Raw genomic sequence first — 56761 nt, 5'->3', positions numbered from 1 at the left:
GCCCGCAACAGGGGCCGGTCGAGACCGGCGGCGGCATTGGCGAACGGGGGCGCGACCAAATCGCTGTGACGGAGGCTGAGCCCCAGCGGGATGACTGTCCGACCCAGGGTGCTGGTTGCGACCTGCCAACCGGAGAATGGTGCCGCCTGCGACCATAATTGCCCGCCCAAGCAGCCCGTGAACCGCCGAAAACGGGCGTCAATGCACGGCTATGAAGCCCGAGATCTCTGTACTGGCGATTCCCCGCTCTCGGGCATGCCCATCAGCTTCGTCAGTCGGGTCAGGCCGTCGACAGTTGCGTCGTGATACGCATAGTTGTACGTGGGCGTGTTGAGCGCGAGTGTCAAGAACATTTCGATCCTGCCACCAAGCTGGAGGACCACGTGGCCCAGGCCGACCACCTCGGAGGCGATGTCGCCGAAGCAGTGGACGCCGAGCAGTTTGCGGTTATCGGCGTGGAAGATGAGCTTGAGCAGTCCACCGTGTCCGGCGATTGCTCCGCGTGGGGTGGTGGAGAGGTCGCAGCGGCCCACCGCGTACGGGATGCCGCTGGAGCGGATCTGTTCTTCGGTCGCACCGGCGCTGGCCACTTCGGGTAGGCCGTAGACAGCGGTACTTACCGTCTGGTCGATCTCGACACCGAAGACCAGTCCGCAGGCGTGAGCCGCCGCTGCTCGTCCTTGTTGCATAGCGCTGGAGGCGAGGCCGGGTCGCACCACGTCGCCGGCTGCGTAGATTCCTGGAGCGGTCGTCCGGTAGTAGCGGTCGACGATGATCCGGCCGGCGGCGTCGAGTCGCACGCCGGCCTGTTCGAGACCGAGGGCCTCCGTGTTGGCAGTGCGACCAGCGGCGAACAAGACCGCGTCCCCCTCCAGGGCCGTGCCGTTCGAGAGCGTGACCAGGAGCCGGCCGTCGACGCGCCTCACCCCGTCCGCGCCCGCGCCCAGTACCAGCCGGACTCCGCGCCGCTGGAACTCCTCGGCCAGCAGCCCGGCCAACTCGCCGTCGACGGTCGGCAGGAGGCGATCGGACTTGTTGACAAGTGTGGCGGGGATGCCGAGGGCGGTAAACACGGTGGCGAACTCGACGCCGATTGGGCCGCCGCCGACGATGACGATGTCTGTCGGAGCAGCGGGCAGCGCCCAGATCTCATCGGAGTCGTAGACGTCCGGGTCGTCGAAGGGAATGCCGGAGTAATGCGTGGGGCGTGACCCCGTTGCGATCACAACCGCGCGAGACGCGACCGCGTGCGCCGTTCCATCAGGTGAGGTGATGTGCACTGTGCGGTCCGTGTCGATTCGGGCAACTCCCTGAAGGTACGTGATGCCGCGAGCGACGAAGCGGCGTGCGACAGCGTCCTGCAGGACATCGCGGACCTGCTCGATCCTGACACCCAGAGTAGGCATCACGGCTTGCAGCGGCGCTGCGGCCCGTACGCCGTAAACCTCCTCCTGGCGGTAGCCGGTCAGGTAGAGCGCGGCTTCGCGCAGGGCCTTCGTAGGGGCGCCGCCGGTGGTCGTAACCACCCCGCCTGGCGTGCTCCGCTCGACGACGAGCACAGCGCGCCCGAAGGCGCTCGCTAGCTCGGCCGCGACTTCCCCGGCAGGACCGGCGCCGATCACTACCAGGTCGTAGCTCTTGTCCATGGCAGCATGCCTAGGCTTGGTCGTCGAGATCGGGTAGCCATCAGACAATTGGAATGTCGCCGTGCGGCATGGCGAGCCTTTGAGCTGCCCGGCTCGCGTGGCTCTGCGACGCTAATCGGAGAGCTTTTGGCTGATCGGCCCCCACGGTGAGCCAGAACTCGACCGCATGGTCCACGTAGGCCTCCGGATGGTGTAATACCAATTCGTCGTAACGGGACGCTGCGATGCTGCGCCAGTGCTCGGCCTCCTGAATCTGCTCGGCGTCGCGAAGCACGCCGGCGAGCTCGGCCGCGTACTCGGGGTCGTCGCTGAATTCCGCCAGGCGGCGCAGTCGGCCGATGGCCGCCTCACGGGCGCCCAGGGCCGCGTCGACCTCGGCGAGGTGACCCAGCGCCGGAGCGTAGGCCGGCACTAAAGTTACGGCGGCGCGGAACCAGGCACGGGCGACCGTGAGATCCCGCTCGCCGAGCCACATCAGCCCACGCCGGAAATTCAGCGAAGCCAAGGGGAACGGCGAGACACCCCGGTAGCGGTGGCTCGCCTGCGTGAAGAGGCGTTCCGCCCGGTCGACCCGCCCGCGCTCCGCCTCGAGCACGGCCAGCGCACCGAGCGCCGCGAAGTCGGGTCGGCGCTGCGCCGCGTCCCGGCGCAGCGCTAGGGCTTCGGCGTAGCAGCCGACAGCCTGGAGGATCGCCGCCCGCTCCGCCTGCACGGTGGCCCGGTCGGCACCGCACCGCCCCGCGGCATCCAGGTCGGCGAGTGTGCGCGCGAACTGGTGGAAGATCGCTCGCGTCCTGGCCCGAACCAACCACGACGTGCTCTCGTCCGGGGCGTCCCGGACCAGTGCCTCGGCCAGAGCCGCGGCGCTTTCGTAGTCCGTGATGCGGCCTGACACCTGCCCGCGCAGGATGAGCAGGTCGACCAGAAGCGCCCGTTCGGCCACCGCCGGAGATGACAGTGCCGTCCGCGCGAATCGTGCAGTGGGGAGACGAGCCACCAGACCGTCGACTTGGGCCTGGAGGTTGGCCACGGCGATGACCCCGCTGGTGGTGGGTACTCGGCGGCCGTCCTCGATCATCCCGGTGATGATGCTGCCTCCTTCGGTGGCGCGGTCGCCGCGGCAAGCACCGCCCTCAGGTCCGGCGGATCGGGATTGGGGCTGACCAGGTAGGGGAAGCTGCGAGCGGCCGGCTGGGTCGGCCCGTCGACACCGTCGCTGATCCGCGGTCCGTCGAGGCCGCCGACCAGGAGCGTGTAGAGAAGGTCCACGATGTCGTCGTCGGGCGACCTGCCGCCGCGGGTCATGTGCGGACGGCCGGCGAGCACGGCACGCTCGATCTCCAGGAAGCCGTCGTCGGAGAACGGCTTGGACGCGTCGACTACGAGGAAGTCCGCCAGGAGCAACTCGGTCAACGGATGGACACCCTCCTCGTCCGCTGGCCAGTCGATCCTGCCGTCTAAGCGGTCGAAGAAGGCCAGGTTGGCGTTCAACCGGGCGCGGTACGCGCCGACATAGTCCTGGCGCAGGTCGAAGGCGTCCTCCGCGTTGTAGAGGTCGCGGATCTCAAGGTCACGGTTGACGGTGTCGTACTTCTTGTCCTGCAGGATGAAGTTCTTGATCTCCGGCCGGCCCATGCGCTCCATACGGACGTGGTGTTCGGCGGAGGCCACGGTCTCACCGACGACGCCCAGCAGCGTTCCGGTGTCGCGGTCGAGCACCGTGGCGACGTCGAGCTCGAGGACGATGCTCAGCACGTTGGCGCCGTTGACGGCGTTCACGCCCTTGGGCCTGAACATCAGCCGCTGCGACGCGTGGGTGGCCTGCTCCGCGGCCAGGTCGATGAAGAACGGGTCCAATCGAGCCCCGGCGAAGATGCGCACACCGCGGCTTTCGGTCATTTCGGTCGGCTCCCGTTCGCCGACCTGGAACGAGACTTCCGCCCCCAGGGGCGTGATGCAGGTGCCGCGCTGCACCACGCCGTCAGCGCTGTCCTCCAGGGTCGGAACGGCGAAGCGGAACTCGAACAGATACTCCTCGGCCCCGGTCACGAAGGTCGGTGTGCCGCCCGCCGTGGTGGCCGTCACGGGCCGGAGGCGCAAGCGATAGATGAGTGCGTCGGAGAACAGCGCCCCCGCAGCGGCGGCCGGGAACACGTTCAGGGCGAGCACGAGGTGACCGGGCCGCTCCGGGCTTGGGAAGGCATAAACGTCGGTAATGTCCGAGGCGGGATCGGCCAGAGCCCGCGGGCCGGAGAAGTGATCGGCCATGACAATCTCCCGAAATCAGGCGGCGGGATCGGCGAGCCATTGGAGCGCCCGCAAGCCGGGCATGAAGCAGTACTCGCCGCCCCGGTTGACGACGAAGTCAGGCAGTCCCTGCAGGCGACGGCGGATTGGCCGCTTCGGAATGGTGAACTGGCCGCCATCGTGAACACCGACCAGCGGGTCCCGCTCGGCGGGCGCGCCGATGAACTTTCCGTCGTTGACCCACTGCCGCTGAACGAACTCGAACTGCCGGCCCAAGTGCGCGCCGACGAAGGCGAACATCAGTCCGCGGTCAGCGCCATCGTCCTCCAGCACGCCGGGCGGCAATGACGGACCGTAGTTGGCGCCGCGCCGGATCATCCGATGCAGCCGAACCTCGCCGGTGATGGCCGCGTCGCGGGCGTTCATCCGTCGGGCGTGCGCCCCGACCGGGCACTTCAGCCCCCGTGGGTCGTCGCCGTACATGAAGGCGTTGTTGCGTTCGGGGTCGGCGCCCAGCTCAGGGTCGTCCTTGTCCGGCGCCAGGGCCAATGGAGCACCGCTAGGCCAGCGCCCGACGAACTTGGCCGCCAACCACTGTTCGTCATCGTCCGCGGCGTTCTGACGCAGATAGGTGCGGAAGGCCGCCACGCGCTGATGCAGTTTTCGGAAGGCTACAAACGTGCCGTTGCGGCCCAGGATCTCCGGCTGCGGGATCGGCGGCAGGTCTCCGTTTTCGTCCTCGTAACCCAGGACGAACTCCCCAGCCTTCAGCGGGGCTTCGTGCGGGTTGCTGCCAAGGATGCCAGTGCCCTCGACCGCCGGCTCACTGATGCTGTCCTTGAAGCCGAACTGTTCGCGCCCGTCCGGCGGGACGTGCACGTCCAACTGCCAGATCGGCGAGACGCCCGGTAGGTCCCGGATGGCGTCTTGGGCGAGCATGACCAGAGCCTCCATCAGGGCGGTGTCCCGCGCCAGGGCGGCCACCACGAGATGCAGGTCCTTCGAGCCCAGGGGCGCCTCCCAGTGTTCGGGGGCGTTCTCCCCCACATCGCCGAGGTAGGCCGCGCGAGCGGCCATGCCCTGCCGGAACTCGGATGGGAAGCTGGACAGCGAGTCCGGCGGCACACCGATCGCCTCGAGCCCCGAGAAGCTGAACCCGACCCCGAGCGAGACCGGCCGTTGGGGATCGAACGAGGCGACCGGATCGAGCAGGGGTATCAGTCGCCGCAGCAGCTCCCGCCCGGTGTGCCGGTCGTCGATCCGCACGGCCACGTACGTGCCCGCATAGGGATTAGGCCGGGGCATCAGGGCGGCGGCCTGGATGTCGCTGACCTCCAGCGCTGTGTCTGTCTGCGTTGTCACGGCGCCCCCTCGGCAGTCGCGTGCGGCAGTGATTGCCGCCCCGCCGGCTCACTCAGCGGCCTGGTCAAGCAGGGGCTTCAGCGCCGGGTGCTGCAGCGCCTCCTCGGCGGCGGGGTCGTCGAGCACCTGTTGGAACGCCTGCTGCACACGCATCGCCTTGACGATCTCCGGCATCGTCCACGTGCCCGTGTTGTTGACGTAGCCAGTTGCCGGGCTCTGCACTGACTGCACGATCGCCTTGAGCCCGCCGACGCTCCGCTTCAACTGGGCCTCGAGATCAGGGTTGTCCAGCCGAAAAGTCTCCACTCCGCCGGAGCTCTCCAGCCACGCTGAGACGTCCTCGTATTGGGTGGTGTGCTGCATCCAGTCCAGGAAGTGCTCGATGCCGATCTGGACGAAATCGTCGAAGTAGGGGTCCCATTCCGTTTCGAAGGTCGTGGCCCACATCAGCCGTTCTCCGCCGTCGAAGATCACGTGGCGTTGGTCCCGCAGGCCTGTGTGGATGTTCTTCTCGAGACCGGCGCTGTGCAGGATGTCCGCGAACCGCTGAGTCGCCGCCCGCAGCTCCTCTTCGTGTCCAGGCAGGACGTTCCAGTAGGTCGCCAGCTCGGAAACAACTCCATCGGTGAGGCCCTTCCCTGACTTCTCGCTGGTCGTGCTTGCCATGGCTTCCCCCAACACGAGTTCGCGAGACACTCCTCGCGTTGACGCGAGAGGTGTCCTGCCCCCGGTGGCTACGGCCGCGTAGTCCGGTGTCAACAAGGTAGGGCGCGACGGACGGCGTGGAATCCATGAAACGCCCAGTCGGGCTCCAGGATGTCGATGCGTCGGGCAGGCCACGTGCCGACCTGTCGGCCATCGGGGGGCCTCACCGGTTTCGGTGACTGCCGCAGACCGCCAGGGCGGAGCACCCGCCCGGCGCGCCGAAGCCGTTACATGCGCCGGCTCGGTCAAGCTTCGAGCAGCGGCTTCAGCACCGGGTGTTAGCGCGCCTTCGCAGCGCCGGGGTGTCTTGGCCCTCGCCGTTGGGTCGAAATCGCAGATGCAGGGTCGGTGGCGGCCGAGGTGTGGGCGCTCGAGGCCGGGAGTAGGGCCACGGCGCCTGAGCCCTGATTGATCACGCGGTGGGCGAGCTGGGTGCGCGAGGTCACGCCGAACTTTCGGAAGACCTTATGCAGGTGGTACTCCACAGTACTTGGACTGACGAACAGCTGGGCGGCGATATCGCGATTCGCCGCACCCTGACTGACCAGGGCGGCGACCTGCGCCTCTCGGGGGGTGAGGTCCTCGGGCGTCTCCGTCTCCCGCTTCGGGACGTGCTCGCCGGTGGCGCTCAACTCCAGGCGCGCCCGCTCGGCGAAGGCGTACATGCCCATTCCATCGAACATGTCGTGTGCGGTACGCAACTGGGCGCGTGCCTCACGCCGACGGCGCTGCCGACGTAACCACTCGCCGTATAGGAGGAGCGTGCGAGCGACCTCGGAGGCGGCTCGGGTCCGGCCAAGCCTGTCCAGGGCGTCTTCGTACTCGTCAAGGGCCTGGGCCGGGGTGGCCAGCAGAGCTCGCGACCGGGCGAGCAACCCGAGGGCTAGGGAAGTGCCGGTCGCGGTCGCACGGTCCTCCAAGCGATGGAGTGCGCGTTCTGCCAGGTCTCGGCGACCGGAACGGACGGCTGCTTCGACCAGGTCGGGCAGTGACCGGGTCCCGACGAGCGGCGTGTCATCGGTGTAAGCCGCATCCAGGCACACCACGGCCGAACCATAGTTGCCGAGACTGAGCTCCAGCACGCCAAGGAAGGACGCCGCCATGGCCATCTCACCGACGGCCCCCCTGCCCGGGGCCTCCCCTGCCACTGCCGAGGCTATGGCTCGCGCCTCCGCCTCGCGGCCGCTGAGCGCAAGGGTGAGCAGGGTGTGAGCGCCCGTGGGAGGGACGATCGCAGGGTTGCCGGTCGCCTCCGCCAGTTCGTGCGCTTCCGATTCCGCGACCCTGGCAGCGGCGAGCCGTCCAGCGGGCCCGTCGACGTAGACGCCCCGGAAAGCGAGCGCGGCCGCGAGCCTGGGCAACGCACCGATCCCACGCGCCCGGTCGATCCAGTCAGCGGCCAACTGTTCGACCGCGGAGTCGTCCCACAGATCAGCGGCAAGGACGGCGGCGAGTTCCACTCGTTGGAGCGCAACATCCTGGTCTATCTCATCCGCGAGGAAGGCCTGGACCGTGCGACGCAGCGTCGGCACCGCCGCCACATAGCCACTCGTCAACCGCGTGATGCAACCCTGGAGCAATAATTGGGCCGCCGAGTCTGGAGGATCACCGGTGTGCGGCAGATGCTGCGCCGTCCGCGCGATCTCTTGCAGGAGGGGGGCGCTGGGCGCCCATCCGGCGAACACGGCGGCCTCCAGTGCGGAGAGCAGCGCGTCCCGCGCCTCACGCGGGTCGAGCGACCGCAATCGTCTCGCCGCGCAGAGAAGCGAGAAGACTGCTTCGGCTACCCGCCCGCGGTGGAACCGAATCCTGCCCTCCAGCTGCGTCGCCTGCGCGGTCGACCGTGGATCGTGCAAACCCGTGGCAGCCTCGCCCAATAAGGCCTCCGCCCGGTCAAGTGCCCCAGCGGCAACGTGGGTTTTCGCAGCCAGCAGCCGTCGTTCGGCTCGCCGTTCCTCCAGCGGGGTCAGTAAGGCCGCGCGCTCAAGGAGCGCAGCCATGGCGGAGTAGCCACCACGGCTCTTGGCCCGGTCCGCTGCCATTTCGAGCTGGACTGCGACGCCTTCGTCAGGCCCGGCAGTGGCCGCGGCAAGATGCGAGGCCCGGGGACCCTCGTCGATCTGCGGATCGCAAGCCCCCGCGAGGGCGCGGTGCGCCTCCCTACGCTGTCCCGGGGCCGCGCCGTGGTAGACCGCCGAGCGGACGAGTGGGTGCGAGAACCGCACCTCCGGCCCAAACACCACCATTCCTCGGCTCTCCGCGGGAGCTGCGGCGAGTTCGGTGACACCCAGCGACCCCGCCGCCTTCCAGAGCCGGTCGCCCCTGCTCGGAATCTCCGCCGCCGCCAACAGCAGCAGCGTCTGCGTATCCCTCGGAAGCTCACGCACGCGCCGCAGGAAAAGTTCTTCGAGTTTGTGACCCACAGGCAAGGGCTCGGATAGCGGCGCGCGTCCGATCAGTTGCTCCGAGGACAGCTCGCGGGCGACTTCGACCACGGCGAGCGGATTGCCGCCGGTCTCTGCAATGATTCGTGCCGCTACTCGTACGTCGATCGGCCGGCCGACCGAGGTTTCCAGAAGTTCGTGTGCATGCTGGGCTGGCAGGCCGGCGAGTGGAAGACCGGGTAACGCTTGCAGATGAGGGTCCGGCTCCATGGTCTCGCGGATCGCGAACAGCATCCCGACCCTGTCGGCCAATAGCCGGCGCGCCACAAAGGCAAGGACGTCGGCGGACTCGTCGTCCAGCCACTGCGCGTCGTCGATGACACACAAAACCGGCTGAAACGCGCCGATCTCGGCAAGCAGTGTCAGCACCGCCAAGCCGACCAGGAACGGATCGGCCGGGGGCCCGGCCTGCAGCCCGAAGGCCACGCCGAGCGCCCGCCGCTGTGGCTCAGGCAACCGGTCCGCGACGGACAGGAATGGAAGGAGCAACTGGTGGACGGCGGCGAAACTTAGGGCCGTCTCCGACTCGACCGCCACCGTCTTGGCGACCCGCAGGTCGGACGCACGCTCGACCGCGTAGTCGAGGAGGGCGGATTTCCCAACTCCAGGTTCCCCCCGAAGAACCAACACCCCACTGGCTCCGGCGCGCACACGGTCGAGCACTTGGTCGAGGGTCCGCTTCTCTTCGCCGCGGTCCAACAACGGCACCCGGCTACCGTAGTCCCGTCAGGGTCGTTCAACCAGGGGCGAGGGATGGCCCCTTCGGATGGACTACTGGTCGCCTCGTCTCGCTAGGTGTCCACGACGCCCCAAGACATGAAGAGGCCCGGATCCGCTAGATTCCGCGGATCCGGGCCTCTGACCAGGCTTAACGGCCGATAACGGCCGAGCGACCGACTAGAAATTGATCATGTGCCCGGTCAGGCCGTGGAACGCCTCCTGCAGCGCCTCGCTCAGCGTGGGGTGGGTGTGCACGTTCCGCGCCAGCTCGGCGGCGGTGAGGTCCCACTTCTGCGCCAGGGTCAGCTCGGGCAGGAGCTCGGAGACGTCCGGACCGATGAGGTGGCCGCCGAGCAGCTCGCCGTACTTCGCGTCCGCGACGAGCTTGACGAAGCCGGACGCGTCGCCCAGCCCGTGCGCCTTGCCGTTGGCGGTGAACGGGAACTTCGCGACGAGGACCTCGTGGCCCTCGTCCCGGGCCTGCTGCTCGGTGAGCCCGAAGCTGGCCACCTGGGGCTGGCAGAATGTCGCCCGGGGCATCATCCGATAGTCGCCCAGCGCCATGGTCTCCGCGCCGGCGATCGTCTCGGCCGCCACCACGCCCTGCGCCTCGGCGACGTGGGCGAGCTGGAGCTTGGCGGTGACGTCGCCGATGGCGTAGATGTGCGGCACCGAGGTGCGCATGTAGTCGTCGATCGCGATGGCGCCGCGCTCGGTCAGCTGCACGCCGGTGCTCTCCAGCCCGTACCCCGTGACCCGGGGGGCGAAGCCGATCGAGATCATCACCCGGTCCGCCTTGAGCTCGCCCGGCGCGCCCTTGGCGTCGGTGTACGTCACGCGCACCGAGCCGCCGTCGTCCGTGACGGTCTCGACCTTGGTGGACGTGAGGATGTCGACGCCGAGCTTCTTGTACTGCTTGGTGATCTCCTTGGAGACCTCGGGGTCCTCGTTGGGCAGGGCCCGGTCGAGGAACTCGACAATGGTGACGTCCACGCCGTAGTTACGCAGGACGTAGGCGAACTCCATGCCGATGGCGCCGGCGCCCACGATGATCATCGAGCCGGGCAGGTCCCGGTCGAGGATCTGGTTCTCGTAGGTCACCACGTTCTCGCTCAGCTCGACGCCGGGCAGCATCCGCACGTCGGTGCCGGTGGCGATGATGGCGTGGTCGAAGGTGATCGTCTCGGTCTCGCCCGAGCTCAGCGCCACGCGCAGGGTGTGGTCGTCGGTGAACTCCCCGCGGCCGTCGTACTCGGTGATCTTGTTCTTCTTCATGAGGAAGTGCACGCCCTTGACGCGGCCCTCCGCGACGGTGCGGCTGCGGTCGAACGCCGCCCCGTAGTCGAAGGTCGCCTCCCCGGAGATGCCGAAGGTCTTGGCCTCCTTGGTGACGATGTGGGCCAGCTCGGCGTTGCGCAGCAGCGCCTTGGAGGGGATGCAGCCCACGTTGAGGCAGACCCCGCCCCAGTACTTCTCCTCGACGACGGCGACGTTCAGCCCCAGCTGGGCCGCGCGGATGGCGGCGACGTACCCACCGGGGCCCGCGCCGAGGACTACGACATCATGGTGTGCGCTCACCCGACGCACCCTAATGGCGCCGGGGCCCGCGGCGCACCCGACGCCCACGCGCCCGGGGACGGCGTACACGGCCCCCCGCGGAGTAGGCACGGCCGCCCCGGCATGCTTGGCTCGTGCCCGTGAACGACGACGTCACCGAGACCCACCGCACGGTGGAGGCCGTCTGGCGCATCGAGTCCGGCCGGCTCATCGCCGGGCTCACCCGCATGGTGCGCGACGTGGGCCTGGCCGAGGACCTCGCGCAGGACGCGCTGGTCGCCGCGCTGGAGCAGTGGCCCACCCAGGGCGTCCCGCGCAACGCCGGCGCGTGGCTCATGGCGACGGCGAAGCACCGCGCCGTCGACCGCATCCGGCGGGACCAGAACCTCCAGCGCAAGTACGCCCAGCTCGCCCGGGACCTCGAGACGGTCGAGGAGGACGGGACCGCGGCGGTGGACGCCGCCGTCGACGACCACGTGGGCGACGACCTGCTCCGGCTGATCTTCATCGCGTGCCACCCGGTGCTCACCACCCCCGCGCGGGTGGCGCTGACGCTGCGGATGGTCGGCGGGCTCACGACCCGCGAGATCGCCCGGGCCTTCCTCGTGGCGGAGGCGACGGTCGCCCAGCGCATCGTGCGGGCCAAGCGCACCCTCGCCGACGCCGGCGTGCCGTTCGAGCTGCCGCCCCCGGCCGAGCTCGACGCCCGGCTGGCCTCGGTGCTCGAGGTGGTCTACCTCATCTTCAACGAGGGGTACGCCGCGACGTCCGGCGAACGGTGGACGCGCCCGGAGCTGTGCGAGGACGCCGTCCGGCTCGGTCGCGTGCTCGCGCGCCTCGCGCCCGCGGAGCCCGAGGTCCACGGCCTCGTCGCCCTCCTGGAGATCCAGTCCTCCCGGATGCGGGCGCGCAGCGGGCCGGGCGGGGAGCCGGTGCTGCTCCTTGACCAGGACCGCTCCCACTGGGACCGGGTGCTCATCGACCGCGGGCTGGCGGCCCTGGCCCGCGCCGAGGCGCTGCTCGCCGCCGAGAGGGCGGCGCCGGGGCCCTACGCGCTGCAGGCGGCCATCGCGGCCTGCCACGCCCGGGCCCGCACCCCCGAAGAGACCGACTGGGCGAGCATCGCCGCCCTGTACGGGCGCCTCGCGGCGCTGACCGGCTCGCCGGTCGTCGAGCTCAACCGCGCGGTCGCCCTGGCGATGGCGTCCGGCCCGGCGGCGGGGCTCGCGCTGGTCGACCGGCTCGTGGACGACCCGGCCCTCGCCGCGTACCACCTGCTGCCGAGCGTGCGCGGGGACCTCCTCGCCCGCGTGGGCCGCCACGCCGAGGCGCGCGCAGAGCTCCAGCGGGCGGCCGACCTGACCGAGAACGATCGCGAACGCGCGCTGCTGCGCGAGCGCGCCGATGCGGCGGGCCGGGCGGCCGCGGAGGCGGACGGCGGCGCGGCCGCACCCGCCCCGGCGGCTACGACGCGTCGGCGATGAGTCCGGCGAGCACCGGGCGCCTGCTGTCGACGGCCCCGGCGACCCGGTCGACCGCCGCGCGCAGCCGCCCGGCCTCTTCCGCGTCGAGGGACGCGAGCACGCTGTCGAGCAGGCGCACCTGGAGCGCCTCGGCCTGCTGGAGGGCCACGGTGCCCGACGGCGTGAGGTGCACCAGCGAGGCGCTGCCGCCGGCGGGCTCGGCCGGGTGCGCATGGCACGCGAGCAGGCCCCGCCGCACGAGGCCGTCGAGGGTCACCTCGGCGGCGGCGTCGACCTGGCCCGTCGCCCGGGCCACCGCCCGGGCGTGATCGGCGCCGTCGGCCACGGCGCTCAGCGCCTGCAGCTCGCCGAAGCGCAGGCCGGTCAGCCGGTCGATGACGGCGTAGATCTGCTCCTGGGAGCGGGTGACGGCGGCCATCTCCTCGACGAGCTCGAGGGTGTCGGCGAGCCGGCCGGTGGGCTCCGACCGCTGCACCGCGGTGCGGAGCCGGCGGCCGTGGACGACGTCGTCGGCCAGGGGGTGAGCTAGGGGCGGGAGGTCCTTGTCGCTCTTCACGTCCTGAACAACGGACGGCACCGCTCTGAAGTTCCCGGTGGGGCGCGTCGGCGGGGTCGCCGGATCAGTCCGCGGCCGGCGCGGGAGCCCCGGCCCGGCGGCCGGAGACCTCGGCCACCGCCCGGAGCTTCTCGAGGTCCAGGGCGTCGCCGCGGGCGACCGCGAGGCGCACGGGCGTGAGGGCCAGCAGGGTCGAGGGACGGGCGGAGCTCTCGAGCACCGCCTGCTCGCCGAGCACCGCACCCGTGCCGAGCTGGGCGACCGGGGTGCCGTCGTGCTCGACCGCCAGCACGCCGTCGAGCACGAAGAAGATCTCCTCCCCCGGCTCCCCCTCCCGCGCGACGACGGCGCCGGCGGGCAGCCGGCGCACCTCGAGGGAGCGCCCGGGGTGCAGGAGCCCGGCGGCGAGCTGGCGCTCGACGGCCCGCTCCGTCTCCGCCACCACCCCGTCGGAGTCCTGGTCGCCCCAGGGGGTGCGCCCGGCGAAGGCGTGGGTCATCCAGCCTTCCTCGTCCGTCAGCCCGGTGCCCTGGAGCAGCGCGCCGTCGGGGCCGTAGACCCAGTGCCGGGGGAAGGCGCTGGCGCCCGGCATGGCGACCTCGGCGGTGCCGTCCGGGCGCAGGGTCAGCGCCAGGGTCGTCCACACGATCGGCGCCTGCCACAGCACGAACGGCGCGTGCGGCAGCGCGCGCGGCAGCGGGACCCCGGTGCGCCCGCCCACGGTCTGGGTGACGTGCGCAAGGCCCGGCTCGAGGATCGGGTCCTGCTGCAGCGTGGGCAGCGCGTACCCGCCGAAGGTGGCCCCCACGGACGCCAGGCGCACCGTGGTCGGGCCGACCACGCCGCCGGAGTCCGGGCCGTAGCCGCACGCGGTGGGGGTGCCGTCGTCGTCGAACTCGGCCCAGGCCGTCAGGACGTTGGCGAAGCGGAACCGGTCGTCGGCGCGCAGCTGCTGGACGGCGTCCAGGCCGGGCAGCGCCGCGAGCGGCGGCTCGGCGTAGTGGGCGAGCCCCCCGTCGAGTCCGTTCCGGAGCCACGCCGCGACGGAGTCGGCGGGGATCCACGACAGGGACACCACGCGCGACTCGACCCTCATGTCCGCCACCGCCCCCTCGCTGCCCCGCGGCCCTCGCCCCACCGCGGGTCTCGGTGCCCGTCATTCAACACGACATCGCCGGGCCAGGCACCCCCCCTGTCGCCGCCGCGCGGTCCCCGTGCGGGCGGAACCGTGGGCGACGTCGCCCGCCCGGTGAGGGGGTAACGACGTGGCGGCGGGAGACGCCGGGGCGCACCTGCCCACGTTTCCGGCCGTGTCGTCCCGATGCTGCTAGTTTGTGCGCGATTCACGCCGATGTGAGTCGCGTCACACGCTAGGGGGAAACGTATGTCCGACAACCCAGAGGCACACCTGCCACCGCGCCACTCCCCGCTGCCGGAGCTGGAGGAGTCCGGCCCGACCAGGCGGATCGCTGCTCCCGAGGAGTTCGCGCGGGTCCAGACCTCGCCCGAGTTCGCCCAGCTGCGCAGCAGGTTCCGGGCGTTCGCGTTCCCGATGACCGTCGCGTTCCTCGTCTGGTACTTCCTCTACGTCCTGCTGTCGACCTACGCCGAGGACGCGATGTCCACGCCGCTGCTGGGGCACCTCAACGTCGGGCTGGTCTTCGGCCTGCTCCAGTTCGTCAGCACGTTCCTCATCACGTGGCTGTACGTGCGCCACGCCAACCGCTCCCTCGACCCCGTCGCGGCGCAGCTGCGCACCGAGCTGGAGGGAGAGGCCTGATGGACGTCGGTAACCCGTACCTCAACATCGCGATCTTCCTGGCGTTCGTCGTCGTCACCCTGGTCATCGTCGTGCGGGTGTCCCGCACGACGACGTCGGTGGGCGACTTCTACCACGGCGGCCGGGCCTTCACTGGGCGCCAGAACGGCATCGCCATCGCCGGCGACTATCTCTCGGCCGCGTCGTTCCTCGGCATCGCGGGCGCCGTGGCCATCTACGGCTATGACGGACTGCTGTACTCGATCGGCTTCCTCGTCGCCTGGCTGGTGGCGCTGCTGCTCGTGGCCGAGCCGCTGCGCAACACCGGCAAGTACACGATGGCGGATGTCCTGAGCTTCCGGATGCAGCAGCGTCCGGTGCGCACCGCCGCCGCCATCTCCACGCTCGCCGTGAGTTTCTTCTACCTGTTGGCGCAGATGGCCGGCGCCGGCGGGCTCGTGGCGCTGCTGCTGGGCATCGACGGCAAGGTCGGGCAGTCGCTCGTCATCGCCGTCGTCGGCGCCCTCATGATCGTCTACGTCCTCGTCGGCGGCATGAAGGGCACCACCTGGGTGCAGATCATCAAGGCCGTCCTGCTCATCATCGGCGCCGGCGCGATGACCCTATGGGTTCTGGCGCTCAACGGGCTCAACCTCTCCAACGTGCTCGGCGAGGCGGTGGCCGTGCACCCCGAGGGCGACCGCATCCTCGAGCCCATGCTCCAGTACGGCGCCTCCGCCACCTCCAAGCTCGGCTTCGTGTCCCTCGCCATCGCGCTGGTGTTCGGCGCCGCGGGGCTGCCGCACGTGCTCATGCGGTTCTACACGGTGCCCACGGCCAAGGAGGCGCGCCGGTCGGTGACCTGGGCGATCGGCCTCATCGGGGCGTTCTACCTGTTCACCCTCATCCTCGGATTCGGCGCCGCCTACCTGGTGGGCGTCGAGGCGATCAAGGCCTCCCCCGGCGGCGCGAACTCCGCGGCGCCGCTGCTCGCGTACGAGCTGGGCGGGACGCTGCTGCTCGGCATCATCGCCGCGGTCGCCTTCGCCACCATCCTCGCGGTGGTGGCGGGCCTGACCATCACGGCGTCGGCCAGCTTCGCCCACGACGTCTACAACGGCGTGCTCAAGCACGGCCAGGCCGACCCGGCCCAGGAGGTCAGGGTGGCCCGGCGCACCGCGCTGACCATCGGGGCCATCTCGATCGTCGGCGGGGTGCTGGCCAACGGGCAGAACATCGCCTTCCTCGTCTCCCTCGCCTTCGCCATCGCCGCGAGCGCGAACCTGCCCTCGATCCTGTACTCGCTGTACTGGAAGCGGTTCAACACGCGCGGGTCGGTGTGGAGCATCTACGGCGGCCTGCTCAGCGCGCTGATCCTCATCGTCTTCTCCCCGGTGGTCTCCGGCTCGGAGACGGCGATGATCCCCGGCGCGGACTTCGCGTGGTTCCCGCTGTCGAACCCGGCGCTCGTCTCGGTGCCGCTCGGTTTCTTCCTCGGCTGGCTCGGCGCGGTCACCTCGCCGGAGCACGACGCCGCCAAGCAGGCGGAGATGGAGGTGCGGTCGATGACCGGGGCCGGCGCGGAGCGGGCGGTGACGCACTGACCCCCTGAGGGCCAGCGACCGAACCTCGACGACGACGACGAGCGGCCGGCCTCCGGGCCGGCCGCTCCGTCATGTCGCGCATGTCGCGCTCGGGGAGGTCACTCCCCTTCGGGCTCGGGCAGGTCCTCGGGCTCCGGCAGGTCCTCGCCCTCGGGCGGGTTCTCCGGCTCCGGCGTCTCCCGTTCGACCAGGGCCTCCAGCGCCGCGCGCAGCAGCACCGACATCTCGGTGATCCCGGTGAGGACGGACGCCTCCTTGAGCAGCTCGCCGTCGAGCGTGACGGTGATGCGCACGAAGCCCTCCAGGTTCAACCAGGAGCCGGACGGGTCGGAGCGCTCACGCTACGCCCGGGGGCCGGCTGACGCATCGCGCCGACCGGCGGAGGGGCGACCGGGCCGTCGGTGCTCGATCGGCTGGCTCTCTCCGCACCGCCGCGCCGTACAATGGGGCCGTCCTCGATCCCCGACGAGGGGGCTGGCGACGACGCCTCGCGACCGACGCCGTCGCCGGAGCGAGCACCCGGTCGCAGGACTCGATGTCTCACTGAGAGCCGACACCGTCACGGCCCGTCAGCCCGTGAGCCTGCTGGACGCAGCCGCCCACTCCCTCACCCGCCGCCGCGCTCGGTGCCGGTCGGAGGGTCGACATGTCTGACGAGATCTCCCCGCTCGCCGTCCGGCGCGGCAGCGGTCTGCGGAGCCGTGGAGGCCTGTGGGGCGAGTGCCTCGCAGAGTTCCTCGGCACCTTCGTGCTCATCGCGTTCGGCTGCGGGTCCGTGGCGATGGCCGTCGCCGCCCTGCCGGGGTCCGGACGCGCCGCGACCCCGACGACGATCTTCCTGGCCAGCGGCGACTGGCTGCTCATCGCCTTCGGGTGGGCCTTCGCCGTCGTCTTCGGCGTCTACGTCGCCGGGGGCGTGAGCGGCGCCCACATCAACCCGGCGGTCACGCTGGCCTTCGCCCTGCGGCGCAAGCTGGGCTGGCACAAGGTGCTGCCCTACTGGCTCGCGCAGCTGCTGGGCGCGTTCGCCGGTGCCGCGCTCGTGCTGCTGGTCTACAACGCCGCCATCGGCGCCTACCAGCGGGCCATCTCGCCAGGGGGCGGGCCCAACCTCGCGACCTTCTCCATCTTCGCGACGTTCCCTGCGCAGTACTTCAACGGCGCGGTCTGGGGGCCGCTGATCGACCAGATCGTCGGCACGGCGTTCCTGCTCATGCTCGTCGCCGCGGTGGTCGACGCGCGCAACACGGGCGTGCTGGCGAACCTTGGGCCGTTCATCATCGGCCTGGTGGTCGCCGCGATCGGCATCTCCTTCGGCGCCAACGCCGGCTACGCCATCAACCCCGCCCGCGACTTCGGCCCCCGCCTGCTCGCCTGGGCCGGCGGCTGGGATGGGTTCGCGATGCCCGGCAACGGACCCTGGTTCAGCAACTACTGGTGGATCCCCATCGTCGGGCCGCTCATCGGCGGTGTGATCGGCATCCTGATCTACGACCTCTTCATCGGTGACGTGCTGTACGCCCGCGAGCGCGCCGGCAAGGAGGAGCCGCCTCCGGGTCGCGCCGAGCCCGAGGGGACCGAGCGCCCGGTGCAGACGCCGGCGCCCGGTCCCGGCGAGACCGAGATGCCGGGGCGGCGTCCGTGAACACGTGACCAGGCCCGGGCAGCAGCACTCGCCCGGCGCGTGGTGGGCCCGGCGGCACACGCCGCCGGGCCCACGCGCTCAGAAGAGCGCGACCTTGGGCAGCTGCGGGAACATGGCGTCGAGCTCGGCAAGGTCCTCGGCCGTGGGGCGCCAGTCGGCCGCGCCGGCGTTCTGGGTGACCTGTTCGGGCCGGGTGGCGCCGGCGATGACGGAGCCGACGGTCGGCTGCGCCGCGAGCCAGGAGAAGGCCACCTGGACCTCGGTGAGCCCGCGATCGTGGGCGAAGTCGGTGAAGCGCGCGAGCTGGTCGAAGTCCGCCTGCTCGAGCAGCTGGCGCCGGCTGTGGGTGAGCCGGCTGCCCTCGGGCGCGCTACCCCGGCCGTACTTGCCCGTGAGCAAGCCGTTGGCCAGCGGGAAGTACGGCAGCACCCCGAGCCCGTAGTGCTCCGCCGCCGGGATCACCTCGAGCTCGGCGCGCCGGTCCAGCAGGTTGTAGTGGTTCTGCGCCGAGACGAACCGGGTGAGGCCGAGCTCGCGGGCCACGTGCTCGGCCTCGGCGATCTGCCAGCCGGTCCGGTTGGAGTGGCCGATGTAGCGCACCTTCCCGGCGTGCACGACGTCGTCGAGCGCGGCCAGCGTCTCGTCGATCGGGGTCAGCGGGTCCGGCGTGTGGAACTGGTACAGGTCGATCCAGTCGGTGCCGAGCCGGCGCAGCGAGGCCTCCACCGCCCGGACGATGTAGCGGCGTGAGCCGCGCGCGCCGTGGTCGGGGCCGTTGGCGCCCCTCATGTCCATGCCGAACTTCGTGGCGACGACGACGTCGTCCCGGCGCCTGCCCAGGGCGGCACCGAGGAGCTCCTCGCTGAGGCCGGGCTCCTTGCCGTAGGTGTCGGCGGTGTCGAAGAGGGTGATGCCGGCGTCGAGGGCGGCGTGCACCACCGCCGTGGTCCCCTCGAGGGCCTCGGTGGCGGTGCCCGCCCGGCCCAGGTTGTTGCAGCCGAGGCCGACGACGGAGACGGTGAGGCCGGAACGGCCCAGTCGGGTGTAGTCCATGCCGTCGAGCGTAGGACGCCGCGCCCCGAGGACCCGGGGCGGCGCGGCGGCACCGGCTCACCCGCCCAGGCGCTCCGCGGTCAGCCGCAGCGCCTCGAGCACCCGCACCCAGTTCTGCCGCGCGTGCTCCGCCGCCTCCGGGGTGGCGTTGTTGTCCTGGACGAGCGTGACCCGGGTGCCGTCCGGGATCTCCTCGAGCGTGAAGGTCAGCGTGTGGCGGTCCTCCGGGGTCTCGGCCCGCCCGCCGGAGCTGACGTGGGTGTAGCGCAGCAGGCGAGGCTCCTCGGCGTCGAGGACCGTGCCGTGGTCCTCGTACGGGCGCCCCTCCCACGTCCCGGCGAAGGTGATCGCGCCACCGGGCTCGAAGTCGCTGGTCACGGTGGCCCCGAACATGTACGTCGCGGCCAGCTCCGGGGTGGTCAGCGCGGTCCAGACGGTGTGCGGCAGGGCGGCGACGTCGGTGGTGGCGCTGGCCTCGTAGCCCGTCATGGTGCCTCCGGCGGTCTCGGGGGTCTCAGCCTGCCGCCGCCGCGTGGCCCGGGCAAGGGTGCGCCCCGAGGGCGCGGGGCGCCCGCCGTGGGCGGCCGGCGCGAGCCGGGTCAGGCGGTGAGGGCGGCGACCAGCCGGGCGTCGGCGAGCTGGAGGCCCAGCCAGGGGCTGAAGGCGAAGGGGGCGGCGCGGACCGCGGCCACGAGGTCGGCCGGCTCGACCCAGCGATGCTCGGCCACCTCCGTCGGCTCGGGCGCCGGCTCGGCGGGCACCCGAGCCAGGTACACCGGGCAGATCTCGTTCTCCACCACGCCGGAGGCGTCCACCGCCCGGTAGCGGAAGTCCGGCAGCACCTCGACCGGCTCGGTGACCTCCAGGCCGAGCTCGAACCGGCCCCGCCGCGCCACCGCGTCCTCGACGCGCTCCCCCGGCCCGGGATGCCCGCAGAAGGCGTTGGTCCACACGCCCGGCCAGGTGAGCTTGGACAACGCCCGCCGGGTGACGAGGACCCGGCCGGCGCCGTCGAGCACGTGACAGGAGAAGGCCAGGTGGAGGGGCGTGTGGTCGGTGTGGACGCGCGCCTTGTCGGCGAGGCCCACGGGCCGGCCGGCGTCGTCGAGGAGCACGACCTCCTCGCGCACGCCCGCGATGCCGGGGTCACCCAGGTCCGTCATGGGGGCCGTGTCCTTCCTCGGTAGGCGCCGGTCGCCCGAGCCTATCGGGCGCCCCGGGCACCCTGCGGGACCGGCGCGGCCGGGCGGGCGCTGTGCCCGGGCGGCGGGCACCGGGCCGGGCACCGGGCCGGGCACCGGGCCGGGCTAATCCCTGGGCGGTGTCGGTGGCCCCCGGTAGCGTTCCTGCCATGACCCACGCCATCGAAGCCGTCGGGCTGACCAAGCGGTACGGCGACGTCCTCGCGCTCGACGCCGTCGACCTCACCGTGCCGACCGGCACGGTGCTCGGCCTGCTCGGGCCCAACGGGGCGGGCAAGACCACGTGCATCCGGATCCTCACCACGCTGCTGCGCCCGGACGCCGGCCGGGCCACCGTGGCCGGCGCCGACGTGCTCGCCGAACCGGCGACGGTGCGCGAGCGCATCGGCGTCTCCGGGCAGTACGCGGCGGTGGACGAGTACCTCACCGGGTTCGAGAACCTCGACATGATCGGCCAGCTCTACCACCTGCCGCGGCGCCGAAGCCGGCAGCGGGCACGCGAGCTGCTCGCGCAGTTCCGGCTCGAGGACGCCGCCGACCGGCCGGCCCGCACCTACTCCGGGGGCATGCGCCGCCGGCTGGACCTGGCCGGGGCCCTGGTGGCGGACCCGCCGGTGCTCTTCCTCGATGAGCCGACCACCGGCCTGGACCCGCGCTCGCGGCTGGACATGTGGGAGGTCATCCAGACCCTCGTCACCGGGGGCACCAGCGTCCTGCTGACCACCCAGTACCTGGACGAGGCGGACCAGCTCGCCGACGAGATCGTCGTCATCGACCGCGGCCGCGTCATCGCCCGCGGCACCAGCGACCAGCTCAAGGCCCAGGTGGGCGGCGAACGGCTCGAGGTGGTCGTCAGCGACGCCGCCGCCCTGCCCGCCGCGCGCGACCTGCTGGCGACGCTGGCGGTGGGCGCGCCGAGCACCGACGTCAAGGTCCGGCTGCTGGCCGTGCCCACCACCGGGGGCACCGGCGCGCTGGTCGAGGCGCTGCACCGGCTCGACGACGCCGGGATCGCCGTGGACGACATCGGCATCCGACGTCCCACGCTCGACGACGTCTTCCTGACCCTCACCGGCCATACCGCCGACGACGTTCCCCAGGGCGAGGATCTCCTCCCCGCGACCGAGGGGGTGCGATGAGCCTGCGCACCGCCGTCCACGACGGCAGCGTCGTCGCCCGGCGCAACCTCATCAAGATCAAGCGCGTGCCGGACCTGCTGGTGTTCACCACCATCCAGCCCATCATGTTCGTGCTGCTCTTCGCGTACGTCTTCGGCGGGGCGATCGGCCGCGAGGCCGGCGGGGCCGCCTACCGGGAGTTCCTCATCGCGGGGATCTTCGCGCAGACGGTGGTCTTCGGCGCCACCATCACCGGGGCGGGGCTGGCCGAGGACGTCAAGAAGGGCATCATCGACCGGTTCCGGTCCCTGCCGATGAGCTCCTCGGCGGTGCTCGTCGGCCGCACCCTGTCCGACGTCGTCAACAACGTCCTCGTCCTCGTCGTGATGGGTGTGACCGGGCTGGTGGTGGGCTGGCGGATCCGCACGTCGGTGCCCGAGGCGCTGCTCGCCGTCGTGCTGCTGCTGCTCTTCGCCTACGCGATCTCGTGGATCATGGCCTGGATCGGCATGCTCGTGCCCACGCCCGAGGTCGTCAACAACGCCGCGTTCGTCGTCATCTTCCCGCTGACGTTCATCGCCAACACCTTCGTGCCGCTCGAGACGCTGCCCGGGCCCTTGCGGGCCTTCGCCGCGTGGAATCCCGTCTCCGCGGTCACCCAGGCCGCGCGCGACCTGTTCGGCAATCCCGACCCCACCGGCACGGCGCCGCCGGCGTCGTGGGCGCTGGCGAACCCCGTGCTCTACACCGTGCTGTGGGCGGGGGTGATCCTCCTCGTCTTCGTCCCCCTGGCGACCTGGCAGTACCAGCGCTCCACGAGCCGTTGATGTCTGGCAGGAGCGCCTGCGCGCTCGGCTCGGGCACGACCCACGGCTGACCGGCGCTACGCGACCCGGACGTCCACGCGATGCCAGCCCGTGGCACCGTCGGGCACCGGATCGGTCCGGCGGCCGGTCTGGACCTGGCCGTTGCGGTCGGTCGCCCGCACCTCCAGGGTGTGGGCGCCGGGCGTGGCCGTCCACGGGTAGCGCCACTGGCGCCAGGTGTCGATGCTGACGTCGGCGGCGAGCTCGGCGGGCTGCCAGGCGCCGCCGTCGACCCGCACCTCCACGGCGGCGATCCCCGTGTGCTGCGCCCACGCCACCCCGGCCACGGTCACCGGCCCGGCGGGCAGCTGCCGGCCGGCCCGCGGGACGTCGATGCGGGACGAGAGCTTCACCGGCCCCCGCGGCGCCCAGCCACGCTGGGTCCAGTACGCCGCCGCGTCCGCGAACCGGGTCACCTCGAGCTCACTGACCCACTTCGTCGCCGAGACGTAGCCGTACAGCCCGGGCACCACCATCCGCACCGGGTAGCCGTGCTCGGGCGGCAGCGGGCTGCCGTTCATGGCGACGGCGAGCAGCGCGTTGCGCCCGTCGGTCAGCACCTCCAACGGGGTGGAGGCGGTGAAGCCGTCGACCGAGCGCGAGAGCACCATGTCCGCCCCCGGCCGCGGGCCGGCCTGGGCGAGGACGTCGCGCACCGGCAGGCCCAGCCACTCGGCGTTGCCCACCAGGTCCCCGCCCACCTCGTTGGAGACGCAGCACAGGGTCACCCACGCCTGGGTCAGCGGCGCGGCCAGGAGGTCCACGAGCTTGAGGCGGACCTCCCGGTCCACCAGCCCGTGCACGCGCAGCTGCCAGCTCGCGGCGTCCACGCGGGGGACGACGAAGGCGGTGTCGATCCGGTAGAAGTCGGCGTTGGGGGTGCGATAGGGCGCCAGGCCCGGCACCCCGAAGTCGGCGCCGACGGTCGCCGGGGACGGGGTGGCCGGCGCCGGGGTGGCCGGCGGCGGCAGCGCGATCGGCGCCGCGGCGGGCGCCCGCCCGACCCGGCGGGACACGCCGGCGCCGACCACGGCCGCCCCCACGAGCAGGCCCGCGCCCCGCAGCAGCTGGCGCCGCCCCGGTCCGGTGGGCGGCGCGTCCGCCTCGGACGGCGCCCCCTCCGCCGGTCGCGCGGCGGCGCCCGGCGTCGGGTTGACCACCGCCACGAGCACGAGCGCCCCGGCGACCGCGCTGACGAGCACGGGCCACGCCGCGACCCAGCCGCCGTCGGGTCGGGTGACCGTGGCGAGGGCGGCGACCAGACCGAGCACCACGACGACGGCGCCGCCCGAGTAGCGCCGTCGGCGCTCCTCGAGACCGGCGGCCACCGCGAGCAGCAGCATGACCACGCCGATCCCCACGCCGAGCGCGAGCTTGTCGTGGGTGCCGAACCAGCCGATCGCGAGCTCCTTGAGCCACAGCGGCGTGTTGTCGATGAAAACCCCGGCGACGGCGGCCACCGGCCCCGGACCGGTCCCGCCCACGCGCGTGAGCACCTCCGCCAGGGCCACCGCCCCGGCGGTGACCGCCACCCCGAGGAGGGCGGCGACCAGGGCGGTGCGCGGCGGCGTCGGCCTCGTCTCCGTCGCTGAGCTCCTCAGGCGCATGACCCCTCCTCGCCACCACGGATTGTCCTCGTCGGCGGCGACGGGGAGAAGGGGTGGGGGCGGAGCGGGCGAAAGTCGAGCGGCTAGGGCTTGAGCGGGCCGCCGCGCTTGGCGAGCATGTCCCGCAGCACGGTCAGCTCCGAGGTCTGCGCCTGGACGATCGTGGTGGCGAGATGGCGCACCGCCGGCTCTTCGGCCTCGTTGGCGGCGTACTCGGCCATCTCCACCCCCGCCTCGTGGTGGGGAATCATCAGCTGCAGGAAGATGCGCTCGGCGTCGCGTCCCTGCGCGGCGGAGAGCTGGTTGATCTGGGCGCGAGTGGCCATGCCCGGCATGAGGCCGGGTGCCGCCGGCGGCATCGCGTGGCTCGTGTGATCGCTCATCCACGCCATGGTGGGCTCGGAGGAGCGCTGCGGCAGGTCCCACAGCTCCAGCCAGCCGTACATCTGCCCGAGCTGGTGCTGCTGCGTCAGCGCGATGTCGAGCGCGAGGCTGCGGGTCTCGGGGTCCTCGGTGCGCTCGCGCACGATCGTCGACATCTCCACCGCCTGGGCGTGGTGGGTGCCCATGTCCCGGGCGAAGCCGGCGTCCACCGATGCCGTCGACGGGTGCTGCGGCCCCGCGGCCAGCCGGGAGCCGGCGATGAGTCCGATCACCGCGGCGAGGGCGAGGAGGAGCACGACGGCGGCCACGGTCATCCCGCGGCGGGTTCCCGCGGTCGGGGTCGCGGCGTCGTCGTCGGCGGGCCCGGCCACCGCGGTGGCGCCATCGTCCCCGACGGTCGTGTCGCCGTCGTCGGCCCCCGCGGCAGGGCTGTGCTCACGCACGGGCCGGCTCTCGCGCGACATCAGGCGACCGGCGTGCCGACGCCCCCGGTGCAGGCCGCGCCGGGCTCGGGGGTCTGCTCGCCCTGGAGGTAGCGCTGAAGGAATACGGGGATGCGCTCGTCGGCGGCGTCGTCGAGCTTGAGCTGGTAGCCCCAGGCGCTCATGACGATCGGCGAGTCCAGGCCCTCGTACGGGCTGAGAAGGGCGTAGTTGTCGCCACGGACCGCGTCGCGCAGCGCGGCCAGCTGGTCGGCGGGCAGGTCGGGGTTGTAGGTGATCCAGACGGCGCCGTGCTCGAGCGAGTGGACGGCGTGCTCGTTGGTCACCGGGGTGTCGTAGACGCCGCAGTTCTGCCAGACCGCGTTGTGGTCGCCGCCCACCGGCGGGGTGGTGGCGTAGTCCACCGTGCCCTCCACGTGGTCGCGTCCGAGGTCGGAGAACTCCTCGACACCCTTGATGGGCGCGTTGGCGGCGGCCTCGATGGCCGCCTGCTCTCGGGAGTGGTTGACAAGCGGGACGGTGACCGCGCCGATCAGGGCCAGCGCGACGGCGCCTGAGGTGCCGTAGATGAGCCACTTGCGCCGCCGGTCCTTGCGCTCCTGCTCGGCGCGCATGGCGGCGACTCGGGCGGCGCGCTCCTGGACCTGCTGCTTGCGATTGCTCACGGGGCTCCTCGGGGACGACCTTCGTTGCCTCTTCAACTAAGGCCAGCCCAGAGTAACCGACCACCATTGCCCGCCGGAACCTCCCCGAATGCGTGACATGTCCGACCGGCGGCGCCGCCGAAGCCGCTACCCGGCGAGGCGGGTGGCGCGCCACGTGCCGTCCGGGTTACGGACGTACTCCAAGCGGTTGCTCGGCCCGGTGTCGTCGCCGCGCCAGAAGCTCAGTCGGTGCGGACGCACCGCGTAACCGACCCACCACTCCGGCCGGGCGAGCGGTCCGGGGTGGGCCGCCTCGAAAGCGGCGAGGACCTCGCGGCGCTCCCCCGCCGGCCGGGCGGCGAGCGCGTCGTCATTGACCCAGGAGAGGACCTGGAGGTAGCGGGAGAGCCGGCCGAAGTCATCGTCGAGGGTGGCCGCCGGGACCGGGGCGGCGCGGCCGGCGACGACCAGCTGCCGCAGGGGCTCGGGCCAGAAGATCGCCAGCGCGACCCGCGGGTCGACCTGCAGGTGGACAGCCTTGCGCGAGCGGGCGTCGGTGTGGAACCGGATCGCCTCGGTCCCGATCGCGAAGAGGTGGACGTGCCGGGCGTCCGGGGCGCCGTCCTCGGTCACGGTGGTCAGCGACATCACGAGAGGCCGATCCGGTTCGCCGACCCACGCGCGCGCGAGGGTCATCGGGTCGGGGGCCGCGTCGGGGTCGACGTCTGTGCCGAAGGGATTGCTCATGACGCTCCTTCTCGCCCAGGTCGGCCCCGGGCGTCGGGCCATCCAGCGGGCGTTGCCACGGCCCACCATGGCGGCACGCGAGGGCCGCGGCAACCGGCCGGAATACCACCGGCAGCGCGCGGGTTCATCGGTCGATACGTCTGCATGGAAGAGAGGGCCCCGTGGCACCCCAGCTTCAGCTCGGTCTGGACACCTTCGGCGACGTCACCGTCGGCGCCGACGGCGTCCCGCTGTCCCACCCGCAAGTCATCCGCAACGTCGTCGCCGAGGCGGTGCTCGCCGAGGAGGTCGGCCTGAGCTTCTTCGGCGTCGGCGAGCACCACCGGCCGGACTTCGCCGTCTCTGCGCCCGAGGTCGTGCTGGCGGCCATCGCCGGTCAGACCCGCCGGATCCACCTCGGCTCCGCCGTCACCGTCCTCAGCTCCGACGACCCGGTGCGGGTCTTCCAGCGCTTCGCCACGCTCGACGCCGTCTCCTCCGGGCGCGCGGAGGTGATCCTCGGTCGCGGCTCCTTCGTCGAGTCCTTCCCGCTCTTCGGCCTCGACCTGCAGGACTACGAGGTGCTCTTCGAGGAGAAGCTCGACCTGTTCGGCCGGCTGCTGACGGAGGGGCCGGTGACCTGGTCGGGCACCACGCGCGCCGGGCTGGACCACCAGAAGGTCTATCCGTTCACCGACGCCGGCCGCCTCACCACCTGGGTGGGCGTGGGCGGCAGCCCACAGTCGGTCGTGCGCGCCGCGCGCTACGGCCTACCGCTCATGCTCGCCATCATCGGCGGGGAGCCGGCACGGTTCACGCCGCTCGTCGACCTCTATCACCGTGCGCTGTCCCAGCTCGAGCGGGCCGACCAACCCGTGGGCGCCCACTCCCCCGGCTACGTCGCGGCAACCGACGCTGAGGCGCGCGAGGAGATGTTCCCGCACTACCGGGCCATGCAGGAGCGCATTGGCCGCGAGCGGGGCTGGCCGCCGATGACCGTGGACCGCTTCGAGCACGAGCTCGGCCCCGATGGCGCCCTCTTCGTGGGCTCACCGGAGACGGTGGCGACCAAGATCGCCCGGGCCGCCCGGACGCTCGGGCTCTCGCGCTTCGACCTCAAGTACTCCCTGGGCACCCTGCCCCACGAGAGGCTCATGAAGAGCATCGAGCTCTACGGGACGCGTGTGGCGCCGCTGGTGCAGGAGATGCTCGCGTAGGGCCTGTACCGCCGCGGCGCTGCGGTTCAGGCGGTCCAGACGAAGTCGGCTCGCATGCGGTGTTCGAGGGCGCTGTCGGTGGCGCGGGCACCTGGTGGCGTGTCGGCGTGTCGGCCTGGGGGTGCGGGCGGACCAGCCGGGGGCCTGCCTGGCGTAGTTGCAGGCCTCGCAGGCCCCGCGCAGGTTGTGCCCGACACGGCTATGCCCCAGTAGGGGCGCCGAGGTTCGGGCCCACGACTTCCCACCCGTCCTCGAGCTGCCCGGTGAAGTCGTCCGGCAGGAGCGTCGCGGTGCGGTGCTGGCCGAGCCCGCCGACCTCGACAGAGACGCCCCGCCGGGCGAACACCGCGTCGTCGGCACAGCTCCCGCCCGCGACGGCGTCGTCCTCGGTGGGGCCATCGACGACAACGACGATGCACCAGGGATGCTCGACGGGCCCTTGCGCGGCGTATACCAGTGCGCCGTCGACCTCTCCGATGCGGCGGAACGAGGCGAACTCCTCGAAATCCCGCCCGTCGGGTAGTGCGTCCTCGGCGGTGGCGGGCTGGTCGAAGGCTGCGAGCTGGGGCGGCGCGGTGGCTTGGGAGGCGCCGCATCCGGTCATGAGCAGCACGCCGGCAACGACCGCAGCGGCCTTCGGCAGGACTCTCATGCCCGGAAGGTACCGGCCCTCCCGGCCCGGGACCGGTGAATTGGACTAAATCGTCTAAAAGGGGCCGGTATTGCTCCCGCTGCCGAAGTAGAAGGGGCGCGGGTCTGGCGGGACCTCGGGCGGCTGAGGATCGCCGCCGCGACGATTGCCAGGCTTGCCGGCCCACAGCCCGACGACGGCGAGGACGAGGAGGGCGATCCCTGCGATCCAGGACCACATGGTGAACCCTCCTTGGTCGCTGCCGCGGTCGTGCTCTCGGGGAACCGCTCCAGGGAACCGTATCGTCGCGGCCGTCGCGGCGGCGGTCTTCGACGCCGGGCAATCCGTCAGCCCGCCAGGTCGCGCGCGGCGAGCTCCCTCAGCTCGCGCAGCCGCCGCTCGCAGCCGGCCACGATGTCGCGCACGATCTCCCCCGCCGGGCGCAGCCGAGTGAAGGTCCCGACGACCTGCCCGACGAAGAACGACTCGAGCTCGCGGGCGCGCTCGTCGCCCGCCTCCGCCGCGAGGTCGATGCGCTCCCACGCCTCGCGCACGAGCGTGGACTGCCACGGCATCGGCAGCGGCGACGGCGCCCCGGGCCGGCCCCATGCGTCCAGCCACGCGCTGCGCAGCTGCCGCGCGGGCTTGCCCGTCCGCGTCGGGGAGACGACCGTGTCGGTGCTGCGGGCGGCCAGCAGCTTGTCCTTGATGACGCCGGCCGCCGGGTCCTCGAGGCTGGAGAGCCACACGGAGCCGGTCCACGCGCCGGCCGCGCCCAGCGCGAGGGCCGCGGCGAGCTGGCGGCCGGTCGCGATGCCGCCCGCGGCGAGCACCGGGACGTCCCCGGCGAGGTCGACTACCTCCGGCGTCAGCACCATGGTGGCGACGCTCCCGGTGTGACCGCCGCCCTCGGTGCCCTGCGCGACAAGGACGTCGACGCCGGCGCTCAGCTGGCGTCGCGCGTGCTCCCCGGTGCCCACCAGCGCCGCCACCGGCACGCCGGCCGCCCTGGCCCGCGCGACCATCTCCGGCGGCGGCGTGCCGAGCGCGCTGGCGACCAGGGCGACCCGGTGCTCGAACGTCACCTCCAGCAGCTCGTGGACCACGCGGGCGTCGGTGTTGGTCTCCAGGCTGAGGTCGATCCGCCCGGTGCGGTCCAGGTGGGCGTCGGCCGGCAGCGGCGGGATGCCGTAGGCGGCGAGCAGGCGCTCCACGAAGTCTCGGTGCTTCGGTGGCACGTCACCCGCGTCGCCGGCGCCCACGGAGCCCGGGACGAGCAGGTCGACCCCGTAGGGCCGTCCCTTGAGGCGCTGGTCCATCCAGGTGAGCCGGGCGTCGAGCTGCTCGGTGGTGTACATGGTCGCGCCGAGGACGCCCAGCGCGCCCGCGCGGGAGACCTCGACGACGACGGCGGGCGAGCGGTTGAAGCCGACGAGCGGGTGCTCGACCCCCACCAGCTCGGTGAACGCAGTACGCATCAGCCCTCCTCGGTGACGGTGAACAGCGGCTGGCCCAGCTCGACCTGGTCGCCGACGGCGGCGGCGACCTGCGTGACGGTGCCGGCGCAGGGCGCACGAAGCGGCACCTCCATCTTCATGGCCTCGAGGACGCCGAGCATCTGCCCCACGGTCACGGCCTCCCCGGCGCGGACGGCGACGGCGCGCACGAGTCCCGGCATGGGGGCGCTGACCAGGCCGTCGGCGGGCGCCGCGAGAATCGTCACGAGCCGGTCGGCGACGGCGAAGCGGTAGGCCTCGCCCTCGTGCACGACGGCCACGGCCTCGCTGCGGCGTTCGACGACGGCGCGGTGCCAGGCGCCGTCGGCCTCCACCCGAACCAACTGCCCCGCACCGGCCGGCCCGGTGTCCGCGGGATCGGTCTCCGGGTGGACGGTGGCCGCACGCCGCACGGCGCCGTCGTCCCCCACGAGCGTCACCCGCGCGCCAGCGGGCGCCGCCTGCCCGCCCGGCTCGATGAGAAGTCGGTGCTGCGCGCCGTCGTGGGTGAGGTCGACGACGACGGGCGCGGGCGGTCCCCCCAGGCGCCAGCCGTCGGCGACGGCGAAGGGGTCGGTGGCCCCCCGGTCAGGAGGGCGGGTGAGCGCCCACGCGCCGGCACACAGGGCGAGGTCCGGCGGGCCGGGCGGGAAGGCGCCGGGGTGGGTGTCCAGCCAGGTGGTGTCGAGCTCGGCGCGGGCGAACGCCTCGGAGCCGAGGAGGCGGCGCAGCACACCGGTGTTGGTGGCGACCCCGAGGATGGCGGTGTCGTCCAGCGCGGCGACGAGGCGCCGGCGGGCCGCCTCCCGGGTGGCGCCGTGAGAGATCACCTTGCCGAGCAGGGGGTCGTACCAGGTGGTCACGTCCTGGCCGGGCTCGAGGGCGGCGTCGACGCGGGCGCGCTCGGGCCAGCGCACCGTGGTCGCCCGCCCGGCGCGGGGCAGGAAGTCCGCACCCTCGGCGTAGACGCGGGCCTCGATCGCATGCCCGCGCACGGTCACGTCCTCCTGGCGCAGCGGCAGCGGCTCGCCCTGGGCGACGGCGAGCTGGAGGGCGACGAGGTCGAGGCCGGTGACGGCCTCGGTCACGGGGTGCTCGACCTGCAACCGGGTGTTCATCTCCAGGAAGTACGCCTGCTCCCCCGCCACCAGGAACTCGACGGTCCCGGCCCCGACGTAGCCGATCGCGGCCGCCAGCCGCACCGCTGCGGCGGTGAGCCGGGCGCGCAGCGCCGCCGAGACGGTGGGCGCCGGCGCCTCCTCGACCACCTTCTGGTGGCGGCGCTGGACGGAGCAGTCACGCTCGCCCAGGTGCACCACGCGCCCGTGGGTGTCGGCGAGGACCTGGACCTCGACGTGGCGCCCGCCGGGGACGTACCGCTCGACGAGCAGCGCCCGGTCACCGAAGGCGGCCGCGGCCTCGCGGCGGGCGGCGGCCAGCGCGACCGGCAGCGCGTCCGGGTCGGTCACCAGGTGCATGCCCTTGCCGCCGCCCCCCGCGGCGGGCTTGACCAGCAGCGGCAGGCCGACCTCGGCCAGGGCCCGCGCGGCGAGGGCGGCGTCGTCCGGTGCGCCGTGGTCGCGCGCACCGGGGTCAGCTGCGCCGCGGGCGCCGTCGCCCGCCTCGCCGCCATGCGCGGGCGGGTCGTCGTCCTCGGCGACGGCGGGCAGCACCGGCACCCCGGCGGCCAGCGCCGCCCGGCGGGCGGCGTCCTTGCGGCCCATCCGCTCGACGACGTCCGGGGGCGGCCCGATCCACACCAGCCCGGCGGCGAGGCAGGCGCGGGCGAAGCCGGCGTCCTCGGCGAGGAAGCCGTAGCCGGGGTGGACGGCGTCGGCGCCGGTGGCCCGGGCCGCGGCCAGCAGCGCGGGCACGTGGAGATAGGACGCGGCGGCCGGCGCGGGCCCGAGGCGGACGGCGGCGTCGGCCGCGCGCACGTGCGGGGCCTCGACGTCGGCGTCGGAGTACACCGCGACGGTCCGCAGGCCGGCGGCCCGGGCCGCGCGGACGACCCGGAGGGCGATCTCGCCGCGGTTGGCGACCAGCACGGTGGAGAACATCGCTCACATCCGGAAGACGCCGTAGCCGGGCGGCGGGACGGGCGCGTGGGCGGCGGCGGCCAGGGCGAGCCCGAGCACGCGCCGGGTGTCCACCGGGTCGATGACGCCGTCGTCCCACAGCCGGGCGGTGCCGTAGTACGCGGCGCCCTGCTCCTCGTACTGGGCGCGGATGGGCGCCTTGAAGGCCTCCTCCTCGTCGGCGGACCAGGCGCCGCCGCGGGCCTCGATGCCGTCGCGGCGCACCGTGGCCAGGACAGCCGCCGCCTGCTCCCCGCCCATGACCGACACGCGCGCGTTCGGCCAGGTCCACAGGAACCGCGGGTCGTAGGCCCGCCCGCTCATGGCGTAGTTGCCCGCGCCGAAGGACCCGCCGATCACCACGGTGAGCTTCGGGACCACCGAGCAGGCGACGGCGGTGACGAGCTTGGCGCCGTCCTTGGCGATGCCGGCGTTCTCGTAGGCCCGGCCCACCATGAACCCCGCGATGTTCTGCAGGAACACGAGCGGGATCCCGCGCTGGTTGCACAGCTGGACGAAGTGGGCGCCCTTCAGGGCGGACTCGGAGAAGAGGACGCCGTTGTTGGCGACGATGCCGACGTCGTAGCCCCAGATGCGGGCGAAGCCGCACACCAGCGTGGCGCCGTAGAGGGCCTTGAACTCCTGCAGCCGGGAGCCGTCGACGATCCGGCGGATCACCTCGCGCACGTCGTAGGGGGTGCGCACGTCGGCCGGGACGACGTCGTAGAGCCCGGCCGGGTCCTCCTGCGGCTCCTCGGGCGGCTGCCAGCGCAGCGTCGGCGGGCCGGGCGTAGCGGTGGTGGCTACGGCGGCGCGCAGGAGGGCCAGGGCCTCGGCGTCGTCGGCGGCGAGGTGGTCGACGACGCCAGAGGTGCGGGCGTGCACGTCGCCGCCGCCGAGCTCCTCGGCCGTGACGACCTCGCCGGTGGCGGCCTTCACCAGCGGCGGGCCGCCGAGGAAGATGGTGCCCTGGCCGCGCACGATGACCGACTCGTCGGCCATCGCCGGGACGTAGGCGCCGCCGGCGGTGCACGAGCCGAGGACCGCGGCCAGCTGCGGGATGCCGGCGGCGGACAGGCGGGCCTGGTTGTAGAAGATCCGCCCGAAGTGGTCCCGGTCCGGGAACACCTCGTCCTGCAGCGGCAGGAAGGCGCCGCCGGAGTCGACGAGGTAGAGGCAGGGCAGCTGGTTGGCGACGGCGACCTCCTGGGCGCGCAGGTGCTTCTTGACGGTCATCGGGTAGTAGGTGCCGCCCTTGACCGTGGCGTCGTTGGCGACGACGACGCACGCGCGCCCGGCCACCCGGCCGATGCCGGTGACGATCCCGGCGGCGGGCACCTCGTCGTCGTACATGCCGGTGGCGGCCAGCGGGGAGAGCTCGAGGAAGGGCGAGCCGGGGTCGAGGAGCCGGTCCACCCGTTCGCGCACGAGCAGCTTGCCGCGGGCCACGTGGCGCGCGCGGGCCGGCTCCGGGCCGCCGCGCCGCACGAGGGCGAGGCGCTCGCGCAGGTCCGCGGCGAGCTCGGCCAGCGAGCCGGTGCGCTGCGGGGTCCTCGTCATGCTCACCACCGAGCAAACGATGAAATGATGGCCCGAACGTTAGCAATCGTTAACGCCGCTGTCTACGATGACCGCATGTGCCCACCGTCGGAGCCACCCGCACCGTCGCGGCGCGAGCAGATCCTCGCGGCGGCGGCGGACCTGTTCGCCCGCCACGGGTTCCACGGCGTGTCCATCGACGAGATCGGCGCCGCGGTGGGGATCTCCGGACCGGCGCTGTACCGGCACTTCCCCGGCAAGGACGCCATCCTCGCCGCGATGCTGATCGGCATCAGCGAGCACCTGCTCACCGGCGCCCGGGAGCGGGTGTCCGCCGCCGGCGACGGCGCGGGCCTGGCCGCGCTGGTCGACTGGCACGTCGCCTTCGCCCTCGACCACCCCGCGCTCATCACCGTCCAACAGCGCGATCTCGATGCGCTGTCCGAGGCCGACCGGGAGACGGTCCGCCGGCTCCAGCGCAGCTACGTGGACGTGTGGGTCCGCGAGATCCAGGCGGCCGGTGCCGACGGTGCCCGCCGACCCACCGCCGTCGCCTCCGCCCACGCCGTCCTCGGCCTCATCAACTCCACCCCGCACAGCGCCCGGCTGAGCCGGGCGGGCACCGGCGACCTGCTGCGCCGGATGGCTCTGCGGGCCCTGCTCGCCGCCGACCCGCCGAGCTGACGGCCCCGCGGCCGCGAGAGGAGAGCAGCGTGGCTCACCGTGCCGCCGGCGCCGGCCGGCCCCTGCGCATCGCCAACGTCTCGGGGTTCTACGGCGACCGCCTGTCCGCCGCCCGGGAGATGCTCGACGGCGGACCCGTGGACGTACTCACCGGCGACTGGCTGGCCGAGCTGACCATGGGGGTGCTCGCCCGGCAGCGGGCCCGCGACCCGGCCGCGGGCTACGCCACCACGTTCGTCACCCAGCTCGAGGACGTCCTGGGTGACTGCCTGGACCGGGGCGTGCGCGTGGTCTCGAACGCCGGGGGCCTCAACCCGCACGGCTGCGCCGCCGCGGTGCGCCGGATCGGGGCGCGCCTGGGCCGGGAGGTGCGGGTCGCCGTCGTCGACGGGGACGACGCCACGCAGGCGCTGGCCCGGGCGCGCGACGCCGGCTGGGCGGCGCCGCACCTGGACACCGGCGAGCCGCTGCCGGCCGGGGCGGTCCCGGAGGCGGTCAACGCCTACCTGGGGTGCTGGGGCATCGTCGAGGCGCTGGCCGGCGGCGCCGACGTGGTGGTCACCGGGCGGGTGACGGACGCCGCCGTCGTGCTCGGGCCCGCGGCGTGGCACCACGGCTGGGCGCGCGACGACTGGGACGCCCTGGCCGGCGGGGTGGCCGCCGGGCACGTCATCGAGTGCGGCGCGCAGGCCACCGGCGGGAACTTCGCCTTCTTCACCGAGCTGCCGGGCACGGACCGGGTGGGGTTCCCGCTGGCCGAGGTGCACGCGGACGGCTCGGCGGTCATCACCAAGCACCCGGGCGCCGGCGGGGCGGTGACCGTGGAGACGGTGACGGCGCAGCTGCTCTACGAGGTCGACGGTCCGCGCTACCTCACCCCCGACGTCGTCGCCCGGCTCGACACCGTCCGCCTGGAGCCGGACGGGCCGGACCGCGTCCGGCTGTCCGGCGCCCGCGGCGAGCCCGCGCCGACGACGGTCAAGGTCGGGGCCGTCGTGCCGGCCGGCTGGCGCACCAGCACGACGTTCGTCCTCACCGGCGGCGACGTCGAGGCCAAGGCCGCCGCGGCGCAGGCGGCGCTGTGGTCTGGCGTGCCCTGCGGGCGGGAGGCGTTCGACGACGTCGCGGTCCGGCTGCTGCGCGCGGACCGGCCGGACCCGGCGAGCATGAGCGAGGCGGTCGCGCTGCTGACCGTGGCGGTGCGCGGGCACGACCGCGACCGGGTGGCGCGGTTCGCCCGCACGGCGGTGGAGACGTGGCTGACCGGCTACCCGGGGCTGTACTTCACCGGCCCGCCCGGCCCGCCCAGCGCCTGCTCGGTGTTCTGGCCGGTCCTCATGCCGGCGGCGCACTTCCCGCAGCGGGTGACGTTCGAGGGGCGGGCGTGGGAGGTGCCGGCGGGCACGGCTGCGCAGGCCGAGTGCGGCGCGGGCGCGGGCGCGATGCCGTCGGAGGTGACGGCGTCGGGCAAGGGGGCGCCGCCGGACCAGGGCTGGTCCGGGCACACCGTACGGGTCCCGCTCGGCGCCCTCGTCGGGGCGCGGTCCGGCGACAAGGGCGGCAACGCCACCCTCGGCGTGTGGGCGCGCACCGACGCGGCGCACGCCTGGCTCCAGCGGTTCTGGACCGCCGAGCGGGTGCACGAGCTGCTGCAGGAGGCCGCCTGGCTCGAGCTCCGGATGTGGGAGCTGCCGCACCTGCGAGCCGTGGGGGCCACCATCGTCGGGCTGCTCGGCCAGGGCGTCGGGGTCAGCCTCGCCCTCGACTCCCAGGCCAAGGGGCTCGGCGAGTACCTGCGGGCCAAGCACGTCGACGTCCCGGTCGAGCTGCTGCCGCCAGAGGTCCGCCATGGGCGCTGAGGTCGTCCGCCTCGAGACCGACCGGGGCGTCGCCACGATCACCCTCGACTCCCCCGCCAACCGCAACGCCCTCTCCCGGCCGCTGCGTGCCCAGCTGGGAAGCCGCCTCGCCACCGCCCTGGCCGACCAGGCCGTGCGGGTCATCGTCCTCACCCACGCCGGTCCGGTGTTCTGCGCCGGCGCGGACCTCGCCGCCGGCGGCGCGGGGGTGGGCGGGGGTGCCGGCGGCGAACCCGCCGACGACGCGCCCGACCTGCCCGTCCTCATCGCGACGCTGTGGCACTCCCCCAAACCCGTGGTCGCCCGGCTGGCCGGGCCGGCACGCGGGGGCGGCGTCGGCCTGGTCGCCGCCTGCGACCTCGCCGTCGCCGCCGACACGGTCACCTTCGCCTTCCCCGAGGTGCGCCTGGGCGTCGTGCCCGCGGTCGTCGCGGCGCCGCTGCGCCGGCGCGTGGCCCCGCACGCCCTGCACGAGCTCTTCCTCACCGGCGAGCCGTTCGACGCGCGGCGGGCGGTCGCCATCGGGCTGCTCACCGCCGCCGTGGCGGGCGAGACGCTCGACGCCGAGGTGCGCCGGTACGCGGACCTCCTGGTGCGTGGCGCGCCGGATGCCCTCGCGGCGACCAAGACGCTGCTGCGGGAGGCGCCCGCCGGTCCGCTGACCGCAGCCGAGCTGGCCGCCCTGGGCGAGCTCTCCGCCCGCCACTTCGCCTCCGCGGAGGGACAGGAGGGCATGCGCGCGCGTGCCGAGCGCCGCGACGCGGCGTGGGTGCGCGAGCCGCCCACGAGCTGAGGGTCACCGCCGGAGCTCGGCCGGCGGGAACTTCGGCGGGCCCCCGGGTCGGCGACGTTCGCGGAGCTCGTCCCGCTCGACGCGGGACGGCTCCTGACCGGTTGATACCAACGCCCGCGTTACCGGCCCGTCACCACCGCGTGTCCGGGCTGCCCCGCGTCCGCGCCCGGGCAGCGGACCTAGGCGGGCAGCTCTACGCCGAGGTAGGCCAGCTGCGCCTGGACGGTGTGCCGCGCGGCGGTGGCCCGAAAGCCCTCCAGCTCGCCGTAGACCGCGGCGACGACCGCTTCGACGGTGGCGGCGCCGTCCTCCAGCGCCGCGAGCAGCTGGGCGAGGCGCTGCTCGCGATGGGCGCGGTAGCCGGCGATGACGCCGGCGGGGTCGGTGACGACGGGGCCGTGGCCGGGCGCGAGGCGCTCGACCCGCCCGGCGGCGACGAGGGCCGCGAGTCGCTCGAGGGTGGCGAGGTAGCTGGTGAGGTCGCCGTCCGGCCAGGCGATCGCCGTCGTGCCGCGGCCGAGGACGGTGTCGCCGGTGAGCAGCAGCCTGTCCCCCGGCACGAGCAGGCTCACCGAGTCGGCGGTGTGCCCCGGCGTGGCGAGCACCTCGAGCGCTAGCGTGCCGACGGCGAGGCGCTCGCCGTCGGCCAGCGGCTCCCCGCGCCCGGCGCCGCGCACGGGCGCACCGGTGATCGCCGCGAACCGCTCGGCGGACTCGGCGTGGTCGTGGTGGTGATGGGTGAGCAGCACGAGCGCGACGGACCCGCCGTCCTCGCCCGCCACCCGGCGGATCTCGGCCAGGTGCGCCTCGTCGAGCGGGCCCGGATCGACGACCACCGCCTCACCGGCGCCCGGCTCGCGCAGCACCCAGGTGTTGGTGCCGTCGAGCGTCATCACCCCGGGGTTCGGCCCCAGCACGCACGCGGCGCGCGGGGTGACCCGGCCCCCGGTCCACAGCTCCGACGTCGACGTCATCGGCCCTCCTCGCTCTCGGGCCGCACTGTAGCGGCCGCCGCCGGCCCCGCGAGAATGGCGGGGCCGGCGGCGGCGCGACCAGGGTCAGCTCCAGTCGACGCTGAGGTACTGCGTCTCCTGGAACTCGCGGATGCCCTCGCGGGCGCCCTCGCGGCCGAGGCCGGACTGCTTGACCCCGCCGAACGGGGTGGCGGGGTCGGAGACGACGCCGCGGTTGACGCCGACCATGCCGGCCTCGATCTTCTCGGCGGTCTGCATCGCCCACTTCAGGTCGCGGGAGTACACGTACGCCGCGAGCCCGAACTCGGTGTCGTTGACCAGCTCGACGAGCTCGGCGTCGTCGTGCCAGGTGGCGATCGGGGCGACGGGTCCGAAGATCTCGGTGCGCAGGATCTCGGCGTCGGCGGGGACGTCGCGCAGCACGGTGGGGGCGTAGAAGTACCCGCCGTCGGTGGCCGCCGGCAGCTCGGCCCGGTGGGTGACGCGAGCCCCGGCCGCGACCGCGCCGTCGACCAGGGCGGCCACCCCGGCGACCGCCTTGGCGCTGATGAGCGGGCCGATCTCGGTGCCCTCCGCGAACGCCGGGCCGACGGTGAGCGCGGCGACGGCGGCGCCGAACTTCTCGGTGAACTCCTCCACGACGTCGGCGTGGACGTAGAACCGGTTGGCCGCGGTGCACGCCTGGCCGCCGTTGCGCAGCTTGGCGATCATGGCGCCGGCGACGGCGGCGTCGACGTCGGCGTCCGGGCCCACGACGAAGGGGGCGTTGCCGCCCAGCTCCATCGAGCTGTTGACCACGCGGTCGGCGGCCTGCTTGAGCAGGATCCGGCCGACCGGGGTGGAGCCGGTGAAGGAGATCTTCCGGACCCGGGGGTCCTCGAGCCAGGCGGTGACCACCGTGGAGGAGGACTTCGTCGGGACGACGTTGACGACGCCGTCCGGCACGCCGGCCTCGGTGAGGATCTTCGCGATGGCGAGCGCGGTCAGCGGGGTCTCGCCGGCGGGCTTGAGGACCACGGTGCACCCGGCGGCCAGCGCCGGGGCGATCTTGCGGGTGGCCATGGCGGCCGGGAAGTTCCACGGGGTGATCAGGGCGGCGACGCCGACCGGCTTGTGCGTCACCACGGTGCGGGTGCCGCCGGCGGGCGAGGGGCCGTACTCGCCCTCGGTGCGCACCGCCTCCTCGGCGAACCAGCGGAAGAACTCGGCGGCGTAGACGACCTCGGAGCGGGCGTCGGCCAGGGACTTGCCGTTCTCCCACGAGATCAGCGCGGCGAGCTGCTCGGTGCTGGCGATCATCAGGGCGAAGGCGCGGCGCAGCGCCTCCGAGCGCTCCCGGGCGGCGGTGGCGGCCCAGCCGGGCAGGGCGCGGGCGGCGGCGTCGACGGCGGCGAGGGCGTCGGCCACCTGCCCGTCGGCGATCTCGGCGATGACGGTGCCGGTGGCCGGGTCGGTCACGGCAAAGGTGCCGTCGCCCTGGGCGGCGGCCCCGCGGCCGTCGATCCACACGCCCTGACGGGGGGCGAGGGCGTCGACGTAGCCGCGCAGGTCGGTGCCCGCGGCGGGCGTGACGGTGATGCTCATGGGGTCCTCCGGGTGGTGGGCGGCCGGGCGGGTGCCGGCGCGCGAGTGGGGGCGCCCGGCCGGGCCGGGCGGGCAAGCAGCCCAGCGGGAGCCGGGCGGGCAAGCGAGGGGGCCGCCCGGCGGGCCGGACGGGCGGGTCGGCCGGCGCGGGCGGGGGCCCGCGCCGGCCGGTCGATCACGGGTACAGGCCGCGCAGGGTGTGGGCCGAGGCCACCCGCTCCACCGCCATGGCGGTGGCGGCGGTGCGCAGCGAGAGCTCCTTCTCGGCGGCGTAGGCGCTGACCGCCTCCCAGGCGCCGAGCATGCGCTCCTTCAGGCGCGCCTCGACCTCGGACTCGGTCCACCAGTAGGCCTGGTTGGCCTGGACCCACTCGAAGTAGCTGACGACGACGCCGCCGGCGTTGGCGAGGATGTCCGGGACGACGAGGATGTCGTTGCCGGCCAGGATCGCGTCGGCCTCGGGGGTGGTGGGGCCGTTGGCGCCCTCCACGACGAGCCGGGCGCGCACCCGCGGGGCGTTCTCGGCGGTCAGGACGCCCTCGACGGCGGCGGGCACGAGCAGGTCGACGTCGAGCTCGAGCAGGGCCCCGCCGTCGAGCACCTCGCCGCCGGCGAAGTCCACGACGCTGCCGGTGGCGTCCACGTGCCGCTCCAGGGCCGGGACGTCCAGCCCGGCGGCGTTGACGACGGCGCCGTACTGGTCGGACACGGCGGTGACGCGCACGCCGGCCTCGGCGAGGAAGCGGGCCGCGCCGCGGCCGACCTTGCCGAAGCCCTGCACGGCCGCGGTCGTCGTCGCCGGCCGCAGCCCCCGCGAGGGCAGCGCCGCCAGCGCCACGTCGACCACCCCGCGGGAGGTGGAGCTGGCCCGCCCGAGCGAGCCGCCCAGCGCGACCGGCTTGCCGGTGACCACGCCGGGGACGGTGTACCCGGAGGCGACGGAGTAGGTGTCCATCATCCAGGCCATGGTCTGCTCGTCGGTGCCGATGTCCGGGGCCGGGATGTCGTGCGCGGGCCCGATGACCGGCAGGATCTCGGAGGTGAACCGGCGGGTGACCCGCTCGAGCTCGGCGGCGGAGTAGTTGCGCGGGTCGATCCGCACCCCGCCCTTGGCGCCGCCGTAGGGCACGTCGAGCAGGGCGCACTTCCAGGTCATCCACATGGCCAGCGCGCGGACCTCGTCCAGGTCGACGTGCGGGCTGTAGCGGATGCCGCCCTTGGCCGGGCCGCGCGAGAAGTTGTGCTGGACGCGGTGGCCGATGAACAGGTCCTGGCTGCCGTCGTCGCGCCGCAGCGGGATGGAGACGGTCACCTCCCGCCGCGGCGTGGCGAGCATGCGGTGCAGACCCTCGGGCAGCCCGAGCACCTCCACCGCCTCGGCGAGCTGGGCGCGGGCGTCGTCGAGCGGGCTCGCCGACGTCGTCGTCGACGCGGGGGCGGTCACCGGGTCTCCTCGAAGGCGTGGACGAGCACGTCGAGCCCCTCGGCGAGCAGCTCGTCGGAGATGGACAGCGGCGGCAGGAAGCGCAGGACGTTGCCGTAGGTGCCGCAGGTCAGGACGATGACGCCGGCGGCGTGCGCGGCGGCGGCGACGTTCTTGGCCAGGGCGGCGTCCGGGTCCTTCGTGGCGGGGTCCACGAGCTCGACGGCGACCATGGCGCCGCGGCCGCGCACGTCACCCACCCGCGGGTCGCCCTGCTGCAGGGCGCCGAGCCGGGTCATGAGGATCTCGCCGACGGCGCGGGCCCGGTCGAGGAGGCCGTCGCTCTCGATGGTCTCCAGGGTGGCGAGCGCGGCGGCGGTGGCCAGCGGGTTGCCGCCGTAGGTGCCGCCGAGGCCGCCGGCGTGGGCGGCGTCCATGATCTCGGCGCGGCCGGTGACGGCGGAGAGGGGCAGGCCGCCGGCGACGCCCTTGGCGGTGGTGACCAGGTCGGGGACGATGCCCTCGTGCTCGCTGGCGTACCAGGTGCCGGTGCGGGCGATGCCGCTCTGGACCTCGTCGGCGATGAAGACCACGTTGTTCGCCCGGGCCCACTCCACCAGGGCGGGAAGGAAGCCCTCGGCCGGGACGATGAAGCCGCCCTCGCCCTGGATGGGCTCGATGACGAGCGCCGCGAGGTTCTCGGCGCCGACCTGCTTCTCGATGACGGAGATGGTGTGCTTGGCCGCCTCGGCGCCGGAGAGCCCGTCGCGGAAGGGGTAGGACAGCGGCGCGCGGTAGACCTCGGGGGCGAACGGGCCGAAGCCGGACTTGTACGGCTGGTTCTTGGCGGTCAGCGCCATGGTGAGGTTGGTGCGGCCGTGGTAGGCGTGGTCGAAGGCCACGACGGCGTTCTTCTTGGTGTAGGCGCGGGCGATCTTCACCGCGTTCTCCACCGCCTCGGCGCCGGAGTTGAACAGTGCGGTGCGCTTCTCGTGGTCGCCGGGGGTCAGCGCGTTGAGCCGCTCGGCGACGGCCACGTAGCCCTCGTAGGGGGTGATCATGAAGCAGGTGTGGGTGAAGGAGGCCACCTGCGCGGTCACCGCCTCGACGACCTTGGGGGCGCTGTTGCCCACGGTGGTCACGGCGATGCCGGAGCCGAGGTCGATGAGGGAGTTGCCGTCGACGTCGACGACGACGCCGCCGCCGGCCGCGGCGGCGAACACCGGCATGGTGGTGGAGACCCCGCGGGCGACCGCGGCCCGCTGCCGCTCGGCCAGCTCGCGCGAGCGCGGGCCGGGGATCTCGGTGACCAGGCGGCGCTCCTGCGCCAGCGCCGGGCCACCGGTGACGGCGGGGGTGAGAAGGGACATGCGAGGCCTCCAGGGAGTGAAACGTCCGGCGCCCGGTGGGGCGTGGTTCACACCGTAGGACCAACGTCCCCGCCGCCACAGTGGCAGACCTGCACAATATGCCGTGCCATGCTGTGCAAGACTGTCCGTCATGGTCGCCGTGCAAGACGTGCTGGCCCAGCCGGCGCTGGCGCTGCGCGGGGTGGTGGTGCCGCGGCCGCTCGCGCCGGTGCGCTGGGTCGCCACCAGCGAGCTGGCCGACCCCAGCCCGTTCCTCGAGGGCGGCGAGGTCCTGCTCACCACCGGCCTGCGCGCGGAGGGCTGGGACCACGAGTGGGAGGGGTACGTCGCCCGGCTGCGGGCGGCCGGCGTGGCCGCCGTCGGCTTCGCCACCGGGCTGACCCACGCGGCCGTGCCGCCGCCGCTCGAACGCGCCTGCCGCCACCAGGAGGTCAACCTCTTCGAGGTGCCCCACCGCACCACGTTCGTGGCCATCAGCCGGCTGACCGCCCAGCTGCTGGAGCAGACCGAGCAGGCCGACGCGCGCCGCGCCGTCGCCGTCCAGCGCGAGCTGACCGAGGCCGCCGCGCGCGCCGGGGACCCGGCGGCGCTGCTGCGCGTCCTGGCGGCCCACCTCACCGGCGGCGCCGCGCTGGTGTCCGCCGGCGGCGCGGTGACGGAGGCGGTCGGTACCGCGGTGCCGCCGGGCCTGGACCTCCCGGCCGAGGTCGCGCGGCTGCGCCCGCAGGGGCTGCGCGCCTCGGCGTCGGTGGGCCTGGCCGGGCACGCGTGTCTCATCCAGCCGATCGGCCTCAGCGACCGACCCGACAGCTATCTCGTGGCGTGGACCCCGCACCAGCTCTCGGACGGCCAGCGCGGCGCGGTGACCACGGCCGTGGCGCTGCTCGGCCTGGCCGCCGAGCGCCGCCGCGACCGCCTTGACACCGACCGGCGGCTGCGGGCGCGCGCCCTCGAGCTGGTCCTCACCGGCGACGCCCGCACCGCGGCGGTGCTGCTCGCCGCCGTCGAGGACCTGCCCGGGGAGGTCCGGCTGCCGGCGCGGCTGCGCGCGGCGTGGGCGAGCGGGCCGGCGGACCGGCTCGACGACGCCCTCGCCGCGCTGGAGGCCGAGCTGGGCGCCGGCGCGCTGGCGGCCCGCACCGGGGACGTCGTGCGCCTGGCGGACGCCCCCGAGCGCACCGAGCGGGCCGCCGGCCTGCTCACCGAGCTGGGCCTGCAGGCCGGGGTGGGGGCCGCCGTCGGGCTGGACGACGGCGAGCGGGCGGCGACCACCGCGCGCTACGCGCTGGCCCAGACCACGCCGGCGCTGCCGCTGGTGCGCTGGGACGACCTGGTCGACGACGGCGTCCTGGCGCTGGTCGGCGCCGAGGCCGCGGGCGCGTTCGCCGCCTCCTACCTCGCCCCGCTGGCCGGGCGGCCGGACCTGGTCCTCACCCTGCGCGCGTACCTGCGCCACCACGGCTCGCGCGGGCGGGTCGCCGCCGAGCTCGGCGTGCACCGCAACACCGTGCGCCACCGGGTCGAGGAGATCGAGGCGGCGCTGGGCCGCTCGCTCGACGACCCCGGCACCCGGGTCAGCGCGTGGGTGGCGCTGCAGGCCGACGCCGCACGGCGGCTCGAGGGCTGACTCCCCAGCAGCCAATCCGCCATTCTGGCTGTAGCCACAAACGCCACTCCGGCTGCGACCAGCGTGCCAATCCGGTCGTTGGGCGCCACGCGACCGAAGGGGCTGTCGCCCGCGTCACATGTATGCCAAAGTGACCACTATTCATTTAGTGCGCGGACCCCGTCGCGCACCCACCGCAGAGAGGATGAGCTCCGTGGCGCCAGAGGCCGTGGTCCTGAAGAACTTCATCAACGGCGAGTTCGTCGACGCGATCGGCGAGGGCCGGCTCGACGTCGTCGACCCCACCACCGCTGAGGTCGTCGCCGTCTCCCCGATCTCCGGCGCCGCGGACGTCGATGCCGCGATGGCGGCCGCCGCGACCGCCTTCCGCACGTGGCGGCGCACCACCCCCAGCGAGCGGCAGCGGTTGCTGCTGCGCCTCGCCGACGCGCTCGAGGCCAACGAGTCCGCCCTCGTGGAGGCCCAGCACCGCAACACCGGCCAGCCCCGCGAGATGATCGGCCAGGAGGAGGTCGGCGCCGGCGCGGACAACCTCCGCTTCTTCGCCGGGGCGGCGCGCACCCTCGAGGGCAAGGCGGCCACCGAGTACCTGCCCGGCCACACCTCCTACGTGCGGCGCGAGCCCGTGGGCGTCGTCGCCCAGGTCACGCCCTGGAACTACCCGCTGATGATGGCGATCTGGAAGATCGGCCCGGCGCTGGCGGCGGGCAACACCATCGTGCTCAAGCCCTCCGACACCACCCCGGAGTCCACCCTCGAGATCGCGCGCATCGCCCAGGACATCCTGCCGGCCGGGGTGCTCAACGTCGTCCTGGGCGACGCCTCCACCGGCGAGCTCATGACCGAGCACCGCACCCCGGCGATGGTCTCGATCACCGGCTCGGTCCGGGCGGGCAAGGCCGTGGCGGCCAGCGCGGCGAAGAACGTCAAGCGCAGCCACCTCGAGCTCGGCGGCAAGGCACCCGCCGTCGTCTTCGCCGACGCCGACCTGCCCGCCACCGCCCAGGCGCTGGTGGAGTTCGGCACCTTCAACGCCGGCCAGGACTGCACCGCCGTCACCCGGGTGCTGGTGCAGGACTCCGTGCACGACGAGTTCGTCGAGCTGCTCGCCCAGGCCGCACGCGAGACGACCACCGGCGACCCGGACGACTCGAAGAACTTCTACGGCCCGCTCAACAACGCCCGCCACTTCGCCACCGTCAAGGAGAAGGTGGAGTCGCTGCCGGCACACGCCACGGTCGTCACCGGCGGCAAGCCGGCCTCGGACGTCGGGTACTTCTTCGAGCCGACCATCGTCACCGGGGTGCGCCAGGACGACCGGATCGTGCAGGAGGAGACCTTCGGCCCGGTGCTGACTGTCCAGTCCTTCGCCACCGAGGCGGAGGCCGTCGAGCTGGCCAACGACGTCGACTACGCCCTCGCCTCCAGCGTGTGGACCGCCGACCACGGCACCGCCATGCGGGTCTCGCGCGACCTGGACTTCGGCTGCGTGTGGGTCAACACGCACGTGCTGCTGACGTCGGAGATGCCGCACGGCGGGTTCAAGTCCTCCGGGTACGGCAAGGACCTCTCGCTGTACTCGGTGGAGGAGTACACCCGGGTCAAGCACGTCATGCACGCCCTCGGCGAGGAGTAACCCGCCCCCGCGTCGAGACGTAGGAGCGCTGGGCTGCGGCGCCGGGCACGTGCCCGGCGCCGCAGCGGCCTCCGGGGTCGGCGCGGCCATGGCGGCGGGCAGTGCGCTACTCAGCGCGCTCCCACCGGTCTCGCCGGCTGGCGTCTCACGGCTGCAGCCGGGCGAGGCGGGCGCGCAGGCCCTCGAGCAGGGCGGTCAGCCCGACGTCGAAGGCCGCGCCCGCCGGGTCGTCGGCTCGGCGCGCGGCCACCGCCGCGGCGAAGACCGGCGCGGTGGAGGCGAGGTCGCCGACGTCGAAGATGTCCGGCGGGGAGGTGGCGTCCAGCGCCGAGGCGAGCACGAAGGACTCCACCGCGACGATGACGTCGACGACGGCCTCGGCCGGCCACCCGCCCGTCTGCAGCCCGGCCGCCACCCGCTCGTACATCGCGATGGTGTGCGTCGCCCCGGCGACCGGCGCGACGGCGATGACCGGCACGAGGGGGGCGTGGCGCGCGTAGGCGTCCCGGTAGGACCGGGCCCACCGCTCCAGCGCCACGTCCCACGGCTCCGTCGCGAAGCCCGAGGCGTCGATGCCCTCGTTGACGTGGTCCTGGATCCAGCGCAGCAGGTCCTGCTTGGCACGCACGTGGTTGTACAGCGCCGACGGCGAGACCCGCAGCTCGCGGGCCAGGGCCGCCATCGTCAGCGCCCGGTACCCCCGGGACTCGATCAGGGCCATGGCCGCCGCGGTGATCTTCGCCGGGGAGAGCACCGGCGTGGCCGGGCGCCCCCGCCGGCGCGCGCGGTCCGGCCGCGAACTCTCGGGGCGGTCACGCGCTGGGGTCACGGCCCACCATCCTTCCGTACCTCGGGGCGATCCGCGGGCGCCGTCGCCCCGCGTGGCGGGGTTGACGAAACACCCCCCGCCCGGCATAAATGATCTACGTTCATATCGGGGTGGGCCACCGGGCCGGCCCCGCGTCGCCGCACCCGGCGCCAGGCCGGCCGGGTTTGTCACCCATCACGGGCCCGAGCGCCAGGCCGGCGCGGGCGGAGGCAACCATGACCACCACCGATACCGCACAGATCTCCCGTCAGCGCATCGCCGAGCTCATCGCGCGCGAGGCCGAGCGTCTCGACGCGCGCACGCAGCGCTCGCGCGAGACGTACGCCCGCGCCAGCGCCCACCTCGCCGGCGGCGTCGCGTCGTCCTACCAGCTGCGCGACCCCTGGCCGATCTACCTCGAGGGCGGGCAGGGGCCGCGGGTCCGCGACGTCGACGGCAACGAGTACTGGGACTTCCACAACGGGTTCGGCTCCATGGTGCAGGGCCACGCCCACCCCGCCATCGGCGCGGCCGTGGCCGCGCGCTACCCGCTGGGCACCCACTTCGCCGCCCCGACCGAGGACGCGATCGTCGTCGGCGACGAGCTCGCCCGCCGCTTCGGGCTGCCGAAGTGGCGCTACACGAACTCCGGGTCCGAGTCGACGATGGACGCCATCCGGATCGCCCGCGCCTACACCGGCCGGGACACCGTGATGAAGATCTTCGGCTCCTACCACGGCCACCACGACACGGTGATGGTCTCCATCGGGGTGGAGTACGACAAGATCGGCGACCCCGACAACCTCGCCTCCCTCCCCTACGGCGCCGGCATCCCCCAGGCGGTCGTCGACATGACCGTGGCGGTGCCGTTCAACGACGCCGGCGCGATGGAGCGGCGCATGCAGCGCCTCGAGCAGGAGGGCCGCCTGCCCGCGTGCGTGATCATGGAGGCCGCCATGATGAACCTCGGCGTGGTCCTTCCCGAGCCGGGCTACCTCGAGGCGGTCCGCGAGATCACCTCCCGCTACGGCGTCGTCCTCATCTTCGACGAGGTCAAGACCGGCCTGTGCATCGCGCCGGGCGGTGCGACGGAGAAGTTCGGCGTCACGCCCGACATGGTCACCCTCGCCAAGGCGCTCGGCGGCGGCCTGCCCGCCGGGGCCATCGGCGGGTCCGCGGAGGTGATGTCGGTCGTCGAGGACGGCTCGGTGTACCAGGTGGGCACGTACAACGGGAACCCGCTGACCATGGCGGCCGCCCGGGCGAGCCTGCTCGACGTCCTCACCCCCGAGGCGTACGCGCACCTGGACCGGCTCAACGACCGCATCGTGTCCGGCTGCCAGGACATCGTCGACCGCTACGGCCTGCCCGGCTACGCCGTCGGCATCGGCTCGAAGGGCTGCGTGACGTTCTCGCCGCAGAAGGTCGTCGACTACGAGACCTTCAAGGCCAACCAGGACGCCGACCTGTCCGAGCTGGCCTGGCTGTTCAACATGAACCGCGGGATCTTCATGACGCCGGGCCGTGAGGAGGAGTGGACGCTGTCGGTCACGCACACCGACGAGGCGATCGACGCCTACCTCGCCTGCTTCGAGGAGCTGGCCCGGGACCTCACGGCCTGAGGCTCCCGCGCAGGCGCACCGGCCGGCCGGGGTGGTTCGCGGCCGCCCCGGCCGGCCGGCCGGCACCTCACACCCCGCCGCCCCACCGCCGGCGCAGCAGATGGGCCGCGGCCTTGGGCTCGCGGTCGCGGGTGAACGCCCCCTTCTTGTTCCCGCCAACCCGGGTCGGTCCGGCGACGGTGGCGAAGTCGGCGAAGTTCCACATCTGCTCGCCCACCACCGCCCCGACGCTGTCGAACACGCGGTGGTTCATCTCCAGGTACTCCACCTGGTACTCCTCCGACCACGGCTGCGGCACGAGGTTGTGCAGCCCCGGGAAGGTGTCCGCACCGTACTCGGTGATGATGATCGGCTTGCCGTCGCTCGCCCAGCCGGCCAGCTCCTCGCGCCAGGCCCGCTCGGCGCCGGCCAGGTCCCCGCTGTAGACGTACCAGCCGTAGTACCGGTTGAGCATGAGCACGTCGGAGAACTGCGAGACCCGGCACTGCCCGTGCGGCGCCAGCATGACGTTGACGAACCCGACCGGGCGGGTGGGGTCGGCCTCGCGGGCGACGTCGAACAGCGGCCGGAAGTACTCCTCGGCCGCCGCCGTGTGGGACTCGGGCTCGTTGGCGATGCTCCACAGCACCACGCAGGGGTGGTTCTTGTCCCGGACCACGAGGTCGCGGATCACCTGGGCGTGCACGGCCTGGGTCTGGTCGTTGATGGTCTCCGGCGAGTACGTCGTGTACCCCTGGGCGCCGAAGATCCCGCCGCCGAGCCCCATGTTCAGCCCCACGGCCGGGGTCTCGTCGATGACCACCAGCCCCTGCCGGTCGGCGTACTCCAGCACGTCCTCCGAGTACGGATAGTGCGAGGTGCGGAAGGAGTTCGCGCCGACCCATTCCAGCACGGCGACGTCGTGGACGAGGTGGGCGTCGTTGTGCCCCTTGCCCACGGTGGCGTGGTCCTCGTGCATGCCGAAGCCGCGGAAGTAGAACGGCTGGCCGTTGATGAGGAAGTCCGTGCCGCGCACCTCCACGGTGCGCACGCCGACGGCGAGGGGGTAGCTGTCCGCCGTCGTCTCGCCGTCGAGCAGCCGGACCTCGAGGTCGTAGAGGTACCCGTCGCCCGGGGTCCAGCGGTGCACGTCCGGCACGGTCAGGGTGCCGCTCGCGCCGTCGACCGCGGCGATCTCGTGGCCCTCCCGGTTGCGCAGCACGACGGCGAGCCGGGCCTGGTCCGCCGCGTCGCCGCCCGCCTCGAGGGTGTAGTCCACGGTGCCGGCGGCGCCGTCGAGACCGGTGACGACGGTGATGTCGGCGACGTAGGTGCGCGGGGTGGTGTAGAGCCAGACCGAGCGGTGCAGCCCGGCGTAGTTGAAGAAGTCGTGCCAGTAGCGCAGCGTCTTGCCGGTGGGGGTGTCCTCCATGACCCCGGGCGGGATGGTCTGGAAGGTCAGCTCGTTGTTGACGACGGCGGTGACCCGCACCTCCTCGCCGGGCGTGACGAGGTCGGTGACGTCCGCCTCGAACGGCAGGTAGCCGCCCTCGTGCGTCATGACCTCGGTGTCGCCCACCCACACCGTGGCTTTGTGGGTGGCGGACTCGAAGTTGAGCACGATGCGCTGGCCCGTCCAGCCGCGCGGCACGCGCACCGTGGTCTGGTACCAGACGTCGCCGACGTAGTCGCGGACCTCGGGGTCGGCGAACAGGTCGTTGAAGCTGGCGGGCACCGCGATCTCCCGGGCGCCCTGGAGCGGGCGGGACTGCCAGCCGGTGGACCGGCCGAGGCCCTGAAGGTCGAGCGCGAAGCTCCACAGCCCGTCCAGCCGCTTGCGCTCGCGGGTGGCGGTGTCCCTGGGTCGGAGCATGAGGACCTCCTCGGCGCCGTCGCTCCGCCCATTCACGCACACCCCACCGACACCGGCACGACGGCGGTGCTCGCGCGCCGGCGCCGGCGAGCCGCGGGCGGGGATCGTCAGAGGGCGCGCGCGAGGCTGCGGCGCAGCAGCCAGGCGCCCAGGCCCAGCAGCACCGCGGCCATGGCGGCCAGCACGCCGAGCTGGGGCAGGACGTCGGCCAGCGTGCCCTCGTGCCGCTGGATCTGCGCGAAGGCCTCGTACGCCCAGGCGTGCGGGGTGACGTTGGCGACGGCGCGCAGGGTGTCCGGGAAGACCTCCAGCGGCACCATGCACCCGCCGAGCGCGCCGAGGATCAGGGCGGCGCCGACCCCAATGCCCGTGGCGGCGCCATCGTTGTCCATCACCGAGCCGATGACCATGCCCGCGGCGGCCGAGACGACGCTGAAGACCGCCAGGACGAGCAGGGACAGGCCGATGCTGCCCCAGCTCACCGAGAACAGCAGCGAGCTGCCGGCCATGACGTAGGCGCCCTGGAAGAACGCGATGACCCACCGCCCGATCGCCTGCCCGGCCACGAGCTGACCGGTGGAGACGGGCGCGGACAGGACGCGGGAGACGACGCCGTAGCGGCGGGCCTGGATGAGGGTGGCGGACCCGGCGAGGGAGGTGAGGAAGACGAACAGCAGCGTCATCGTTCCCGCGCCCAGGTCGAACTGGCCCAGCCCGGAGAACGCCTGCGCGACCTCGTCGACGTCGGTCACCCGCACCTGAGGCGCGCTGACGGCGCCGGCGGCGTCAGCCAGGGCCGTCCGGGCGTCGGCCGCCGGGATCCCGGCGGCCACGAGGGCGGCCAGCTGGGCCTGCTCGGTGGCGAGCGCCTGGACGGCGGTGCGCACGCGCTGGACGACGGCCTGGGCGTCGGCCTGGCTGCCGGCGATGACCTCGAGCTGCGCCGGCTCCCCGGCGTCGTAGGCCGCCGCGGCCTCGTCGGACACGAGGATCCCCGCGTCCGTGCGCCCCCGGGCCAGCTGCTCGCGCACGACGTCCGGCTCGGCCAGGGTGACCGCGACGTCGTCGTCCTGCAGGGCGGCGACCAGCGCCCCGCGCAGCGCGGTGTCCGCCCCGGCGACGGCGGCCCGGCCCTGCATGGCGCCGGCGCCGAACTGCGAGCCGATGAGCACGACCAGCAGCAGCGGGAAGATGAACGCGAAGAAGATGTTGGACCGGTCCCGCAGGAAGCGCCGCAGCTCGACGCCCGCGACCGTCATCGCCGCGCTCATGCCGCCACCCCCCGGTTCGGCACGACGCGGGCGATCGCCCAGCACACGACGGCGAAGCCCAGCATGATCGCCACCGGCACCCCGATCGCGGCGAGCCCGCCGCCGCCGGCGGTGATGCCCAGCCCGCGGATGAACGCGGCGACGGGGTTGAGGTCGAGGAGCTGCCCGGCCAGCCCGGTGGCCGCGATGGGGAAGAACGCCCCGCCGCCGACCCCGAGGACCATCGCCAGGATGGACTGGAGGATGTTGGCCTGCTCGGCGGTGCGGGCCACTCGGGCGATGACGAACATCAGCGACGTCGCGGCGGCGACGACGCACACGATGAGCACCGCGACCGCCGCCGGCGAGCCGAAGCCGACGCCGAAGAAGGCCGACCCGGCGGCCAGCAGGACCGCGGTGGCGACCACGCCGAGCACGAAGCTCGTCAGGCCCTTGGCCGTGACGATGCTGCCGCGCCGCACCGGCATCGACAGCAGCCGGGTCAGCGTGCCCTGCTGGCGCTCGGCGACGAGCCCGAGCACGCCGAACCCGACGGTGAAGAGGAGGAACAGCCCGGCCTGGCCGGCGACGAGGGCGCCGGAGGCGGTGAGCTGCTCGCTGGACGCCTCGCCCTCGGTGAGGGTGATCGCGCCGGATTCGCGGGCCACGGCCTGGGCGATGGCGGCCGCCCGCTCGGGCGGCAGCCCGGCCGCGCCGGCCGCGTGCGCGACGATGGTGCCGGCGGTCAGCTGGTCGACCACGCCCTGGACGACGGCGACGAGCACGTCGGTCTCGAGGCCGGCGCCGTCGCCCTCGATGAGCTCGACGGTGGTCGCCTCGCCGCGCTGGAGCGCCCCGCCGAACCCGGCCGGCACGAGCAGGCCCAGGCCGGCGTCGCCGCTGCGGGTCAGGGCGCGGACCTGCTCGGGGTCGGTCCGTTCCACGGTGACGTCCAGGCCGTCGATCTGGGTCAGGGCGCCGACGACCGCCGCGGCGATCGGGTCGCCGTCGGCGGCGCTGGCGGCGACGGTCACGGGCTCGAGCTCGGGGTCCTGCGCGCCGCCGAAGGCGAGGTTGAACACGAACATCAGCCCCAGGGGCACGACGATCGCGAAGATCAGGACCGACTTGTCCCGGACCCGCTGGCGCAGGTCCGACGCGGTCATGGTGAGGATGTCGCGCATCAGTCCCGCAGCGCCTTCCCGGTCAGCTGGAGGAACACCGACTCCAGGTCCGGGCGGGTGATCTCGACGTCGCTCAGGGTCAGCCCGGCCGCGGCGGCGCCGGTGACGATGGCGGCGACCGCGGTGGGCGCGTCGTGGACCGTGAGGACCAGGGTGCGCCGGTCGGCGTCGACCCGGTCGACGGCGGGCAGGGCCCGCAGCGCCTCGGCCGCGGCGGCGGTGTCGCCGGTGCCGCTGAGCCGGATGTGGTCCAGGCCGCCGGTGAGGCGGATCAGCTCGTCGCGGGTGCCCTCGGCCTGGATCCGGCCGGAGTCGACGATGGCGATGCGGTCGCAGAGGCGCTCGGCCTCCTCCATGTAGTGCGTGGTGTACAGCACCGCCATGCCCTCGACGGACAGCGCCTCGACGGACTCCAGGATGGCGTTGCGCGACTGCGGGTCCACCCCGACCGTGGGCTCGTCGAGGATGAGCAGCAGGGGCCGGTGCAGCAGGCCCACGCCGATGTTCAGCCGGCGCTTCATGCCGCCGGAGTACTCCTTGGTGGCGTCCTTGGCGCGGTCGGTCAGGCCGACCAGCTCGAGCACCTCGTCCACGCGGGCCGCCAGGGCCTTGCCGCCCAGGCCCTGCAGCCGGCCGAAGAAGGTGAGGTTCTCCCGAGCGGTGAGGTCGGGGTAGATGGCCAGGTCCTGCGGGACGAGGCCGATGTGCCGCTTGACGGAGATGGCGTCCGGGCCCATGGGCTGCCCCGCCACGGTCACGCCGCCGGCGTCGGGGGCGAGCAGGCCGGCGATCATGGAGATCGTCGTCGTCTTGCCCGCGCCGTTGGGCCCGAGCAGGCCGTAGGTCTCCCCCGCGCCGATGCGGAAGGAGACGCCGTCGACGGCGGTGAGGTCGCCGAAGCGGCGCACCAGCCCGTCGACGACGAGGACGTCCCCCTGGCGGGTGCGCGCCTCCTGGGTCATCACGGCGCTCGGGCCGGCGTCGCTGCTCACGTCTCCCCCTCGGGGTCTCGTCCGCTCCCACCTGCGGCGACATGCTCCCACGGGCGCGGCGCGGGTCACGGTGACGCGCCGCAGCGGTGCGGCCTGTTCACCTTCGTCTGTGTGGGCTTGTCCTTGTCGGCCGGGGCGTTGGGCACGTCAGACGGCGGTGAGCCGCCGTCGACGAGGTGGTAGCTGCCGGTGATGAAGGAGGCCTCGTCGGAGAGCAGGAAGCACACGAGGTGGGAGACCTCCTCGGGGCGGCCGAGCCGGCAGGGGGTGGCGGGTGCGCAGCACGCCGAGCACCTCGGGGGTGAGGTTGTTCTCCAGCAGCGGGGTCATGATGTAGCCCGGCCCGACACAGTTGATGCGCAGGCCCTGCGGGCCGTGCTCGGCGGCGGCGTTCTTCGTGATGCCGACGACGCCGTGCTTGGCGGCCGGTGTAGGCGCCGTTGCCGACCGCCGCGACCGTGCCGTGGATGGAGGCAGATTCGTGACCTCGTCGTCCCGCCGGATTCGTGCCCTCATCGTCCCCGTGGAGACGGGCAGGCGCCACGGACCTGGAGTCATGACCCGCACGGCGCTGCCGTCTGCACGGTGTGTCCGCCGTCGCCATCCACAGGGCCCCGGCGCGATGTCGGTGCCACGCGGTTGGCTGCCGCCAAGGAGGCAATGCCATGTCACTGGAGACCTTGCAGACCCTGAACACCCAGACCCTCATCGGCAACACCACCCACCGCGGCACCGCCTGGCACTACCGGGCCGAACTGCAGGGCGAGGAGCCCAACCACTACCCCGGCCCCATCCCGGTGGAGGACGTCGCCCGTCGGCTCTTCGGCTGGCAGGCCGAGTCGCGGGCCATCGCCGTCGAGCGCCCGGCCGACGCGCGGACGATGACGCACCTGAGCCCGGAGGGCGCACCGATGCGGTGGATGCTCGTCCCCGGCCGGCAGGCCATCGTCCGCTCGGACCGGCGCGACGGCCACGTGCTGGGCGTCTTCACCGACGCCTACGTGCCCCACCCGTACACGGAGTACCTCCTCACCTCGCTCGCCAACATCCTCGACGACTCGTTGTCCGTCAGCTCCGCGGGCCTGCTCAAGGGCGGCGCCGTCGCCTGGGTGGAGGTCAGCGTGCCCGAGTCCATCACCACGCCCGAGGGGGTGGAGTTCCGGCCGAACCTGCTCGCCACGACCACCCTGGACGGCTCCCTGGCCACCACCTACAAGCGCACCGTCACCGACGTCGTGTGCGACAACACCCGCAACGCGGCGCTGCGGGAACGGGGCCAGGATCTCAAGATCCGCCACTCCCGCAGCTCGCGCCTGCGGCTGGGCGCAGCCCGGGAGGCGCTCGCGCTCGTGCACACCACCGCCGACGCCTTCGCCGCCGAGGTGGCCCGGCTGTGCCAGATCGACGTCTCGCGGCGCACCTGGGACCGCTTCCTCGACGCCTGGGTGCCCACGACCGGCGCGCACGGGGAGAAGCTGCCGCCCAAGGCGCTGCGCCACGCCGAGAAGAAGCGGGAGGCGCTCGCCGGGCTGTACCGGCACGACCGCCGGGTGGAGCCATGGGCGGGCACCGCGCACGCCGTGCTCCAGGCCGTCAACACGTACGAGCACCATCACAGCCCCACCCGCGGGGAGACCTCCCGAGCCCAGCGCAACATGCTGCGCACGGTGACCGGCGCCTATGCCGCGCTGGACACCACCGTGTGGAAGACGCTGCAGCGGGTGCTCGCGGACGAGCGGGCGGCGGTGTGAGCGCGATGGTCACGACGCCGGGGCGAGCGCCTCCAGCACCGCGTGCGCGCGACGCATCGACGCGACCGGGTCGGCGTCGGGGTGGCCGACGGTGGGGTCGAAGTTGAGGTCGACGAAGACCTCGGTGATGCCCTGGGCGGCCAGCTCCGGCAGGTCCGCGCGGACCTCCTCCAAGGACCCGGTCAGCGGGATGGTGCGCGGGGCCTCGCGCAGGACGCCGCGGCAGACGAAGCGCAGCCGGTCGGGATCCCGGCCCGCGGCGCGCGCCCCGGCGCGGACGCGCTCGATGGGGTCGGCCAAGTCGGCGGGGTCGGCCCGGCTGCTGCTGATCCACCCGTCGGCCAGGCGCCCGATACGAGCGAGCGCGCTCGGCGCCGAGGCGCCCAGGAGGACAGGGGGCGCCGGGCGCTGCACGGGCTTCGGCTGCACGCTTGCCCGGGGCACCCGATAGAACTCGCCCTCGAACTCGACCGGGTCGGGCCCCCACAGGGCAAGCAGGCACGCGAGGTACTCCTCGGCGCGGGCACCGCGGCGCTCCATCGGCGTGCCCGAAGCCTCGAACTCTTCCGGTTGCCAGCCGAGCCCGAGGCCGACGTCGAGCCGGCCGCCGGAGAGCACGTCGAGCGTGACCATCTGCTTGGCGAGGAGAACCGGCGCAACGAACGGCAGGTTGACGACCGCGGTGCCCAGACGCACGCGCTCCGTCACGGCTGCGGCGAAGCCGAGGGCGACGACGGGGTCGAGGACGCTGGCGTACACCGGCGGCAACCGGCTGCCTTCGGGGACGAGCAGGCGCTGGAAGGTCCACAGCGAGGCGTAGCCCAGCTCCTCGGCCCGCCGCGCCACCGCGGCGATGTTGGCCGGCGTGGCCCAGGCGCCGGAGACCGGCAGGGCGAACCCGATGTCCATGCGTCCTCCTCGCGTCGTTTGGCCGGTCGGCATCGACGCCGGCCGTAACCAGGGTGGTGGGCGCCCCGTCCGCCGGCCTGGGCGCTAGCCTCGCCGCTGAGCGACCCCAGCGCAAAGGAGCAACCGTGCTCGACACCTGGCTCACCGACACATTCGACCTCAGGGTCCCGGTCATCGGCGCGCCCATGGCCGGCCCGGGCGAGGGCCCGCTGGCCGCGGCCGTGTCCGCCGCCGGCGGGTTGGGCATGGTGGGCGTCAATGCGTCACGCAGCGGCGACTGGGTGACGGAGCAGGCCGATGTCGCCCACGCGGCCGTCCGTTCGGCGTGGGCCTCATGGCGTGGGCCCTCGCGGACCGGCCCGAGCAGCTCGACGCGGCCATCGCCGCCCGGCCCGCGCTCATCTCCATCAGCTTCGGCCCACCCGAGTCGTACGTCGGCCGGGTCAGGCAGGCAGGCATCCGGGTCACCGCCCAGGTGGGGACCGTGGAGGAGGCGCGGCGCGCGGAGGCCGCCGGCGTGGACCTCGTGGTGGCCCGCGGCGCCGAGGGCGGCGGGCACGGGCGCGGCGAGGTCGCCACACTTGCGCTGCTGCAAAGCGTCCTGGACGCGGTGGCCGTTCCCGTGGTCGCCGCGGGCGGGATCGCCGGGCCCCGGGGGCTGGCGGCGGTGCTGGCCGCGGGTGCCGTCGGGGCGTGGGTGGGCACGGCGTTGCTTGGCTGCACCGAAGCGGGCACCTCTGCTACAGCGCGCCGGCGATTGTTCGACGCCGCTGAGACGGCGACGGCGTACGGACGGGTCTTCGACGTGGCCCAGGGGCTCCGCTGGCCCGCCGAGTACGGCGGGCGCGCGCTGCGCAACGCCTTCTTCGACGCCTGGCATGACCGGCTCGACGAGCTTGCCGAGAACGCCGACGCCGCCGAGCAGCTCCGCCAGGCGCGCGCGGCTGAGGACTACGACACCGCCGTCATCTACGCCGGTGAGGGTGTGGGCCTGCTGCGAAGTGAGCGGTCCGTGGCCGAGGTTCTCGCCGAGTTCGGCCGGGCCGAGGACCTGCTGCGGCGGTTCTGACGTCTCGGAGCACGGTGAAGGCCGGGCGACCGCACAAGCGGCGCCCGGCCTGTCTGCCCTACGCCCGGTTAGCCAGGCACGGCCGATCTACCGGCCGAAGGTCTCGTAGTACTCCCACGAGGCCGGTACGCGCCCGAACGCGCCATGCGACGGGGTCATCCCCCTGCGCGCCGCGGCCAGTGCGGCGGTGTGCGAACCGCCGAACAGGGAGATGAGGGCCAGCACCAGGCCGAAGCACATGATCACCGCGAGGATGCTGGAGAGGAAGGGCATGCTCGCACCAGCGGCCGCGAGCATGAGGGTGACCGCCAGGCTGCCGCCGAGGAGCACCCACCCGCGCTGCGCCGTCGTCAGGCGGGCCAACCAGCCGGGGCGACGAGAAGCTCTGAACGGGGTCATGGGGCACCTCCGGAGGGCCAAAGGGGAGTCTGGTTGGGACCATAGTCCCGCCCGCAACAAAACGCCAGGTGTTGTCCAAAACGTCCGGAAAAGTCGCCGAGAGTGCCCGGTTTCATGGCTCTTCGCAGTTGAGGGTGTAGCGGGGGTGGGCGCGTCGTTGGCCGGATAGAGGTCGAGGTCTTCCGAAGATGGAGGTTCCTACGCCAGCCATCTGAAAGACCTCGACGTGCCCGACGCTACCT

The 56761-nt window shown here is 73.4% G+C and carries 48 protein-coding genes and 1 pseudogene; 15 read left to right on the top strand and 34 right to left on the bottom strand.

The window, feature by feature from the left end; genetic code table 11:
- Nucleotides 1-209 precede the first annotated feature (209 nt).
- The 7 genes from GD880_RS18325 to lpdA all read right to left on the bottom strand — a co-directional run bounded on the left by GD880_RS18325 (nt 210) and on the right by lpdA (nt 10702).
- Nucleotides 210-1646: an FAD-dependent oxidoreductase gene (locus GD880_RS18325; protein WP_152233048.1), complete on the bottom strand. Its 1437-nt coding sequence runs from the start codon at nt 1644-1646 to the stop codon at nt 210-212.
- Nucleotides 1647-1686: 40 nt separating this feature from the next.
- Nucleotides 1687-2724, bottom strand: a complete 1038-nt coding sequence (locus GD880_RS18320) for a tetratricopeptide repeat protein (RefSeq protein WP_152233047.1) — start codon at nt 2722-2724, stop codon at nt 1687-1689.
- Entirely contained in the window at nt 2721-3914 is a 1194-nt protein-coding gene (locus GD880_RS18315; protein WP_152233046.1) for a DUF4331 family protein, read from the bottom strand. Before GD880_RS18315 ends, GD880_RS18320 begins: the two co-directional genes overlap by 4 nt.
- 15 nt (nt 3915-3929) lie before the next feature.
- Nucleotides 3930-5198 carry a Dyp-type peroxidase gene (locus GD880_RS18310; RefSeq protein WP_152233057.1) on the bottom strand — a complete coding sequence of 423 codons (1269 nt, stop codon included), beginning with the start codon at nt 5196-5198 and terminating at the stop codon, nt 3930-3932.
- Nucleotides 5199-5303: 105 nt separating this feature from the next.
- A complete protein-coding gene (locus GD880_RS18305) occupies nt 5304-5921 on the bottom strand; it encodes a hypothetical protein (protein ID WP_152233045.1) in 618 nt (205 codons plus the stop codon).
- Nucleotides 5922-6238: 317 nt separating this feature from the next.
- Complete coding sequence (locus GD880_RS18300) at nt 6239-9112, bottom strand: helix-turn-helix transcriptional regulator (RefSeq protein WP_152233044.1); 2874 nt, start codon at nt 9110-9112, stop codon at nt 6239-6241.
- A 189-nt stretch (nt 9113-9301) separates the two neighbouring features.
- Nucleotides 9302-10702, bottom strand: coding sequence for a dihydrolipoyl dehydrogenase (gene lpdA, locus GD880_RS18295; RefSeq protein ID WP_152233043.1), 1401 nt, complete (start codon nt 10700-10702; stop codon nt 9302-9304).
- A gap of 119 nt (nt 10703-10821) precedes the next feature.
- On the opposite strand from lpdA, the gene GD880_RS18290 reads away from it, so the two are divergent.
- Nucleotides 10822-12165: an RNA polymerase sigma factor gene (locus tag GD880_RS18290; RefSeq protein WP_452176755.1), complete on the top strand. Its 1344-nt coding sequence runs from the start codon at nt 10822-10824 to the stop codon at nt 12163-12165.
- Here the strand turns inward: GD880_RS18290 and GD880_RS18285 are convergent.
- Nucleotides 12146-12721 carry a hypothetical protein gene (locus GD880_RS18285; protein ID WP_152233042.1) on the bottom strand — a complete coding sequence of 192 codons (576 nt, stop codon included), beginning with the start codon at nt 12719-12721 and terminating at the stop codon, nt 12146-12148. The genes GD880_RS18290 and GD880_RS18285 overlap by 20 nt on opposite strands.
- A gap of 64 nt (nt 12722-12785) precedes the next feature.
- The gene (locus GD880_RS18280; protein WP_152233041.1) at nt 12786-13817 is read right to left on the bottom strand and encodes a cyclic nucleotide-binding domain-containing protein; all 1032 of its coding nucleotides are present in this window, start codon (nt 13815-13817) and stop codon (nt 12786-12788) included.
- A gap of 288 nt (nt 13818-14105) precedes the next feature.
- On the opposite strand from GD880_RS18280, the gene GD880_RS18275 reads away from it, so the two are divergent.
- Nucleotides 14106-14501 carry a DUF485 domain-containing protein gene (locus GD880_RS18275; RefSeq protein WP_152233040.1) on the top strand — a complete coding sequence of 132 codons (396 nt, stop codon included), beginning with the start codon at nt 14106-14108 and terminating at the stop codon, nt 14499-14501.
- Entirely contained in the window at nt 14501-16084 is a 1584-nt protein-coding gene (locus GD880_RS18270; protein ID WP_152233039.1) for a solute symporter family protein, read from the top strand. The genes GD880_RS18275 and GD880_RS18270 overlap by 1 nt, the downstream gene beginning before the upstream one ends.
- A gap of 98 nt (nt 16085-16182) precedes the next feature.
- On the opposite strand, the gene GD880_RS18265 is transcribed toward GD880_RS18270, so the two are convergent.
- Nucleotides 16183-16377, bottom strand: coding sequence for a type II toxin-antitoxin system VapB family antitoxin (locus tag GD880_RS18265; RefSeq protein ID WP_152233038.1), 195 nt, complete (start codon nt 16375-16377; stop codon nt 16183-16185).
- A gap of 353 nt (nt 16378-16730) precedes the next feature.
- Here GD880_RS18265 and GD880_RS18260 point away from each other — a divergent pair, with 353 nt between their 5' ends.
- Nucleotides 16731-17729, top strand: coding sequence for an MIP/aquaporin family protein (locus GD880_RS18260; RefSeq protein ID WP_152233037.1), 999 nt, complete (start codon nt 16731-16733; stop codon nt 17727-17729).
- Between the two features lie 78 nt (nt 17730-17807).
- Here the strand turns inward: GD880_RS18260 and GD880_RS18255 are convergent, their stop codons facing one another.
- The 3 genes from GD880_RS18255 to idi all read right to left on the bottom strand — a co-directional run bounded on the left by GD880_RS18255 (nt 17808) and on the right by idi (nt 19945).
- A complete protein-coding gene (locus tag GD880_RS18255; RefSeq protein WP_152233036.1) occupies nt 17808-18782 on the bottom strand; it encodes an aldo/keto reductase in 975 nt (324 codons plus the stop codon).
- Nucleotides 18783-18839: 57 nt separating this feature from the next.
- A complete protein-coding gene (locus tag GD880_RS18250; protein WP_152233035.1) occupies nt 18840-19271 on the bottom strand; it encodes an SRPBCC domain-containing protein in 432 nt (143 codons plus the stop codon).
- A 110-nt stretch (nt 19272-19381) separates the two neighbouring features.
- Nucleotides 19382-19945, bottom strand: a complete 564-nt coding sequence (gene idi / locus GD880_RS18245; protein WP_193314598.1) for an isopentenyl-diphosphate Delta-isomerase — start codon at nt 19943-19945, stop codon at nt 19382-19384.
- Nucleotides 19946-20133: 188 nt separating this feature from the next.
- Between idi and GD880_RS18240 the strand changes: the two genes are divergently transcribed.
- Both GD880_RS18240 and GD880_RS18235 read left to right on the top strand, forming a co-directional pair.
- The gene (locus GD880_RS18240; RefSeq protein ID WP_152233034.1) at nt 20134-21123 is read left to right on the top strand and encodes an ATP-binding cassette domain-containing protein; all 990 of its coding nucleotides are present in this window, start codon (nt 20134-20136) and stop codon (nt 21121-21123) included.
- Nucleotides 21120-21929, top strand: coding sequence for an ABC transporter permease (locus GD880_RS18235; RefSeq protein ID WP_152233033.1), 810 nt, complete (start codon nt 21120-21122; stop codon nt 21927-21929). Before GD880_RS18240 ends, GD880_RS18235 begins: the two co-directional genes overlap by 4 nt.
- A gap of 56 nt (nt 21930-21985) precedes the next feature.
- Here the strand turns inward: GD880_RS18235 and GD880_RS18230 are convergent, their stop codons facing one another.
- From GD880_RS18230 to GD880_RS18215, 4 genes are all read right to left on the bottom strand, one after another.
- Nucleotides 21986-23575, bottom strand: a complete 1590-nt coding sequence (locus GD880_RS18230; protein WP_152233032.1) for a molybdopterin-dependent oxidoreductase — start codon at nt 23573-23575, stop codon at nt 21986-21988.
- Between the two features lie 83 nt (nt 23576-23658).
- Nucleotides 23659-24402: a DUF305 domain-containing protein gene (locus GD880_RS18225; RefSeq protein WP_226909806.1), complete on the bottom strand. Its 744-nt coding sequence runs from the start codon at nt 24400-24402 to the stop codon at nt 23659-23661.
- A gap of 20 nt (nt 24403-24422) precedes the next feature.
- Entirely contained in the window at nt 24423-25067 is a 645-nt protein-coding gene (locus GD880_RS18220; protein WP_152233031.1) for a DUF3105 domain-containing protein, read from the bottom strand.
- A 126-nt stretch (nt 25068-25193) separates the two neighbouring features.
- Nucleotides 25194-25793, bottom strand: a complete 600-nt coding sequence (locus GD880_RS18215; RefSeq protein ID WP_193314597.1) for a pyridoxine/pyridoxamine 5'-phosphate oxidase — start codon at nt 25791-25793, stop codon at nt 25194-25196.
- A 161-nt stretch (nt 25794-25954) separates the two neighbouring features.
- Here GD880_RS18215 and GD880_RS18210 point away from each other — a divergent pair, with 161 nt between their 5' ends.
- Nucleotides 25955-26989 (top strand): LLM class flavin-dependent oxidoreductase, encoded by a 1035-nt coding sequence (locus GD880_RS18210; protein ID WP_152233029.1) that lies wholly within the window; start codon nt 25955-25957, stop codon nt 26987-26989.
- A gap of 199 nt (nt 26990-27188) precedes the next feature.
- Here the strand turns inward: GD880_RS18210 and GD880_RS18205 are convergent, their stop codons facing one another.
- The 5 genes from GD880_RS18205 to GD880_RS18190 form a co-directional block, all read right to left on the bottom strand.
- Entirely contained in the window at nt 27189-27641 is a 453-nt protein-coding gene (locus GD880_RS18205) for a hypothetical protein (RefSeq protein ID WP_152233028.1), read from the bottom strand.
- A gap of 54 nt (nt 27642-27695) precedes the next feature.
- Complete coding sequence (locus tag GD880_RS20500) at nt 27696-27860, bottom strand: hypothetical protein (protein WP_193314596.1); 165 nt, start codon at nt 27858-27860, stop codon at nt 27696-27698.
- Between the two features lie 107 nt (nt 27861-27967).
- On the bottom strand, nt 27968-29098 hold the full coding sequence (locus GD880_RS18200) for an NAD(P)H-dependent flavin oxidoreductase (protein ID WP_152233027.1): 1131 nt from the start codon (nt 29096-29098) through the stop codon (nt 27968-27970).
- On the bottom strand, nt 29098-31176 hold the full coding sequence (locus GD880_RS18195; RefSeq protein WP_152233026.1) for an ATP-binding protein: 2079 nt from the start codon (nt 31174-31176) through the stop codon (nt 29098-29100). Before GD880_RS18195 ends, GD880_RS18200 begins: the two co-directional genes overlap by 1 nt.
- 3 nt (nt 31177-31179) lie before the next feature.
- Entirely contained in the window at nt 31180-32754 is a 1575-nt protein-coding gene (locus GD880_RS18190; RefSeq protein WP_152233025.1) for a carboxyl transferase domain-containing protein, read from the bottom strand.
- Between the two features lie 75 nt (nt 32755-32829).
- Here GD880_RS18190 and GD880_RS18185 point away from each other — a divergent pair, with 75 nt between their 5' ends.
- The 3 genes from GD880_RS18185 to GD880_RS18175 are packed head-to-tail and all read left to right on the top strand — an operon-like array spanning nt 32830 to nt 36069.
- Complete coding sequence (locus tag GD880_RS18185) at nt 32830-33417, top strand: TetR/AcrR family transcriptional regulator (protein WP_152233024.1); 588 nt, start codon at nt 32830-32832, stop codon at nt 33415-33417.
- 29 nt (nt 33418-33446) lie between these two features.
- On the top strand, nt 33447-35276 hold the full coding sequence (locus GD880_RS18180) for an acyclic terpene utilization AtuA family protein (RefSeq protein WP_152233023.1): 1830 nt from the start codon (nt 33447-33449) through the stop codon (nt 35274-35276).
- On the top strand, nt 35266-36069 hold the full coding sequence (locus GD880_RS18175; protein ID WP_152233022.1) for an enoyl-CoA hydratase/isomerase family protein: 804 nt from the start codon (nt 35266-35268) through the stop codon (nt 36067-36069). Before GD880_RS18180 ends, GD880_RS18175 begins: the two co-directional genes overlap by 11 nt.
- A gap of 179 nt (nt 36070-36248) precedes the next feature.
- On the opposite strand, the gene GD880_RS18170 is transcribed toward GD880_RS18175, so the two are convergent.
- The 4 genes from GD880_RS18170 to gabT all read right to left on the bottom strand — a co-directional run bounded on the left by GD880_RS18170 (nt 36249) and on the right by gabT (nt 41420).
- Nucleotides 36249-37043 carry an MBL fold metallo-hydrolase gene (locus tag GD880_RS18170; RefSeq protein WP_152233021.1) on the bottom strand — a complete coding sequence of 265 codons (795 nt, stop codon included), beginning with the start codon at nt 37041-37043 and terminating at the stop codon, nt 36249-36251.
- A gap of 84 nt (nt 37044-37127) precedes the next feature.
- Nucleotides 37128-38627, bottom strand: coding sequence for an NAD-dependent succinate-semialdehyde dehydrogenase (locus tag GD880_RS18165; protein ID WP_152233020.1), 1500 nt, complete (start codon nt 38625-38627; stop codon nt 37128-37130).
- A 175-nt stretch (nt 38628-38802) separates the two neighbouring features.
- Nucleotides 38803-40071 (bottom strand): Glu/Leu/Phe/Val family dehydrogenase, encoded by a 1269-nt coding sequence (locus GD880_RS18160; RefSeq protein WP_226909805.1) that lies wholly within the window; start codon nt 40069-40071, stop codon nt 38803-38805.
- Complete coding sequence (gabT, locus tag GD880_RS18155) at nt 40068-41420, bottom strand: 4-aminobutyrate--2-oxoglutarate transaminase (protein ID WP_152233019.1); 1353 nt, start codon at nt 41418-41420, stop codon at nt 40068-40070. The genes GD880_RS18160 and gabT overlap by 4 nt, the downstream gene beginning before the upstream one ends.
- 130 nt (nt 41421-41550) lie before the next feature.
- Here gabT and GD880_RS18150 point away from each other — a divergent pair, with 130 nt between their 5' ends.
- Nucleotides 41551-43047, top strand: coding sequence for a helix-turn-helix domain-containing protein (locus GD880_RS18150; RefSeq protein ID WP_152233018.1), 1497 nt, complete (start codon nt 41551-41553; stop codon nt 43045-43047).
- A 193-nt stretch (nt 43048-43240) separates the two neighbouring features.
- Entirely contained in the window at nt 43241-44683 is a 1443-nt protein-coding gene (locus GD880_RS18145; RefSeq protein ID WP_226909804.1) for an aminobutyraldehyde dehydrogenase, read from the top strand.
- 145 nt (nt 44684-44828) lie between these two features.
- Here the strand turns inward: GD880_RS18145 and GD880_RS18140 are convergent, their stop codons facing one another.
- Nucleotides 44829-45512 carry a TetR/AcrR family transcriptional regulator gene (locus tag GD880_RS18140; protein WP_226909803.1) on the bottom strand — a complete coding sequence of 228 codons (684 nt, stop codon included), beginning with the start codon at nt 45510-45512 and terminating at the stop codon, nt 44829-44831.
- A gap of 215 nt (nt 45513-45727) precedes the next feature.
- Here GD880_RS18140 and GD880_RS18135 point away from each other — a divergent pair, with 215 nt between their 5' ends.
- Entirely contained in the window at nt 45728-47113 is a 1386-nt protein-coding gene (locus tag GD880_RS18135) for an aspartate aminotransferase family protein (protein WP_152233015.1), read from the top strand.
- A 67-nt stretch (nt 47114-47180) separates the two neighbouring features.
- On the opposite strand, the gene uidA is transcribed toward GD880_RS18135, so the two are convergent.
- The 5 genes and pseudogenes from uidA to GD880_RS20910 form a co-directional block, all read right to left on the bottom strand.
- Entirely contained in the window at nt 47181-48965 is a 1785-nt protein-coding gene (gene uidA, locus GD880_RS18130; RefSeq protein ID WP_152233014.1) for a beta-glucuronidase, read from the bottom strand.
- Nucleotides 48966-49072: 107 nt separating this feature from the next.
- Nucleotides 49073-50236 carry an ABC transporter permease gene (locus tag GD880_RS18125; protein ID WP_226909802.1) on the bottom strand — a complete coding sequence of 388 codons (1164 nt, stop codon included), beginning with the start codon at nt 50234-50236 and terminating at the stop codon, nt 49073-49075.
- Nucleotides 50233-51399 carry an ABC transporter permease gene (locus GD880_RS18120; RefSeq protein ID WP_226909801.1) on the bottom strand — a complete coding sequence of 389 codons (1167 nt, stop codon included), beginning with the start codon at nt 51397-51399 and terminating at the stop codon, nt 50233-50235. Before GD880_RS18120 ends, GD880_RS18125 begins: the two co-directional genes overlap by 4 nt.
- Nucleotides 51399-52361, bottom strand: coding sequence for an ABC transporter ATP-binding protein (locus GD880_RS18115; protein ID WP_152233050.1), 963 nt, complete (start codon nt 52359-52361; stop codon nt 51399-51401). Before GD880_RS18115 ends, GD880_RS18120 begins: the two co-directional genes overlap by 1 nt.
- Before the next feature lie 191 nt (nt 52362-52552).
- Nucleotides 52553-52866: pseudogene (locus tag GD880_RS20910) on the bottom strand (SDR family NAD(P)-dependent oxidoreductase); the annotation flags it as partial.
- A 190-nt stretch (nt 52867-53056) separates the two neighbouring features.
- Here GD880_RS20910 and GD880_RS18105 point away from each other — a divergent pair.
- Nucleotides 53057-54142, top strand: a complete 1086-nt coding sequence (locus GD880_RS18105) for a DUF932 domain-containing protein (protein ID WP_152233013.1) — start codon at nt 53057-53059, stop codon at nt 54140-54142.
- 9 nt (nt 54143-54151) lie between these two features.
- On the opposite strand, the gene GD880_RS18100 is transcribed toward GD880_RS18105, so the two are convergent.
- Nucleotides 54152-55051: a TIGR03619 family F420-dependent LLM class oxidoreductase gene (locus GD880_RS18100; RefSeq protein ID WP_152233012.1), complete on the bottom strand. Its 900-nt coding sequence runs from the start codon at nt 55049-55051 to the stop codon at nt 54152-54154.
- A gap of 334 nt (nt 55052-55385) precedes the next feature.
- Here GD880_RS18100 and GD880_RS18095 point away from each other — a divergent pair, with 334 nt between their 5' ends.
- A complete protein-coding gene (locus GD880_RS18095; RefSeq protein ID WP_226909799.1) occupies nt 55386-56120 on the top strand; it encodes an NAD(P)H-dependent flavin oxidoreductase in 735 nt (244 codons plus the stop codon).
- A gap of 87 nt (nt 56121-56207) precedes the next feature.
- Here the strand turns inward: GD880_RS18095 and GD880_RS18090 are convergent, their stop codons facing one another.
- The gene (locus GD880_RS18090) at nt 56208-56519 is read right to left on the bottom strand and encodes a hypothetical protein (RefSeq protein ID WP_152233011.1); all 312 of its coding nucleotides are present in this window, start codon (nt 56517-56519) and stop codon (nt 56208-56210) included.
- Nucleotides 56520-56761 lie beyond the last annotated feature (242 nt).

The organism is Georgenia ruanii (assembly GCF_009193175.1).
GTDB classification, from domain to species: Bacteria; Actinomycetota; Actinomycetes; order Actinomycetales; family Actinomycetaceae; genus Georgenia; species Georgenia ruanii.
The sequence above is the reverse complement of the archived record's forward strand: the minus strand, read 5'-3'. Positions and strand labels throughout refer to the sequence as shown.

Excerpts from the sequence above, each read along its gene's own strand:
- GD880_RS18320 (WP_152233047.1), bottom strand. The coding sequence starts at position 2,724 with ATGATCGAGGACGGCCGCCGAGTACCCACCACCAGCGGGGTCATCGCC.
- GD880_RS18175 (WP_152233022.1), top strand. The coding sequence starts at position 35,266 with ATGGGCGCTGAGGTCGTCCGCCTCGAGACCGACCGGGGCGTCGCCACG.
- GD880_RS18205 (WP_152233028.1), bottom strand. The coding sequence starts at position 27,641 with ATGAGAGTCCTGCCGAAGGCCGCTGCGGTCGTTGCCGGCGTGCTGCTC.
- GD880_RS18235 (WP_152233033.1), top strand. The coding sequence starts at position 21,120 with ATGAGCCTGCGCACCGCCGTCCACGACGGCAGCGTCGTCGCCCGGCGC.
- GD880_RS18255 (WP_152233036.1), bottom strand. The coding sequence starts at position 18,782 with ATGGACTACACCCGACTGGGCCGTTCCGGCCTCACCGTCTCCGTCGTC.
- idi (WP_193314598.1), bottom strand. The coding sequence starts at position 19,945 with ATGACGGACCTGGGTGACCCCGGCATCGCGGGCGTGCGCGAGGAGGTC.
- GD880_RS18105 (WP_152233013.1), top strand. The coding sequence starts at position 53,057 with ATGTCACTGGAGACCTTGCAGACCCTGAACACCCAGACCCTCATCGGC.
- GD880_RS18195 (WP_152233026.1), bottom strand. The coding sequence starts at position 31,176 with ATGTTCTCCACCGTGCTGGTCGCCAACCGCGGCGAGATCGCCCTCCGG.
- GD880_RS18090 (WP_152233011.1), bottom strand. The coding sequence starts at position 56,519 with ATGACCCCGTTCAGAGCTTCTCGTCGCCCCGGCTGGTTGGCCCGCCTG.
- GD880_RS18230 (WP_152233032.1), bottom strand. The coding sequence starts at position 23,575 with ATGCGCCTGAGGAGCTCAGCGACGGAGACGAGGCCGACGCCGCCGCGC.
- GD880_RS18260 (WP_152233037.1), top strand. The coding sequence starts at position 16,731 with ATGTCTGACGAGATCTCCCCGCTCGCCGTCCGGCGCGGCAGCGGTCTG.
- GD880_RS18135 (WP_152233015.1), top strand. The coding sequence starts at position 45,728 with ATGACCACCACCGATACCGCACAGATCTCCCGTCAGCGCATCGCCGAG.
- GD880_RS18200 (WP_152233027.1), bottom strand. The coding sequence starts at position 29,098 with ATGCGTACTGCGTTCACCGAGCTGGTGGGGGTCGAGCACCCGCTCGTC.
- GD880_RS18270 (WP_152233039.1), top strand. The coding sequence starts at position 14,501 with ATGGACGTCGGTAACCCGTACCTCAACATCGCGATCTTCCTGGCGTTC.
- GD880_RS18150 (WP_152233018.1), top strand. The coding sequence starts at position 41,551 with ATGGTCGCCGTGCAAGACGTGCTGGCCCAGCCGGCGCTGGCGCTGCGC.
- gabT (WP_152233019.1), bottom strand. The coding sequence starts at position 41,420 with ATGTCCCTTCTCACCCCCGCCGTCACCGGTGGCCCGGCGCTGGCGCAG.
- GD880_RS20500 (WP_193314596.1), bottom strand. The coding sequence starts at position 27,860 with ATGTGGTCCTGGATCGCAGGGATCGCCCTCCTCGTCCTCGCCGTCGTC.
- GD880_RS18165 (WP_152233020.1), bottom strand. The coding sequence starts at position 38,627 with ATGAGCATCACCGTCACGCCCGCCGCGGGCACCGACCTGCGCGGCTAC.
- GD880_RS18275 (WP_152233040.1), top strand. The coding sequence starts at position 14,106 with ATGTCCGACAACCCAGAGGCACACCTGCCACCGCGCCACTCCCCGCTG.
- GD880_RS18315 (WP_152233046.1), bottom strand. The coding sequence starts at position 3,914 with ATGGCCGATCACTTCTCCGGCCCGCGGGCTCTGGCCGATCCCGCCTCG.
- GD880_RS18305 (WP_152233045.1), bottom strand. The coding sequence starts at position 5,921 with ATGGCAAGCACGACCAGCGAGAAGTCAGGGAAGGGCCTCACCGATGGA.
- GD880_RS18100 (WP_152233012.1), bottom strand. The coding sequence starts at position 55,051 with ATGGACATCGGGTTCGCCCTGCCGGTCTCCGGCGCCTGGGCCACGCCG.
- GD880_RS18325 (WP_152233048.1), bottom strand. The coding sequence starts at position 1,646 with ATGGACAAGAGCTACGACCTGGTAGTGATCGGCGCCGGTCCTGCCGGG.
- GD880_RS18125 (WP_226909802.1), bottom strand. The coding sequence starts at position 50,236 with ATGAGCGCGGCGATGACGGTCGCGGGCGTCGAGCTGCGGCGCTTCCTG.
- GD880_RS18120 (WP_226909801.1), bottom strand. The coding sequence starts at position 51,399 with ATGCGCGACATCCTCACCATGACCGCGTCGGACCTGCGCCAGCGGGTC.
- GD880_RS18095 (WP_226909799.1), top strand. The coding sequence starts at position 55,386 with ATGGCGTGGGCCCTCGCGGACCGGCCCGAGCAGCTCGACGCGGCCATC.
- GD880_RS18185 (WP_152233024.1), top strand. The coding sequence starts at position 32,830 with ATGTGCCCACCGTCGGAGCCACCCGCACCGTCGCGGCGCGAGCAGATC.
- GD880_RS18115 (WP_152233050.1), bottom strand. The coding sequence starts at position 52,361 with ATGACCCAGGAGGCGCGCACCCGCCAGGGGGACGTCCTCGTCGTCGAC.
- GD880_RS18280 (WP_152233041.1), bottom strand. The coding sequence starts at position 13,817 with ATGAGGGTCGAGTCGCGCGTGGTGTCCCTGTCGTGGATCCCCGCCGAC.
- GD880_RS18170 (WP_152233021.1), bottom strand. The coding sequence starts at position 37,043 with ATGACGTCGACGTCGGAGCTGTGGACCGGGGGCCGGGTCACCCCGCGC.
- GD880_RS18250 (WP_152233035.1), bottom strand. The coding sequence starts at position 19,271 with ATGACGGGCTACGAGGCCAGCGCCACCACCGACGTCGCCGCCCTGCCG.
- GD880_RS18190 (WP_152233025.1), bottom strand. The coding sequence starts at position 32,754 with ATGACGAGGACCCCGCAGCGCACCGGCTCGCTGGCCGAGCTCGCCGCG.
- GD880_RS18215 (WP_193314597.1), bottom strand. The coding sequence starts at position 25,793 with ATGAGCAATCCCTTCGGCACAGACGTCGACCCCGACGCGGCCCCCGAC.
- GD880_RS18310 (WP_152233057.1), bottom strand. The coding sequence starts at position 5,198 with ATGCCCCGGCCTAATCCCTATGCGGGCACGTACGTGGCCGTGCGGATC.
- GD880_RS18240 (WP_152233034.1), top strand. The coding sequence starts at position 20,134 with ATGACCCACGCCATCGAAGCCGTCGGGCTGACCAAGCGGTACGGCGAC.
- uidA (WP_152233014.1), bottom strand. The coding sequence starts at position 48,965 with ATGCTCCGACCCAGGGACACCGCCACCCGCGAGCGCAAGCGGCTGGAC.